Genomic DNA, 57,671 nt, shown 5'->3' on the forward strand with positions numbered 1-57,671 from the left:
ACGATGCCCTCCTGGCTCGATTCGAAGACCTGCGCGGTCAGCTGCAACTGTTCCTGGGCGAGCTTGCGATCCGTCACGTCCAGCCAGGTGCCGACGGCGATGGCGCCGCCCCCGGACAGATTGTGGGTGAGCACCAACTGGTCGTAGATCCAGCGACATGAGCCATCGGCGTGCAATAGGCGGTACTCATACTGAAGCACACCCGTTTCACGCAATTGCCGGTGAGCCTGGACGGCCCGCAAGCGATCATCTGGATGGACCCGCTCCAGCCACAAGCCCGGCGTTGCCAGCCACTGCGCGGGCGAGTAACCGGTGAACAGGGCCACCTTGGGACTGACAAAGTTCACGACGAAACGTTCCTTGGCCCGCGGGTCTATCGTCAGTGAATAGATCACGGCCGGATTGACGGCCATGATGTGCGTCAGTCGCTCCGCCTCAAGTTTGATTTTGCTGGCCAGAGCCCCGCGCACGCTCGCATCGCGTCTGATCAAGTGGTACAGCAACACGGACGTGAGGAGGACAAAGGCGCTGCCCTTGACGGACTGGAGCCAGGTCAGGCTCGCAGGATCCGGAAACAACCATTGCAGCGCCCTGTCGGACAGCCAAATCCAGATGCCCGCAAAAATGGCGTACAGCAGGCTGATGCGTCGCGCGGCGTTCGCGACGACGTGTCGAGACAGTCCCGTAAAAGTCATATTCAAACAAACGTGCCCAAAATAAAAGCCTATGTCCGTACTGGCCGTCAGGGGCGGGACAAAGGTCACCGCGTATCATAAAGGCCCTCTGCTTGATCAACACAAGCCACCCTGACATGATCCGCCTGACTGAACTCAAACTACCGCTGGAACACGCGGACAACGCACTCTCTGCCCTGATCGCCAAGACGCTGGGCATCACCCCCGACGACCTGCAAGGATTCACCGTTTTCAAACGCAGCTTTGACGCCCGCAAGGCGGAGCTGGTGCAGGTCCACATCGTTGATCTGGAACTGGCGCCTGCGCTGGAAGCGGCGTTGCTGGCCAAATTCGCGGGCAACCCGCACATCTTTGCCACGCCCGACATGCGCTACCAGCCGGTCGGCCAGGCCCCGGCCGATCTGCCCTTGCGCCCGGTGGTCGTGGGCTTTGGCCCCTGCGGCATTTTTGCCGCGCTGGTGCTGGCGCAAATGGGTTTCAAACCAATCGTGCTGGAGCGCGGCAAGAAGGTGCGCGAACGCACCCTGGACACCTGGGGTCTGTGGCGCAAGCATGTGCTCAACCCCGAGTCCAATGTGCAATTCGGCGAAGGCGGCGCCGGCACGTTCTCGGACGGCAAGCTTTACAGCCAGATCAAGGACCCGCGCTTTCTGGGCCGCAAGGTCATGGAAGAATTCGTCAAAGCCGGGGCGCCTCCTGAAATTCTGGTGGAAGCGCATCCGCACATCGGCACCTTCAAGCTGGTGAAAGTGGTTGAGAACCTGCGCGAGCAAATCATGGCACTAGGCGGCGAGATACGCTTTCAGCAGCGCGTGACCGACGTGCTGATTGAGGGGGATTCGAATGAGCGGCAGGTGCGCGGCCTCACGGTGTTGGACCAGGCCACCGGCCAATCCTACGAGCTGGCGGCCAACCAGGTCGTCATCGCGCTGGGCCACAGCTCACGCGACACCTGCACCATGCTGTACCAGCGCGGCGTGGCGATGCAAGCCAAACCGTTCTCCATCGGATTTCGCATCGAGCACCCGCAAAGCGTGATTGACCGCGCCCGCTGGGGTCGCCATGCCGGTCACCCGAGCCTGGGCGCGGCCGACTACAAGCTGGTGCACCATGCCAACAATGGCCGCTCGGTCTACAGTTTCTGCATGTGCCCCGGCGGTACGGTGGTGGCGGCCACGTCAGAGCCGGGCCGTGTGGTCACCAACGGCATGAGCCAGTACTCGCGCAACGAGCGCAACGCCAACGCCGGCATCGTCGTGGGCATTGACCCGAGCGACTACCCCACAGACACCGAATCATTCCATGCCACCTTGGGCGAGCATGTGCAGGCGCAGACTGCACCCGGCACGGTACACCATCCACTGGCAGGCATCGTGCTGCAACGCCAGCTGGAATCGAATGCGTATGTCTTGGGCGGCGCCGACTACAACGCACCGGGACAACTGGTGGGCGACTTCCTGGCGGGCACGGCTTCGACACAATTGGGCGGGGTGGAGCCGTCCTACAAACCCGGCGTCACGCTGAGCGACTTGCATGCGGCCCTCCCAACCTATGCCATTGAAGCCATTCGTGAGGCCCTGCCCGCCTTTGGCCGCAAGATCAAGGGGTTTGACATGCCGGATGCGGTGTTGACCGGGGTCGAGACGCGCACCTCGTCGCCTTTGAAAATTCCGCGGGGTGACGATTTTCAGAGCACCAACACGCGTGGCCTGTACCCCGCCGGCGAAGGCGCCAGCTATGCCGGTGGCATCTTGTCGGCCGGTGTGGATGGCATCAAGGTCGCGGAAGCGGTGGCGCGGAGTTTGCTGGCCTGAACGCCAGCACGCCGGATCAGCTCCGGCATGACAAGGCCGGGTTTACTCGGCGCGCTTGAACATGGCCAGCAAGGAACCGGCCGCCACAAAAAGTCCGCCAAACGTGCGGTTCATGGCGCGGACATGCGCGGGCGACTTCAGGGCGCCCAGCACCCTGGAGGCGAGCGCCGTGTAGCCGGCCATGACCACCAAATCGGTGAATGCCAAGGTGGCGGCAATGATCAGGTACTGGGGCACCAGAGGCTGCGACAGATTCATGAACTGCGGCACCACCGCCAGCAAAAATATGGTGCCCTTGGGATTCACCGCATTGATCATCCAGGCCCGCAGAATCATGGAACGGCGGGTGACAACGACGGCGCCCTCCTCGGTCTTGGCGGCCAGCGGTGTAGCTGGCGCGCGCCATTGCTGAATGCCCAGCCAGACCAGATAGGCCACGCCCAGCCACTTGACCACGAGAAAAGCCATGCTGGAGGCGGCGACCAGCGCACCCAAGCCCAAGCCGACCACAATCACCTGCGTCCAGATACCCAGAATCAGGCCAAAAGAGGTGACGTAACCCCGGCGAAAACCATGGTTCAGGCCAGCGCTCATGGCCGCAATCGCACCGGCCCCCGGTGAAATGCTGATGGCCCATGAGGCGGCAAAAAAGGCGAGCCAGGTCGAGAGTTCCATGGTGAATCCAGTTTGTAAAAGATCGACTGTAAGGGGCTCAGACCTGCGCGTTTTGCAACGCAGCAATACGTTCTTCGATTGGTGGATGGGTGGAAAACAGTTTGCCAATGCCGCCGGCAATGCCAAACGCCGCCACACTCTTGGGCAACTCACCGGGATGCATGCCGCCCAGGCGCGCCAGGGCGTTGATCATGGGCTGCTTGCGACCGAGCAACTGGGCTGAGCCCGCATCGGCCCGAAACTCACGGTGACGCGAGAACCAGGCCACGACGATGGCGGCGGCAAAGCCCAGCACGATGTCCAACACGATGGTGGTGACCATGTAGCCGATACCGGGGCCGCTTGAGCGCTCGTCGCCTTTGCGCAAAAAGCCGTCGATCGCATACGCGATGACACGGCTCAGAAACACCACAAAGGTGTTCATCACGCCCTGAATCAGGGTCATGGTGACCATGTCGCCGTTGGCGACGTGGGCGATTTCGTGGCCGATGACGGCCTCGATCTCGTCATGCGTCATGCCCTGCAGCAAACCGGTGGAAACAGCCACCAGCGCCGAGTTTTTGAAGGCGCCGGTGGCAAAGGCATTGGGGTCGCCCTCAAAAATACCGACCTCGGGCATGCCGATGCCGGCCTTTTCAGACAGCTTGCGCACGGTTTCCACAATCCAGGCTTCATCGGCGTTTTGTGGCTGGTTGATGATGCGCACGCCCGACGTCCACTTGGCCATGGGTTTGCTGATCAAAAGCGAGATGATGGCGCCGCCAAAACCGATGACTAGGGCAAAACCGAGCAACGAGCCCAGATCAAGACCGTTCGGCGTCAGGTAACGGTTGACCCCCAGCAGACTGGCCACGATGCCAAGCACCGCCACCACCGCCACATTGGTCAGCACAAACAAAATAATACGTTTCATAAAATCCTTCTTTTCTTGGATGGCTCAGATCAACGAGCGTTTGACAGAGATGTTAGGGGCACACATGTCGATTTCAAGGATTAACACCCTTATTTCCCATGAAGTTTACGGGCATTCGCACAGCCTCAACCTGGCGCGGCGGTGGCTTTTGTGGGTCGTCGAAACACGCTGGCGTCTTCATAAAACGAGGTATCTTCATTCGCGGCCCACCAGCCAGGCACACCCAGTACCGGCAAATGCGCAAACGGTTTGGTCGCCAGTTTTTCAGCACTCACGTCACCGGCCACCCAGGCATCCAAATCCGCTATTGAATTGCTAGCTTCTTGCGCACGGTAGACGTGGGCTGTGATCGGTTTTCGTGCATAAACCAGCTTCTCCAGCAAGGCGTGTCCAAACAACACCAGTTGCGCCTGGCACCACAGCGGACGCAGCTCGACAAACAGCGTGTGCCAGTCTTTGGCCACCAGGGCGTCCCACAAAACATCGGGGGCTTGCAAGAAGGCGGCATTTTCGTCAAACACCGTCAAGGCGTCGCGTGCCGGACCACGAACGGGCTGGATGCCGGTCTGCGCAATCTGTGCCACATGCAGTTGATTGAGGCGGCGCTTGGTCAATGGAAAGCGCAGCCAGGCCAGGCCATTGAAGAAATCGTGCAAGCCCTCGCGGGTGGGGCAGCAGTTGCTGGCAAAAATATGGCTTTCATAGGCCACGCCTGGTGGCAAATCGCTTTGCGGCACAAAACGCACCGGCGTGGCATCGGCGCCCCAAGCGGCATTCAAGGCCGCAGCGCCCGAAGTGCCCGCCGCGACCGCTGCGGCGACGCGCTCCCCGATCGGCGCATGGGGTGCCAGCCAGGGCGCGGCCCAGTCAATCGCAGCCAGATCACCGGCCACAGGAAGACTCAAGAGGCTTCCTCTGACGGTCTGTACTGCACCGTGTTGGGTTTTTCAATCGGCAACAGTTCGAAATGCTGGGGGAACTTCTTGAGCAACTTGGTTGAGGTCATATTTTTCCCCCGCAGCTTGGCGTCAAGCAGCGCTTTGGCGACCGCGCCCAGGGACTGCGGCTGCCCCGTCTGCAGTGCGGGCATCGCCTGCAAAATGGCCGCCACGTCGACGTTGTGGCCCTTGGCTGCTGCACTTTCCACCACCACCGGCGCCCGCTCTCTGGCCGCCGTTTTACGCGCGGGCGTTTTTTTGGCGGCAGTCGATTTAGTCGCTGTTTTTTTGACCGCCACCTTCTTGGCCGGCACTTTTGTTGCGGGGACTTTTTTCGCCGTTGTTTTCCGGGCCGCCGCAAGCACCGCGGGCGCATCCAGCGTTTGTGCCTGCGCAGCGGTCATGGATGCCTCGTGCAGCGCCTGCTCTTGACCGACCAGAATCACGCGGTCATAGGCGGAAACGGCTTCGCGCCCCATCTTCCCCCGCTCCGACACGCAGACCATGCGGATGCCGCGCTCACGCAGCCGCACCACCAGCGGCACGAAGTCGGCATCACCCGAGCCGATGACCAGCATCCTGGGCGCGGGCGTCTGGCAGGCAAACTCCATCGCATCGACCGCCAAGGCAATGTCGGTGGTGTTTTTTGTCAGCGAGAGATTGACGAAGGGACGTACAGCCCAAACCCGCAGCACATCGGCCAGTCCCTTGAGGTTTTCGGCACTGCCGTAGGCACGCCGAACCGGCAGGGCGCCTTCTGATTCTTCCAGCACGCGAAACGCTTCGTCCACCCAGGCAGCTGCGCTCAAGTTGTCGGCATCAATCAGAAAGACGTTCATTTTCAGCTCCTCAGTTGCTTGCCGGGCGTCATGCCACCAGACGGTTTGCTTTCAGCGCATCAACTTCCACGGCAGGGCTTCGCCCGACCGCAGCGGCTTGAGTTGCGCCTCGCCAAAGGCAAAACTCTCGGGGGGCGTCCATGCCTCGCGCTTCAGCGTTATGGTGCCGATGTTGCGCGGCAGGCCATAAAAATCGGCGCCATGGAAGCTGGCAAAAGCCTCCAGCTTGTCCAGTGCGCCTGCCGCGTCAAAGGCTTCGGCGTACATCTCCATGGCGGCGTGCGCGGTGTAGCAGCCGGCGCAACCGGTCGCGTGCTCCTTCAGGTGGGCCGGGTGCGGCGCGCTGTCGGTGCCCAGGAAAAATTTGGGGCTGTCGCTGGTGGCCGCCTGCACCAGGGCCAGCCGATGCGTCTCGCGTTTCAGCACCGGCAGGCAGTAAAAATGCGGACGGATGCCGCCGGTGAAGATGGCGTTGCGGTTGTAGAGCAGATGGTGGGCCGTGACCGTGGCGGCGGTGAAGCGGTCGGCATCGGCCACGTATTGCGCGGCCTCCTGGGTTGTGATGTGCTCGAACACAATTTTGAGCTCGGGAAAATCACGGCGCAAGGGAATCAGCTGCGTGTCGATGAACACGGCCTCACGGTCAAACAGGTCAATCTCGGGCGAGGTCACTTCGCCATGCACCAGCAACAGCATGCCTTCGCGCTGCATGGCTTCCAGTGTCTTGTAGGTTTTGCGCAGGTCGGTCACGCCGGCATCGCTGTTCGTGGTGGCGCCTGCGGGGTAGAGCTTGGCGGCGACCACGCCGGCGTCGCGGGCGCGCTTGATTTCATCGGCGGGCAGCCTGTCGGTCAGGTAGAGCGTCATCAACGGCTCAAAACTCACGCCGGGCGGCACGGCCGCCTGAATGCGCGCCTTGTAGGCCAGCGCGGCCTCGGTCGTGGTGACCGGTGGCCTCAGATTGGGCATGATGATGGCGCGGCCAAACTGGGCCGCCGTGTGCGGCACCACCGTGTTGAGCGCATCGCCGTCACGCACATGCAAATGCCAGTCGTCGGGTCGGGTCAGTTGGATAGTTTGTGTCATGGCCTGCATTGTCCCAAATGCCTAGCTGGCCGCCGCCTGCGTCACCAAATAATCCCATAGCGCCTGCGCATTGCGTTTCGGCCCCAGGCCGTTGCCGCGGTTTGTGTGTACGCCCGATTTGCCCAACTCCTTGACCGAGGGGCGCTCGCGGTAGGCGCGTACGTCCATGGTGATCTGAAGACCTTTCAGGTCCGCCGGCGCGGCGCTCACCAGTTTTTTGGTGCGCAAATCCTTCTTCACGGCACTCAAGGGCAAAAAGGCAATGCCATGTCCTTCCAGCGCCATCGCCTTCAGGCCTTCGGCCATGTCGGTTTCATACACACGGTCAAAGTGGATGGCCGTGCCCGTCTGCTTGAGGATCAGCTCCACCATCTGCCCCAGATAAGCACCCGGTGCGTAACCCAGGTAAGGCAAGGGCTGGCCGGCCCGCCCCGGCAACAGGAACATGGGCGCACCGTCTGCGTCTGGTTTGACATAGGGCGCCACCACCTCTTCCCCCAGGCTCACCATCTCGTAACGATCGGCATCGAGCTGGTAGGGCTGCGAAGGATGGTGGTAGGCAATCAAGAGGTCACAACTGCCCTCTACCAGACGCATGACGGCATCGTGCACATTGAGCGCAATCAGACGGCTTTTCATAGGGCCGAACTTTTCGCGCAAGGCCGACACCCAGGCCGGAAAAAACGTAAACGCCAGGGTGTGCGGCACCGCAAATTCGATCACATCCTGGCCGGCCGCCGTGTGCCCGCGCAGCATGGCGCGCGTGCTTTGCAGCGCCTGCAACACCTCCAGCGACTGGGAATACAGCGTTTCACCCGCAGGCGTGAGCCGTGTCGGGTAGCTGCTGCGGTCCACCAGATCGGTGCCGGCCCACGCCTCCAGCGACTGGATACGCCGCGAGAAGGCGGGCTGGGTGACATGACGCAACTGCGCCGAGCGGCTGAAACTGCGGGTTTCAGCGAGGGATACGAAGTCTTCGAGCCATTTGGTTTCCATGCGCGGGATTATGCGCGGCCACGCGGGCGTTCTCGGCCCTGGCGCCGGGCAACAACGACGCCGCCCGACATGGGCTCGTCCAGCCTCATTGATATTTCGCAAAGAGTTCGTTCGGACATTGGGCATGCTGGCTTCAACAAAAGTTCTACACAAGGCTCGCAAGGGCCAGAAAAAATGCACAGCACCCTGTCTTGGCCCCTGAACAGCGAAACCCAGGGATGAGTTCACCCCAAACCTTCCACCTGACCCGGTATTTTTCGATCCTCTCGTTCTTGCTGATCGTCATCGCAGGTAGCGCTGTCGGCCTGGCGGTGCAGCATCAGACCTCGCGCCAGGTCACCGACATGGCGCATCGCCATAACGAAGCCATGAGCCAGGTGTTCGTCAATGAACTGTGGCCGCACTTCTCGGCGTTTGTCGCGGGGTCCAGCGGACGCTCGGCCACCGAGTTGCGCGCGGCCGCCAAAACGCTGGGCTTGCAGGCCAAGACGTCGGCGCTGATGATGAATTCGGACATCATCAAGGTCAAGGTTTACAACCGTGACGGTCTCACCGTTTTCTCAACCGATGCCAGCCAGATTGGCGAGAACAAGCGGGACAACCCGGGGTTCATCGGAGCCCTGGCCGCCCATGCCACCAGCGCCCTGACCCATCGCAACCAGTTCGACAGTTTTGAGGGCGCCCGCGCGGATGTGGATGTCCTCGCCAGCTACGTTCCCATTCGCGACGGCGGGCAGATTCCTGGTGTCGTCGAGCTCTACCAGGACGTGACCCCTTTTATCCAGAACTTGCATCAGGTGCTGCTCAAAGTCATGCTGGTGGGTGCGGTGGTGATGTTTCTGCTGTATTTGATGCAACTGATGGTGGTCCGCTACGCCCAAAACATCCTGCGCAGGCAGGAAGCGGCACTGCTGGAGTCCAATCGTGAACTCGATGCCCGTGTTGAAGACCGTACTTACGAGTTGGCCGCCATCAACAGCCAGCTGGAGGACGAAGTGCTGGAGCGGCGCGGGGCGGAGGCGCGGCTGGTGCATCTGGCCCACCATGACACGCTGACGGGCCTGCCCAACCGCCTGCAGTTCACCGAACAGCTGCAGCGTAGCGTCAGCAAAGCGGAACGAAACCGGCATCAACTGGCGGTGCTGTTCATCGACCTGGACCGATTCAAGGATATCAACGACACACTGGGGCACGCCGTGGGAGACGAGCTGCTGATTGAAGTGGCGCGCCGCCTGACCGGGCAGCTGCGCAACGGGGACCTGCTGGCGCGCCTGGGTGGCGACGAATTCGTTTGCATCCTGGAGAATATCCAGTCCCCGCAAGATGCCAGCCGGGTGGCGGACAAGTTGACGGCACGCATCGCCGAACCCCTTTCCATTCGCGATCACGACCTGGGTATTTCGGCCAGCATTGGTATCAGCCTGTACCCTGCAGATGGTGTCGATGCCGGCAACCTGGTGCGTGCCGCCGACACGGCCATGTACCAGGCCAAGAAACATGGCCGCAACGCCTACCACTTCTACACGCCCGAAATGACTCAATACGCCCAGGAACGGGCGCAACTGGAGCGGCTGCTGCGCCACGCCATCGAGAACAACGAGCTCGACGTGCACTACCAGATCAAGATGGCGGTGACGGACAGCACCAGCCCCAGCGGCGTCGAGGCGCTGGCGCGCTGGAACAGCCCGGAGCTGGGCTCTGTCTCCCCGGTGCTATTTATTCCCGTCGCGGAGGAAACCGGCTTCATCATCGCGCTGGGCGAGTGGGTGCTGCGCACGGCCTGCCGGCAAATGGCCGCATGGCGTGCCAGCGGCGTCGATGTGCCCTGCATCTCCGTGAACCTGTCCGTGCGGCAGCTGGAGCATGCGGACATTGTGGAAGTCGTTCGGTCGGCGCTGGATGAGTCCGGCTTGCCGCCTGACGCGCTGGAACTGGAGATCACCGAGTCGGTGATCATGAACGTAGGAGACGCCATTGGCGCGCTCAAGCGCCTGCGCGAACTGGGCGTGCGGCTGGCGGTGGATGACTTTGGCACCGGTTACTCGTCGCTGGCCTATCTCACGCTGCTGCCCATCAAGACCCTGAAAATTGACCGGTCCTTTGTCACCGGCATTGGCGACAACCGGGGCGATGAATCCATTATTCAAGCGGTTATCGGCATGGCCCGAAGCCTGGGCCTGAGCACGGTGGCGGAAGGGGTCGAAACAGAACAGCAACTCGCCTTCCTGCGCCACGCGGGTTGCGACGAAATCCAGGGCTATTTTTTTGGCAAGCCGCAACCGCCTGATGAATTTCTGGACAGCTGGTGCGAGGCCGAGTCAGCAGACAAACACCTCAGGCAACTGCGGCAAGGCTCACATCTGCGCCTGGCGCCTGTTCAATAGCGTGCCTGACGCACTCGGCCATTCAGCGGATAGGCCGGGTCGGTGTAGCCGGGCGTGGACGGGTGGCCGGGTTTGACAAAACCATCGACCAGCGCCTCGTCCTCGTCGGTGACCGCATAGTCCAGCGCCGGCAGATAGTCTTGCCACTGCTTGAGCGTGCGCGGCCCGGCAATGACCGAGCTAACCACCGGGTTGGCCAGCACCCAGGCGGTGGCGAACTGCGCCAGGCTGATGCCTTTGGCCGCCGCGTGCACTTTGAGCTGCTGCGCGATCACCAGCGACTCTTCCCGAAACTCGGTCTCAGCCATGCGCTTGTCGGCACGGCCGGCACGGCTTGCGGCGTCCGGCGCCTGCCCTGGCTCATATTTGCCGGTGAGGATGCCGCGCGCCACCGGGCTGTAGGAGGTGACACCAATACCGTAATGCGCACACGCCGGCAACACCTCCACCTCGGGCATGCGGTTGAGCAGGTTGTAATAAGGCTGGCACACGACTGGCCCGGGCATGCCGAGCTGCCTTGCCAGATGCATCAGCTCGGCGATGCGCCAACCCCGGAAGTTGGAGACACCCCAGTGGCGGATCTGGCCCGCGCGCAGCATCGCGTCCAGCGCGCACAAAGGCTCCTCCAGGTTCATGCCGTTGTAGTCGCGGTGCAGGTAGAGGATGTCGACGTAATCCGTTTGCAGGCGCGCCAGCGAAGCCGCCACTTCACGCAGCATCCACGGGCGCGAGTAATGGCCTTCGTTCACCCGGCCTGACATGGGGTTGCCGAGCTTGGTGGCCAGCACCCAGTCATGGCGCTGGCCCTTGAGCAACGCGCCCACCATGGCCTCCGAGCCCCCCTTGCTGTACACATCGGCCGTGTCGATGTAGTTCACGCCCTGGGCGTGCGCATCGGCCACGATGGCCGCGGCCTCGGTTTGATCGGTCTGGTCGCCGAACATCATGGTGCCCAGGCACAGGGCGGAGACTTGCAGATTGCTGTTGCCAACAGAGCGGTATTGCATGGGGGCCTTTCGGGCGGGAGGGGGAATGGATGTCAGTCTAGGTCAAAGGTGACAAATTGCGTGAGACGCACCTGAACAGCCTTGACGCCGCATGTCGAAAAACTTGACAGGTCACGACCAAGCACGCTGCTGGGCTAACCTATGTATTTGATATCAAAAGATAAAAATTCTTTGGCATAAAAAATGCTGCCCCAGGATCATGCGCAACCGGGGTGTTGAGCTGATTTTGATACAGGAACAAAACCATGATCAATAAGCTGGCAACGGGTACTTTGACGGTTCTGATGGCAAACGTGGCATTGGCAGGAGCACCACAGCCCTTGGGGCTTACCTTGGGCGTGAGTTTGGGTGAGGCTTTGGGTGCCGTATTGGGTGTTCCACTGGATTCAGCCCTGTCGATTGCAAACGGCGGACTGCTGACTGTGGCAGCGGTGACTTTGCTGATTGGCATCCGTCTGGTGCGGCGCAAGCAGAATCGCTAGGCTGGCCGTTGGGGTGCGAACCAGATCGCCCAATCCAGAATCCCATGATTCGAGCGCTCGATGTCTGAAGAATTCGACGTCCTTTATCAGCTTGTTTTCTTCCCGACTGTGATTTTGCTTCTGGCACTGGAGCGGGTTCGCGTTTTCCGGCGACAAGCGGTGCAGCTGACCAAACGTTGGACGAGCAATATTGGATTGTTTCTAATCGGCGGCGTGATCACTTCGCTTGTCATGCCGGTCGGAATTTATGCCTTTGCCCAAGCGCAGCCGCCTGGCTTGCTGACACAACTGGGGTTTCCTCTCGCCACACAGATGGTGACGACTTTTCTATTGCTGGACCTTTGGCGCTATTGGGAACATCGTTTTTTCCACTGGGCGCCCCTGCTGTGGCGCATCCACCTGGTTCACCACACCGATACGCAGCTTGACGTCACAACATCGGAACGACACCATCCACTGGAATTTTTGCTGGGTACGGCGGTCACGATGGCGCTGATCGTCGTGCTTGGCTTGCCGGCCCAAGGCATCGGACTGTATCTGTTGACAGCAACCGTGGTGGCCCTGTATTCGCACGCGAATCTGCGCCTGCCTGCACCCCTGGAGCGCCGGCTAAGCTGGCTCATCGTGACGCCGGGCGTTCACGCCGTGCATCACTCTGACCTGCAAGTGCAAACCGACAGCAACTATGGCTCGGTTCTGACCCTTTGGGATCGATTGTTTGGCAGCTATGTTGATCCTGCGTCCGCCAAAAATGAACGTTTTGGTTTGAGCTATTTTCATCAACCCAATGACACCGGCTTGGCCAGGGTGTTGCAGCAACCGTTTTTGTTCCGCAGCGACTTTAGCTATCCCGACCGGGTCAGCAGCGATGGTCGGCACGCCCCGCAGGCGACGACCCCAGCGGAAATGTCCGGCACGGTGGTGTCTCCGGCCTGGCGCGAGGCGCTTCTGAGCGGCATGACGGGCCTCGTATTGGCGTCCCTGGTTTTGTGGCCGACCCTGGTGAACTTGACGACTTCCTGGCGCAATAACGAGGCCTACCAATATGCCTGGCTTGTCATGCCGATGGCGGTGTATCTGTTGGGCTGGCATCATCGACAGCACAGTCTGGCGCTTAGCCCACAACCCGATTTCACGGGCGTTTTTGTGGCGTTGGTTGCGGCCGCATGCTGGTGCGCTGCGGCCTTGATGAATATCGACGTCGGCCAGCAACTCGCCATCATTCTGGCCATGCAGGGCATCGCGATGTCCGCATTGGGCTGGCGCGCTTACTGGAGGCTGTTCCCGACCCTGGGCTTGATGTTTTTGATGATTCCCAGTGGGGACTTGCTTCAGCCTGCACTGCGTGCGCTGACCGTCAAGGCCATTGAGCTGTTTGCCGTGGTCGCCCATCTTCCCCACAGCGTGGAAGGCTTTGTCATCTTTATTGGCGAGCATCGGTACGTTGTGGTCGATGAGTGTTCGGGTCTGGCTTATGTCACCTTGTCAATTTTTCTTGGTTATAGCTTTGGTTTATTGCTGTACCGCTCGGTTTTCAAGATTGCAGCCCTGGCATTGTTTGGCGCCTTTCTCGGCATTTTCACGAACGCGCTGCGCGTGAATGCCATCGTGCTGATGGACTGGGTACACGGTTCTCAAATGGAGCTGACCGCGCACGGCAATATTCAGTGGGCGGCCTTGTTCGTGACCTTGGCCTTGCTGATGCTTGTTTTGAGCCAGCTAAAAGGCGAGGCAACGCCGGTGGCACCCGAGATTGCGCCAACAGAACGATCCGGGCCGGCGCACCGCTTGGCCCCGGTGGTCGCCGGTCTGTCGGTGCTGGCGCTTGTCGGCAGCGCTATCGCGTTGACGGCCCATACGCCGCAAGCACCGTATGAGACGCGGGCGGGATTCATGCCAAAAACCATGTTGGGATGGGAACTCAGTTCCCCTGCAGCCGCCTGGTCTGTCGACCCTCAAAGTCAGACCGAATCCCTGACGCTGACCTACCGGCGTGACGGTCAGGATCTCCACGTTCTGATCGTCGAAACCTTGACGCCCGATGCCAAACTGTCGACCGTAAGACTCGCGCCCAATGACAAAAACATCTGGCGGGAAAGAAGTGTCCAGAGACAGGAAAGTTGTGTTGGCGCCAACCGCTTGACTTTGTTGCACACCACTTGGGAGAGAGGCAAACACAGGGAGCTGCGTCATGCTTTTTACGCCTACAGCATTGGCAGATTGACCACTGATTCCACGTTGGCCTTACGCGCCGCACAGGGCTGGCACAGGCTGACCGGAAGCCCAAGCCATCCGCGATTGATCGGGTTTATTGTCGATGACAACGCACCCGCCTTTGATGACCTTGCCGCTGCATTCCGCATGATTCTGTCGGCACTGGAAACCGGCGATATGCAGTGACAAGAAAGGGGGAATTCAACCGTCGCAGGCCAAGCATCCTGTCGTCGCTTGGTTTCAGCGTGTGGACAAATGCCACCCGTTAGCTATTATTTATATAGCTACATGCGCATATTCTGCGGGGGCTAGAGGCCAAAAACACACCATTGATCAGGCGACTACTGGCTGCAGGGTCCGCAGGACAATTGGGATTCGGCTTGAGCATGCATCGCAAGCGCACTACAATTTTTCAATGAAGACTGCAACACTCCCCTCCATCCGTGTGAAGCCCGAGCTGCGGTCCGAAGTTGAGGCGTTATTGAACGATAACGAATCGCTGTCCGAGTTCGTCGAAACCTCCGTGCGAGAAAGCGTGCGACGCCGGCGCAATCAAGTGGAGTTCATTGCCAGGGGCATTGCTGCTCTTGAGAGTGCCAAGCACGCAGATGACTATGTTGACGCCGATGTGCTGATTGACAACCTGAAGCGCAAGCTTGGCGCCGCCAAGGCCAGTCACACCGCAGGCAAGCGGTGAACTTTCGGGTTCGACTGGCTTCGGAGGCGGCCGAGGATTTGGAGCAATTGTTTGATGTCGTGCTGGAGCCCGAACTCCCGCAAAACGACGGCGACCTTGAACTGGCTGCGAGGGCGCTCCAGGCTATCAAGGACGGCATTGCGACCCTGCGCACCTCCCCTTTCACATGCCGCAAAGCGGGTCAAAGTCCTTTCTTGCGCGAGCTGCTTATTCCATTTGGTCGGTCGGGCTACGTCGCATTGTTCGAGATTGTTGACGCTGAGAACGTCGTGGTCGCGGCGGTCCGACACCAGCGGGAAGATGACTGCCACTGAGATCAGTAAGCCCGTCAACCCATAAATATGTTTCAAACCGACGTGATCACACAATGTCCCTGCTAATTATTGATGCGCTGAACATCATCCGGCGTATTCACGAGGCGATTCCCGAGCCAGACAGGGAGGAGAAGGTGGCGGACACCATCAAATCAAGCCTGAGCTCGTTCAAACGCGCACTCAAGACCCACAGGCCGACCCACGCGGTTGCGGTTTTTGACCATGGAGGTCGCACCTGGAAACATGATCTCTATGCGGGCTATCAAGCCCACCGCAAACCCATGCCACAACCCCTGCGAGATGGCTTGCTGACCATCAAGCATGAATTGCATGAAATGGGCTTGCACTGGATTGCTATTCAGGGCATCGAAGCGGACGATGCCATTGCCGCGCTGGTCGATAAATGGTGCAAGGCCAGGTCGGAGCGAGCCATCATTTTGTCGACCGACAAGGACTTTTTGCAGTTGCTGAATGAGCAGGTCTGTATTTACGACCACTTCAAAGACGTTTGGCGTGACGCCGCTTATGTGCAGATGAAATTTGGTGTCACGCCATCGCAAATGGGCGATCTGCTGGCCCTCATGGGTGATGCGGTGGATGGCGTCCCCGGTGTGGACAAGGTAGGCAGCAAAACCGCAGCCACGCTGCTTCGAATCAATGGCAATCTTGAGCGGCTGATCTCAAACGCCGACAAGGTAGCGGGCCAGGTTGGCGTGAATCTGCGCAAGGGCATTGAGATCGCCAGGCTTTCCCGACAACTGGTTTCATTCAAGACCGATGTGCCGCTTGGGCTGACCTGGCGAATGCTGGCGCAGGTTCGGGTACAAACACGCCCTTCTCACACCATGACCGATAGTTCGCCATGAGCACACTGCAAGCGGAGTTGGACCGCCTCTATCTCGCGCGCGGGCGAAACATCCAAAGCCCTCACGGTGCAAAGCCAGGCCTCACTGCGCCCGATGGGACAGTACGCGCCATGGTTCTTGAACTGGCCAGACCCGCCGACTGGACCCTGCTGTCGGCCCTTTGGCGCGGGGTGCAGACGGATCTCGAATTGCCCGCGCCTGCGATCGCAGTCTCCGGCATTGATGCTTACCAACTGTGGTTTTCACTCGCAGAGCCCGCATCCGTCGCGCAAGCAAGGGCGTTTCTTGAATCGTTACGTTTGCGCTATTTGAGCTTGGTGGCACCCGGACGCCTTTCGATGATGCCTTCTGTTGACGCGGCCAGCCCCGGCAAAATCCATCACGCCCTGTTGGTGCCCACGCTGCAGCCAGCCACGGGCCGATGGTCCGCGTTCGTTGCGCCGGACCTGGCCGCCATCTTCTCGGAAGAACCCTGGCTCGACCTGCCCCCAAACCCCGATGCTCAGGCCAACGTCCTATCGCGCCTTGAATGCATCAAGCCCGCTGTTTTTCATGCCCTCCTGGAACGGCTGAGTCCCGTTGTCAGGACGGAGACCTCGCCAACGACATCTGCGGCTGACGAGACGGATAGCAGCCAAGCCAAGCAGGAAGTCAAAGCATCAGCATCTCATGGGAACAGTCTCGATCCCAAGGGTTTTTTGCTCGGCGTTATGAACGACAAGACGGTTGAACTTCATCTGCGGATCGAGGCGGCGAAAGCACTCTTGCCCTATTTCGAGGGTCGGTTCGGCAGTTAAGCTGGCTGGAGATCGGTAGATTCAGTCTATGGCTGTCTGTCGCGGTTGATCAACATAGTTTTCCACGTGAATACCGGCTTCAGACTGGCAAGCGACATTCAACTTTTCGCGGCCACCGGAGGGACCCAACCCATATCGGCCATATGGCGGCTGAGATTCCTCGCCAGTCAGCAGCCATTCGCTCTGAATCCATGCGCTGAACGCGCCTGAGCCGCCTTACGCAGGCGGGAATGTCCGGCAAAGTAGTTGGCAGCATGATGGAGAAGACCGCATGACGACGTTGACGAAGCTGGATTGCGCGGCCAAAATATCGCATCGTCGCCAATGCCCAACCAGGCGGCGGACTCGTTGGAGAGGCTTGGCCCGCTCTGGAATGGGTGGTCAAGGGCGCCGTTCAAAGATTTTAAGGGGGTCTCATGGCTGAGAGCGACAAGGTGTTCGCGGGCTCGATCCCGAAGTTCTACGACACGCTGATGGTCCCCCTGATCTTCGAGGTCTATGCCGCCGACATGGCGGAGCTTGTCGCTGCCTCCTCGCCCGGCTCGGTGCTTGAAACGGCGGCCGGCAGCGGCGTGGTCACGCGTTTGCTTGCGCCAAAACTTAAGCCCGACGCGTGCTACGTGGTGACCGACCTCAACCAGCCCATGCTCGACTATGCCGCCAACCGGCAGGGGTCCGATAGTCGCATCAAATGGCGGCAGGCGGACGCGCTAGCCCTGCCGTTCGAAGATGCCTCGTTCGACGTCGTGTGCTGCCAGTTCGGCACGATGTTCTTTCCCAACCGGGTCGCCGGCTACGCCGAGGCGCGTCGCGTATTGAGGCCAGACGGGCGCTTTGTCTTCAGTGTCTGGGACCGCATTGAAGAGAACGCCTTTGCCGACGACGTCACCAACGCCGTTGCCGCGGTGTTTCCGCACGACCCGCCGCGATTCCTCGCCCGCACGCCGCACGGCTATCACGATATCGCACTGATCCGCGAGGAATTGAGCCGCGCAGGGTTCGCCGACATCGAGATCGAGACGCGCGAGAAGGTGAGTCGCGCGCCCTCGGCACGCGACGCCGCCACCGCCTATTGCCAGGGAACGCCGCTGCGCAACGAAATCGAGGCGCGCGACGCCAGCTTGCTTCAGCTTGCTACGGACCGCGCGACGGAGGCGATCGCCAGCCGCCATGGCGAAGGCCCGGTGGCCGGCAAAATTCAGGCGCATGTGATCGTGGCGGCGGGATAGCGAAGTTCCGGTGCATGGCTGTTGCAAAACCGACCGGCATTGGCGATAAGCGCGGACTTCTGAGGCGCGGTGCGCCTCTACCCGTGCGCACCCGAATGCAGCCCACCAAGAGGAAATTCTCCGAGCTCGTGTTCTCGGGCATGCAGCCAACGCACGCGCTTCATCGCGATAACGATGGCCCAGTGAGATGCCAGGAATCCGCCTGTGGCCACCGGCAGGCGATGGCCGAGACTTAACCGCCACCTGAGCTCAACGAGCACCCGCTTACGCTGCCAACCCGACCATCAAGGTGATGGGAATTCACACACCCAACACACTATTATTTAAATAGCTACTTACGCAGATCCGACAAGGGCTAGCACCCTAAAACACCCACAAGCCTACTCCGCCGTCGACTGCTGCAACGCCCACATCGACGCATAGCGTCCACTCAAAGCCAGCAACTCCGCATGCGTTCCCCGCTCCAGAATGCGCCCCGCCTCCATCACCAGAATCTCATGCGCATCGACCACGGTAGACAAGCGGTGCGCAATCACCAGCGTGGTCTTGTTTTGCGCCACGCTTTGCAACTCGGCCTGAATCGCGCGTTCGTTGGCCGAATCCAGCGCCGAGGTGGCTTCGTCGAAGATCAGGATCGGCGGGTTCTTCAGCAAGGTGCGGGCAATCGCCACGCGCTGTTTTTCGCCGCCGGACAGTTTGAGGCCACGCTCGCCCACCATGGTGTCGTAGCCCTTGGGCGTGGCGCTGATGAAGTTGTGAATGTGCGCGCTGCGTGCCGCCTCCTCCACCTGCTCGCGCGTGGCGCCGGGTTTGCCGTAGGCGATGTTGTATTCCACCGTGTCGTTGAACAGCACGGTGTCTTGCGGCACGATGCCAATCGCTTGCCGCACGGACGCTTGCGTCACCTGCTTGATGTCCTGCCCGGCGATCAGAATCTGGCCTTGCTGCACATCGTAGAAGCGGAACAGGAGCCGCGCCAGGGTGGACTTGCCCGAGCCCGAGGGGCCGACCACAGCCACGGTCTTGCCGGACGGTATCTCGAAGCTGATGTCGTGCAGAATCGGCCGCGCCGCCTCATACGCAAAGTAAACGTGGCTGAAGGTGACGTTGGCGCCATTCACCTGGAGCGGCTGCGCGCCTGGCACGTCGGCAATTTCGCGCTCGCGCTCCATCAGCGTGAACATCTTGTCCAGGTCGGTCAGGCTCTGCTTGATCTCGCGATACAGAACGCCCAGAAAGCCCAGCGGAATATAGAGCTGGATCATGAAGGCGTTGACCATCACCAGGTCGCCCAGGGTCATGCGGCCGTCCGCCACGCCTTGCGTCGCGCGCCACAGCATGGCGACCAGGCCGGTGGCGATGATCAGTTGCTGACCGGTGTTCAGCAGACTGAGCGTGCGCTGGCTCTTGAGGGCGGCCAGGCGGTAATGCTCCAGGTTTTCGTCGTAACGCTTGGCTTCGAACTCTTCATTGTTGAAGTACTTGACGGTCTCGAAGTTCAGCAGCGAGTCGATGGCCCGACTATGGGCTTTGGAGTCCATCTCGTTCATCTGCCTACGGAACTTGGTGCGCCACTCGGTCACGCTGACCGTGAAGCCGATGTAGAACACCAGGGCAATGATGGTGATCAAGGCAAACCAGATGTCAAACTTGATGGCCAGGTAGGACAGCACCATAGTTACTTCGATCAGCGTCGGGATGATGCTGTAAAGCGAATAGGAGATGAGCGAGTTGACCGCCCGCGTGCCGCGCTCGATGTCGCGCGTCAGGCCGCCGGTCTGGCGCTCCAGGTGAAAGCGCAGGCTCAAGGCATGCAGATGGCGAAACACCTGCAACGAAATCGTGCGCGACGCGCCTTCGGTGGCCTTGGCAAAAATGAGCTCGCGCAACTCGGCAAACAAGGTGGTGGACAGGCGCAGCAGCCCGTAGGCCAACAACAAGGCCACCGGCACCACCACCAAAGCCGTGGCGTTGATGCCGCCCTTGGGATTCATGGTGTCCACCAACTGCTTGAGCAACAAGGGCACGCCGACGTTGGCCGTTTTGGCGCCCACCATGAAGGCCAGTGCCGCCATCACACGCCATTTGTACTGCCACAAATACGGAAACAGGCGTTTGAGCGTGGCCCAGTCAGAGCGGGTATCGGCGGAGGTGGGCGCGGAGGCGGCGCCGTGATGGGAGTGGGCAAGTTCGCCAGAGCGGCGCATGGGTGACAATCTCGAAGCTTAAACAACCTAGATTGTGCCCATGTCCGCAAACCCAAGCCCCAACCCCGCCACCAACCGTGGCGCCAATGTCCAGTTGCCCACCGACCAGGAGCTGGTGCTCAAGGTCATTCCCATGCCGGGCGACTGCAATGCCAATGGCGATATTTTTGGCGGCTGGGTGATGGCGCAAGTCGATCTGGCCGGTGCCGTGGTGCCAGCCCGTTATGTCAAGGGCCGCATGGTGACGGTGGCGGTGAACGAGTTTGTCTTCAAGCAGCCGGTGCGCGTGGGCGATATTTTGTCGTTTTTCGCCAAGCTGACGCGTATTGGCCGCACCTCGATCACGGTCAAGATCGAGGTCTTTGCCGAGCGTTTCGGGTCAACCAACGAGTACGCCAAAGTGACGGAAGCCTCGCTCACCTACGTGGCGATTGACGAGCATGGCCTGCCGCGGGAAGTGCCGCAAAAACTGATTTAACCCCGTCGTGGAAGCCGGTTCAAGCCGGCACCGTCATAGCCTGCAGGGCGCGCCGGGTGACATCGTCGGCCGGGAAAAACGTCTCCATCGCCAGCTCCTGCAGCGTGACATCGACCGCTGAGCCAAAGATGGTGGTGGTGCTGATGAAGCTCAGCACGCCGCCCGGCGTTTTGAACTTGAAGGGCATGACGACACCCGCGTGTTCACCATCCAGAATCAGGCGACTGGCCTCCTCGGGCACCGGGTAGGCCTTGAGTTCTTCCAGCAAAGCCACCAGCACCGGGTCCGCCGTTGCCGTGATTTGCTGACGCAGGCGCTCGAACAGATGGCTGCGCCATTGCGGCAGATTGACGATGTTCTTGGCGATGCCAAGCGGGTGCAGGCTCAGGCGCAACACGTTCACCGGCGCCTGCAGCAGCGCGGCGTCAGCCCCGGCCATCAGCTGCGGCACCATGCGGTTGGCGGCAATCAGGTTCCAGTGGCGGTCAATCGCCAGCGCGGGGTAAGGCTCGTGGCTTTTGAGCAAGAGCTCCACCGCCTGACGGGCCGCGTCCAGCGCCGGGTGGCCCAGCGGCCGCTCGCGGTACATCGGCGCGTAGCCGGCCGCCACCAGCAAGGCATTGCGTTCGCGCAGCGGAATGTCCAGCCGCGCCGACAGGCGCAAGACCATTTCGCGGCTGGGCGTCGAGCGGCCGGTTTCCACAAAACTAAGGTGCCGGGTGGAGATGTCCGCCTCATGCGCCAGTTCCAGCTGGCTCAGGCGCCGGTGCTGGCGCCAGTGGCGCAGGTGGTAACCAAAGGGTTGGGGGCTTGCGTTCATGGCCTCATCCTAAAGCCAGAACGGCCAATATTCCATTACCTCCCAGGTCATCGACTTGCGGCTGCGACGCGGGAATGATTCAGCCAGGCCGCACCGATTGGATAGCCCGGTGCGCTGACTCCCCCTGATACCGGCTATCGCAACCCAAGGAGTTTGCTATGTCTACCTCGTTCATGTCGTCCCCTAACTTCCTGCGCCACGTGCTGCGCGCCGATGCGCTGTCGTGCCTGGCCTGCGGCCTGCTGCAGCTCATTTTCCCCGGCCAGATGGCGCGCTTGCTCGGCCTGCCGGAAGCCCTGCTGGCCTATACCGGTGAGTTTTTGCTGGTTTATGCGGCGGTGGTGGGGTTTATTTCCACGCGGGTGCCGGTGCCACGGCCACTGCTCTGGCTGCTGGTGGCCGGCAATCTGGGCTGGGCCCTCGGCTGTGTGCTGCTGCTGGTCAGCGGCAGCGTGGCACCATCCACGCTCGGCACGACCTATGTGCTGCTTCAGGCGCTGACGGTCGGCGTGCTGGCGGAGTTGCAGTTTTTCGGTCTGCGGCGTTCAGCGGCGCAAGCGGCCTGGTGAAGAGGCCGGCCACCCTTTCGCGGACGCCAAGCAGCGGAACGAAGTTCGCTACTGTCTTGATAGCTGCTTGCGCATATTCTGCGAGGGCTAGCGGCTGATTTTTTATAAATTTATCAGCCACTGCCTAGGACACGATATAAGCAGCCGATCCGGTCGACAGCAGCTTGCCGTCGGCCCCCAGAAACTCCATGCGGGTGGAGGCCACGCGCGAGCCCAGGCGCATGACTTCGGCGCGTAACTCAAAATGATCCCCAATGCCGGGGCGCAGGTAATCGACACGCAAATCAATGGTGCCGAGCTTGCCGAAGCGCAGCAGGCGCTGCATCGGCGCTTCATCCATGTGGCGTGCGCCAATGGCGGCCATCACGGCCAGGCCGCCCATGGCGTCCAGCCCGGCGCTGATGACGCCACCGTGAATCCGGTTGAAACTGAAGTGGCCGATCAATTCACGTTTCATGTCGATGCGCGCGCGCACCTGGGTCGGCTTGAGCGAGGTGATCTTCAGGCCCAAGACCTGGTTGAAAACAATCAGCTCTTCAAAGACTTTGGTCAATCCGGAGACGAATTCATCTTCAAACTCGATCTCGTCGGGGGCTATCAGGGAGTGGGGCATCAGGATTCCTTCAAAAACAAAGCCAGGGCCGCATCGGTCAGCTCATCGAGCGAGGCGCCTTTGGCGGGGTCAAACCACTGGACCGACCAGTTCAGTGCGCCCAGTATCAAGAGCCGGGACAGTTTCACCGGCGCACGCAAATGGCCGCTCGCATGCAAGGCCTCCAGCACCGGCGTCCAAGCCGATTCGTAGTCCGCTTGCAGCCGGGCCAGCGAGGCGCGTTGATCGGGACTCAGGGAACGGTATTCGTAAAGCATCACCGGCACAAAGTCATTGCCCGGCCCCAGCAGCGTGTCAAAGTGGGCGCGAATCAGGCGCCGGATTTGCATCAAGGGTGCGTGGGCCAGCGGGTCATTCATGGCGGTCGATGCCCCCCGCAGGACGCTGGCTTGCCGCGCCAGGGCTGCGTGCATGCCCTCCTCCATCACCGAAAAAAGCAGCGCGTCCTTGCTTTTAAAGTGATAAAAAGGCGAGCCGCTGTGCATGCCCACGGCGGCCGCGATGTCGCGCGTGCTGGTGGCGTCAAAGCCCTGATCGCGAAACAGGCGGGCGGCGGCGGTGAGCAAGGCTTGGCGGCGATTGCCGTCGTCGCGCTCTTCCTCCGTCTTGCGTGGCCGGCCGCGCGGGCGCTTGGCCACGGAGTCTTCCGACGGTCCGGTGGTGGAATGGGAGTACAAGGCGGATGCAGTCATGACGCCAGAGCATACCGAAAATATCTATTTATAGCAATCAAACGCTTTGTATAAATGTGGTGCTGAACCGGATGAGTTGCCGTTTCGTCTAGCAGCTTGCTCAAACAAGCCTTTGACAACTGTCAATTGATGCGAGCGCCAGCGCCGTCAAATAGGGTTTGGGCCTGAATTATTGGGTTTCCATTCAACAGGAGAGTTGCCATGACTGATCGAAAAATCATTGCTGTGGTCGGCGCCACCGGGGCGCAGGGTGGCGGTTTGGTGCGTGCCATTCTGAACGATCCCGGTGGGGGCTTCAGCGTGCGCGCCATCACCCGCAATGCCAGTTCCGAGCAGGCCAAAGCGCTGGCCAAGCTGGGCGCGGAGGTGGTGTCCGCCGATATTGACGATGAAGCAGGCCTGACGGCGGCGCTCAAGGGCACGCATGGCGCGTACTTCGTCACCTTTTTCTGGGCGCATATGTCGCCAGCGAAGGAGAAGGCTGAAGTCCGCAGTATGGCGTCCGCCGCGAAGGCCGCCGGCATCCAGCACGTGATCTGGTCCACGCTGGAGGACACCCGTCAATGGGTACCGCTGTCGGACAACCGCATGCCGACCTTGATGGGGGAATACAAGGTGCCGCACTTCGATGCGAAAGGTGAATCCAACAAGTTCTTCACCGAAATGGGCGTGCCCACCACATTCATGTACGCGTCCTTCTACTGGGACAACCTGATCCATTTCGGCATGGGCCCCAAGAAGGGGCCGGACGGCAAGCTGGCTTTTACCCTGCCGATGGGCGACAAGAAGTTGGCCGGCATCGCGGCCGAGGACATCGGCAAATGCGCCTATGGCATTTTCAAGAAAGGCGCCGAGTACATTGGTAAAAGCGTCGGGATTGCCGGCGAGCATTTGACCGGCACGCAGATGGCGGCCTCGCTCTCCGCTGCTCTGGGGCAGGCGGTGCAGTACAACGCGGTGACGCCCGAGATGTACCGCAGCTTCGGGTTTCCGGGCGCCGATGACCTGGGCAATATGTTCCAGTTCTACCAGGACTTTGAGGCCGACTTTTGCGGCCGGCGCAGTATCGAAGAATCACGCGCCCTGAACCCCGCACTGCAGACCTTCGACACCTGGCTGGCCGAGAACAAGACCCGCATCCCGCTGGCGTAGCGGGCCGCAAACCAGTGAAATCCATTCCCATCCAACCAGCGGCTGAAACCCAGGTCTTGCGTGACGGGAGGGGCAACACGGCGGGCGCGCCCTGGCGGCCGCGCTGGCTGCTGGTCGCTCCCCACCGCCTGGCCTTTTTCATGGCGGCGCTGATGCTGGCGCTGAGTTCGATCTGGTGGGCGGTCGTCTTGCTGACGCGGGCTGTCAAGATCACCCAGTTTTGGGCCGTGCCGCCGGCCGCCGCGCACGCGCTCTTGATGAGCATGGGCTTCATGCCGCTCTTCTTCGCCGGTTTTCTCTTCACGGCCGGACCCAAGTGGTTGGGCCTGCGCGAGGTGGCAGCCCGCAGTTTGTTGCCGGCCTTGAGCCTGATGCTGGCGGGCTGGGTCGCGGTGCTGATCGGCTTTCATACCCACGCCCAGCTGGCCAGCGCCGGCTTGGCGCTGGTGGCGGCCGGCTGGACGGTGCTGAGCCTGAAGTTCTTCAATCTGCTGCGACAAAGCCATGTGCCGGATCGTGTTCACGCCAGTCTGGTGGCCGTCGCTTGTAGCGTGGGTGTCATCACCTTATGGACGGCCGTGCTGTCGCTGGCCCTTGGTTCAACGCTGATGCTGCGAGTCGCCACCCAGGTCGGTCTTTGGGGATTTGTGGCAACGGTATTTGCCGTGGTGTCGCACCGCATGATTCCCTTCCTGGGCGGCAGCGCGGTGGCGTTTCTCGATGCCTGGCGGCCACTGTGGCTGCTGTGGGTGATGGTGGCCATGCTGTGGCTGGAGGCGGGCTTCAGTGCTGTTGACCTGGCGTGGTGGCCGGGGTCCGCGGCGATGCGATGGGGCCAAGTAGCGGTGGAGCTGCCCTTCGCTGTGCTGATGCTCTGGCTGGCGCTGCGCTGGGGACGGATGCAGAACCTGAAAATCCGGCTGCTCGCCATGCTGCACGGTGGCTTCACCTGGCTGGGCATTTCCTTCGCGCTGAATGCGCTGTCCCACGCGCTGATGGCGCTGACGCATGGTGAGCTGTCATTGGGGCTGGCGCCGCTGCATGCCATGACCATGGGCTATCTGGGTGCCACCATGCTCGCGACCACGACGCGCGTGAGCAGCGGCCACGGTGGCCGGCCCGTGGCCGCCGACAACATCGCCTGGAGCTTGTACTGGATTCTGCAAAGCGCCGTGCTGCTGCGTGTCATCGCGGCCATCTGGCCCGCCGCCAGCACCCCGTTCACGCTGCTGGCGGTGGCGGCGTGGAGCCTGGCCACGGTCGGCTGGGCGGTGCGTTATGGCCGCTGGTTCGGTCGGCCCCGACTGGATGGCCGTCCCGGCTAAGCGCGGAATCAGGATCAGCCGGGCGCCGGCGCGTGCGCGTGGCGGCGTTCACCACCGAGGTCTTGCAGCAATTGCGGGCTGATCTGCCAGGCCTCCAGCCGCACCCCGCCGCGCGTGCCGGCAAAACGCTGTGCCGCGGTCGCGCTGGCAAACGCGGGCAAATTGCCTGCGCGCATAGGCCCCAGGGCGTTCGAGCCGCTGACATAAAAGGCCTCGTGCGCACTGATCCAGACACCACTGCTGACATCTTTCACATAACTGGCCGCGATTTCGCTGGCCTGGCGGCCGCGGGTGTAGCGCCCCACGTCCTGCAGGTAGAGGAAAAGGGTGAGTGGCGAGTCAAAGAACTGCGCGTCGCCGTTATGAAAAATGATCTGCGCAGCCCAGTCCGGTGAACGCGCCGGGAACATGCCACATACCGGGCAGCGCGCATCCGCGGGCACCGGACGGGCTTGATGCAGGCCCAGGCCTGACTTCGGGTCATAGGGCGTGGGCGGCGCCACCACGCAGAATTCGCCAGCCGCCGCCAGCAGGGCTGCCTCCGCGGACATGGTGCGCCACGGATTGGGCAGCAGATAAGCGGCGCCGGCCAACCCGACGAGCGAGGCCCCCAACAGTCGCTTGAGTGCAGGCCGACGCAACATCACTACATCTTGCCGTCATGCAGCGCGCCGCCGCTCAGATCCACCATCTCGGGCTTGACCTCGGCATAGCGCAGCAACTTGCCACCCCATTGCGCGGCGAACTTCTGGGCGTCCGACTCCTGCGCGAAGCTGGCAACCGTCGGCCCCATCGAGCCGTGGCGTTTGCTGCCCAGCACATAGAAACCGCTTTTGGCGTCCATCCAGTGGCCGCGCGGCTGGTCCCAGTCGGCCTTGCCCATGTCTTGCACGTACACCGCCACCACCTTGCGCACCTGCTCGGGCCGCAGCATGGTGTTGAACAGCTCCACCGTGTCGCAGAAGAACACCGGCGCGGCCGCACCGGCATAGTGAATTTGCCCCTTGGGGCCGGGGTAGTCGACCAACAACATGCCATCCAGCTCGCAGGTAGTGGACGCGCCGATTTCCACCGGCGCCACGGTTTTCGCATCGCCGGCTCGGTCGCCGCAAGCGCTCAGTCCGCTCAGCGCGCCCAGTGAAGCCCATAAGGCCAGACCGAGCAGTTGGCGGCGCTCGCCGCAGGGCTCATTGACGGTGTTGTGGCGACGGCAGGAACAGGTAGGTTTCATGATTTAAATCTCCAGCGTGCCAGCGCAAGCGGCACAACAATCCAGGCCAACATGACCGAGCCCATCAGCCAGGGCTTGGCCAGGGCGGGCGGCACGATGCTGGCCAAGCCATACAGGGTGCGAACATCTTCCAGGGAAAACACATTGAGGATGCGAAACACATCCGCCGGGTTCAGCAACAACATGTACGCAAACGCCTCACCGCCGTAGCTGCCGCCCGTGGCCACCAGGCCGCCCAGCAGCAGCAGGTCAAACACCAGCACAAAGAAGAACCACAGCGCGATGGCAAGGCCCGAGGCGCGCGTGCGTTCGCGCGCGATCACCGACATCAGCACCGCCAGACTCAGAAAGGCCAGGCCCAGCAACACCGAGCTGAGCATGAAGCCCCCGTAGTGGTACAGCCCCGCCCAGCTGAACTGCTTGAACAGCAGCAAGGCCACCAGACCAAAGCCGGCGAGCGTGGAGAGCGTGAGCGCCGCCGCCAGACCCAGGTACTTGCCGAGCAGCAGTTCGAGGCGCGTGATGGGCAGGGACAGCAGCAGGTCGAGCGAGCCGCGCTCGCGTTCGCCCACCACGGCGTCAAAGCCCAGCAGCAAGGCGATGAGCGGGATCAAGTAGATCACCAGACTCACCAGGCTGGTGATGGTGAACTCGATGGAGCGCAGGCCCAGTTGACCCTGGCTGGCGCCGCCAAAATAGGTGATCACCAACGAGAACACCGTGAACACCAGGGCCACGGCCAGCACCCAGCGGTTGCGCACGCGGTCGCGAAACTCTTTCGCGGCCAGGGTCAGGATTTGGGTTATTTCCATTGTTTCACCTCAATCCGTCAAACCAAAAAAAACGTCTTCCAAAGAGGGCTCATGGATGTTCAAGTCCAGCAAGCCGGCGCCCAGAGCGGTGAGCGCACCCAGCACCACCATCTTGCTTGCGCGCGGGCAGCTCACCCGCAGGCCGTGATCGGTGACGACGCAACGCACTTCTGTCAGATGGCTTAACGCCTGCTGCGCCAGCGCGGCGTCGGCGGGCGCCAGTCGCAGGGCCAGGCTTAGCGGCAGCTGCATCTGGTCGCGCAGGGCCTGCACGCTGCCCAGCGCCTGGATCTTGCCGGCCGCCATGATGGCGAGGCGATCCACCCGCTCCTGCAGCTCGGCCAGGATGTGCGAGGTGATGAGGATGGTCACGCCTTCGTCGCGCAATCCGCGCAGCGTAGCGTAGAAATCGCGGATCGCCTGCGGGTCCAGGCCGTTGGAGGGTTCGTCCAGGAACAGCACCCGCGGTGCGCCCAGCAGCGCTTGCGCGAAGCCCAGGCGCTGGCGCATGCCTTTGGAATACTCCCGCAGTGGCCGCGTCGCCGCATCCGCCAGGCCGACGCGCGCCAGCGTGGGCGCGCATTGCGAACTGGGGGCGCCCTTGAGCCGGGCGAAAAAACGCAGGGTCTCCAGACCCGTCAGGTTGTCGTACAGCACCACGTTCTCGGGCAGGTAGCCGATGTGGCGGCGCGCGGCGCGAAAGTCGCGCCCCCCCACCTTCGCGCCATCCACCATGATCTCGCCGGCGTTGGGCGCGATCAGGCCCAGCATCATCTTGAAAAGCGTGCTCTTGCCCGCGCCGTTGTGGCCGATCAGGCCGAAGATCTCGCCGCGCTGCACGGTGAGGTCGATGCCGTCCACGGCATGCAGGGCGCCGTAATGCTTGGCGACACCGCGCGCCTGAATCGCCGGGCCGGCATGGCCCTGGGGGTTACTGACCGGGATAGTGCTTGTCACGCCACTCACTCCATTGTTTGTTGTTGGGTTGCATGCGTGGCTTCGGGTCCACCACACTGGGCACGCGCAGCACCGGGAATTGTTGGGCCACCAGGCGCAGTGCCTGCACCGCCGGGCTGGCCAGCAGCAGCTTGATGCTGGGATAGCGCCAGGTGAGGCGGTCCACCATGTCGTTGGCCTCGTAGCGCACATCGCCGCTGCCGTTCCCGTCGCGGTCCCAGCCCAGGTAGTTGCTCCAGTGGTTGCCGCTTTGGGCGCCCCAGACCTCGTCGCGCGCGCCGACGTAGCGCACCTGTTCGCGGTTGGCGATGAAGTCATTGCCCTCCACCACGTTGCGCGTGGAACCGGCCGACAGATGCACGCCCACCTGGTTGTCCACCACCAGATTGTTCCTCAGCGTGGCGTACTCGACGTCGTAAATGAAGAAGCCCCGTGCGTTACCGGCCACCACATTGTTCTCGATCACCGAGTCCTGAATCGTGCGCAGCATGATGCCGTGGTCGGAGTTGCCCCAAGCGCGGTTGTTGCGCACCACCTGGTTGCGCACTTCCATCAAGGCCAGGCCGCCACGGTTGTAGTAGCTCTCGTTGTCCTCCCACAGGTTGTAGTAGGAGTTCATGTAGTGGGTACCGTAGCGGCTGTGGTGCAGTTTGTTGCCCTTGAAAATGGCGTGGTGCGACACATCGACGTAGAGCGCGTCGCGCACGAAACCGATGTTGTTGCCGGTGATACGCGCGCCGGTGGTGTTGTAGAGCTGCACGCCGTTGCCGCGTTGCGAGGAGTTGTACTCGCGCTTACCGGTGATCAGGTTGGCCTCGATCAGCACATCGTTGGCCTTCTCGATCCACAGCCCGAACAGGTTATAAGTGAGGTCGCAATGCCGCACCACGGCGCGGTGAGCGCCGGGATAGATATAGATGCCGGCGTTCTGGTCCTTCAGGCTGTCGCCCGAGTCGCGCACGATCAAGCCCTCCAGCACCACGTCGGTCGCGGTCACGCGCACGGTGTCGCCTTGCTGCGCGCCGCTCAACGTGGGGCGCCCGATGCCGCGCAGGGTGAGCGGCTTGTTGACGAGGAAGTTGCCGGTGTAGAGGCCACGCTCGATTTCCAGCACATCGCCGGCTTTGGCCAGCACGATCGCCTGCTGCAACGACTCGCCCGGTTTGATGCGCAAGGTGGCCGCTTGCGCGCTGGCCAGCAAGACCGCCAGCAGAAGGAACAGGGCTTTGCGCATGGGAATGTCAGATGACCAGCAAGCCCAGCGTCTTGAGGGCCAGGAACAGCGCCGCGCCGATGAGCAGGTTCTTGAAGCCCACGTAGCTCATCATGTCCATCACGCCGGCCACGCGGTAGTGGTCGCGCCACCACGGACCATCCTTCACATAGCGCCGGCCCGACAGGCGGATCAGCACCTCGTACACGCTCCAGCCAAACCACCAGCCAATGATGGCGCTCGAAGACAGGTCGCCCATCGCCGTCATCACCCAGGCCACGCTGGCCGCCACGGCCAGCGAGAAGCCCGCCACCTGCAGCGCACGCTGTGAAGCCCAGCCCTCGCTACTCCATGGCCACAGGTGATCGCGAAATTCCAGCCACAACCACTGCAGGCCGCGCACGCCGACCTTGTGCGGCGGCAAGGTGAGGTCGGTGGGCATGCGCGGGTCCGGCCCCTTGGCGGCGGTGGCGCTGATCTGCGAGCTCACACCGTCGCTGACGGGGTGGATCGGAATGAAGTAACCGTCGCGGCCGATCGGCGTGATCTCCAGCCCGTCGCGCTCGCGCCGCTTGCGCTCCTTGGCCAGCGGCGGGCAACCCTTGGTGTCGGTGTAGAGAATCATGCAGTCGAGGCAATGCAGGCATTCACGGTGATCAATGCGACCCGCCGCATCAATCGCCTGGGCGCCGCAACCCACGGCACAGGCCTTGCAGCTGTTGCAGTCCTGCTTGCGCTTGAGGCCGAACCAGCGGAAGGTACTGGGCATGGCCAGCGAGGCGCCCAGCGGGCAGATGTACTTGCAATACGGCCGCTCGATGAAGATCGATAGGCCCAGCAGCACGGCCACAAACAGGCCATAAGGCCAGCTGCGGTTGCTGATGCCCACCAGGAAGGTGGTCTTGAAGGGCTCGACCTCGGACAGTTTCTCGGCCAGCCCCATCGAGAACATCGATATCGTCAGCAGGCCGAAGAAGACCGCGTACTTGAGCCATTTCAGCCGGTCGTGCCACACCTGCGGCACCTGGGTCTGAAAGCGCTTGAAGCCGATGATGCGCGCCACCTTGTAGATCGCCTCGGAGAGCGAGCCAAACGGGCACATCCAGCCGCAAAACAGCCCGCGCCCGAACAGGAACACGGTGACGATGATGAAGATCCAGAACAGGAAGATGAACGGGTCCGTCAGGAACAGCGACCAGGTCCAATGGAACAGGAGCGCGTGGAACCAGGTCAGCACCTGGGTGATGGAGGGCTGAGCCATGGCGCCAAAGCCGACGAAGCCAATGCTCAGGGCCCAGGCGCTGTACTTGAAGACATTCACCGGCCACTTGTTCTTGTGCGTTGACAGGCGCGTGAGCTTTTCGCGAAACGCATAGACCACGCTCACGATGACCAGCAGCACGGCAAACAGCGCGATCTCCAGCGCGCGCGATTTCCACACCTGAACCCACGGGGCGGCGGCTTCCTTGATCACCGGTCGCCCGCCTTCGAGCAATTCGGAGGCCAGCCAGTATTTGGTACTGAAGTTGGAGAAGCTGCGCGCGCCGGTGGCGGGGTCGACCCGATTGCCCAGGAATGACAGGCTCCAGGGATAGGCCGCGGAGAAGGCTTTGGAACGAATCACGAAAATGGCCGACTCGTTGAAGCTCGGAGCCCCGGCCGCCTCCAGGCCGTAGAGGTTCAAATAGTCCAGGTCACGGAAGGTGAAGGCGTCCGCGCCCTGCCTGACTTGCACGCGGTCATAAATACCGCCGCGCACAAAGCCCGAACCCTTGAAGGATTCGATGCCGGCCGTGCGGACGATGAAAAAGGCGTGCTCGCCCTCTTTGAGCTGCATGCGCAGATTGTTCCAGCTGTTTTGGCCCAGCAGGCTGATGCCGATGTCGGGGTGATTCAAATCACCAAACCACAATTCGATGAAGGGCTCGGTGCCGCGCGCCAGACCCACTTGTTCGGGCTTGACGAGCAGGCGCTGCACACTGCCCTGTTCGACCAATTGCGCCCAGTTCAGGCGCTGGCCGCTCTTCACATAGCGTGCGGGCAGGCGCACCGTCGGCGCCAGGATGCCGACCTGGCGCGCCACGGCGGTGCCCGAGGCCATCATGACCTGGTTTTGTGCGATCACGGTCACGGTGGCGCCCGAGATGGCGTCCACGCCCAGCACATTCTCGTCGGGACGCGACTGGCCGACCTCGATCTTGTCGGCCACCGACTTGCCGATGTACTGCTTGTTGAAGTTCAACAACGCGGATTCGGGAATACCCAACAACAGAATGGGCTCGGAATGCTTGAGCACCTTGATGCCCACGAAGCGGCCCTTGAGGTCCATACCCATCAAAGTGACCACTGGCTTGCCCGAGTAGGCGGGCGTGTCGGTGATGTCGGTGGACAGCATCACGTAGCCCAATAGCTTCTTCTTGCCGGCCTCGGGCGCGCCGTAGGCCTCCACATAGGGTGGCTGGCCCAGGCGCTCGGAGAAGCTCAAGGCGCCGGGAAACACCTCGGTGCAAGGCACCAGGGCGCACATGTCCTTGGCGGTATTCAGGTCGGGCGGCAATGCCGCTTCATAGGAGCCTGTGGCCGCGCGTGCGCCGCTTGCACACAAGGCAAGCAGAAGAAAAAAGACAGTCAGGTAAGAATTCACCTTGACTGTCAACTGTCGGCATCGCGAATACATATCTCGTTCCTGCTGGGCAAGCGCCGCCCGATGGCGGCGCTTGCGTGGAGGCGGCGGGGCTCGAGCCCGCACGCCTCCGGGGCTTCAATTTCCGGAATCAGGCTTCAACAATCATGCGCGTGCGCATTTCAAGGTGAAGCGCATGGCAGAAGTGGGTGCAGTAGCACCAGTACACGCCCGGCTTGTCGGCGATAAAGGTCACCGAGGCCGTTTCTTGCGGGTTGACGATGAAGTTGACGTTGTACTTCGGAATCGCAAAGCCATGCGTCAAATCCTCCACCTTGTCCAGATTGGTCAGGATCAAGGTGACTTCGTCACCCTTCTTGAGCTTGAACTCGCGCAGGCTGAAAGCCGGGGCCTGCGACGTCATTCTGACGGTCACCTTCTTGCCGCTGCGGACCACGCCGGAATCCTTCGGGTCTTTGGTGGCCAGCGGGAACTCGTCCAGCGTGTAGACCTGTTTCGGACGCACCAGGTCGCGCTTGAAGATGATGAAGTCATGCGGCTCGCCGCGCACCGGGTGATCGGCCAGCAAGACCATCTTGTCGCCGGAGATGTCGACGAGCTGCTCGTTTTCCGGATGCAGCGGGCCGACCGGCAGGAAACGATCCTTGGAGAATTTGCAACCCACCGCCATGTACTTACCATCGGCAGCCCGAGTCTCGGATTGCGAAGCGTTCACGTGGCCGGGCTGGTATTGCACATCCAGGCGATCGACGACATATTTGGCGGTCTTGTCACCGGCGTGGAATTTGATGGCGGCGTCCACATTCCACTTCACCATCTGGCTATCCAGGAACAGGGTGGTGTAGGCGTTGCCGCGACCGTCAAAGGCGGTGTGCAGGGGACCCAGTCCAACTTCGACTTCAGCCACAACGGCGGCGTCGAGTTTTTCCAGCTTGCCGTCGAACCAGTCCAGCACCTTGGCCAGTTCGATCACCGTGACAGTCGGTGACAACTTGCCGGCGCAGATGAAATATTTGGCGTCGGGGCTGGCATTGACGCCGTGCGGATTCTTCGGCACCGACACATAGGCGGTGAGCGCCGTCTTGGCGTCTTTATTGGCCTCGCGGGTACCGTCGACGACGGGCACTTTGGAGTCGCCATAGGTCTTGAACTTGCCGGCTTTCACCGCCGCCTCAACGCGGGCCACGTTGAAGAACAGGCAGGCGTCACGCTCGGCGGACATCATGTCCTCGTACTTGACACCCATCTCGGTGTTGTACTGGTTGGTCGCGGCCAGCTTGCCGTCATACGACGTGGCGGTCAGGTCGCAATTGCCGTCGATCAGGACCTGATAGCGCACTTCCATGCTCTCGGCATCCACGCAAGTGAACAGCGAGTGGTATTTCTCGGGTTTGTCTGCATCGGCACCGGTGTTGGGCAAGGGAATGGCGAACTCGGCGCCGCAGAACACGCGCGTGGTGTAGTTGATCGCTGGATCGACCGGGTCGGCCTTGTCCGGGAAGATGCCGTGGAAGCCCTGAATGTTGGGGATCTCGGTGATCTTGTCGCAGGTGAAATAGTCGAGCCGGATGCGCGCGATGCGGCCGTTGATCTTGTCGTTGATCCAGGCGTAACGGCCGTCGTAATTGCCATCCTTGTAGGAGGCATGGGTGTGGTGGCTGTCAGCCACCGTGTACTTCAGGCTGCCATCGGCCTTGGTGCCCATGATCTTCTTCGATTCATTGGTGATGCCCCAGCCCACCAGCGCATCCGGCACAAAGCAGGGAATGCGATGGAGTTCACGCCCGGACGGCAGACCCAGCACCCGCATATCGCCGGTGTGACCACCGCTCCACAAACCGTAGTAGGTGTCCAGCTCACCCGGCTTCAGGTGGGTGGCATTGGCGCTGGCGTGCCCCGCAATGGCAGGCGTCGAGGCGGCAGGTGTGGCTGCACTGGTCGGCTTGTCGGTGCACGCCACCACGCCTCCCAAGCCGGCCAGGGCGGCGGTGTTGATGAACGTGCGGCGACCCATCGCCGAAGCGGCTTTGGGTTTCAGTTGCTGGTCTTGACTCATGATGAGGTCCTAGTTAGTCAAATGTTTGTTTTTGTTACAAAACAGGCGGGGCTTGACGATGTTTTCCCACGGACCAATGGTCATCGAAAGGTGATCCAAATCGTTTGACTTGGATCAAAAGGGCCTCATATAAGATGCAAAATTAATACATCTTATATGAGAGAATTCTTTCGTCGAATGTCGTCACCGACATTTATGTCTATTCAACTTCCATGAAAGATGCCATGAACAAATCCACACTGCTGTTGGCCACATTGAGCCTGGCCCTGTTGAGCGCCTGCGGGCAAAAAGACGCTACCGCGCCTGCTACCGCTGCGGCCCCCGCACCGGTGGTCGCTGCGGCTCCTGCACCCGCCCCTGTCGCCGAAAACACCGCCGGCAAGTCGACGTTTGGCAAGGTCTGCGCCATGTGCCACGCGATTGGTGCGGCCGGTGCGCCCAAGCCGGGCGACAAGGCCGACTGGGGCCCACGCATCGCCCAAGGGATGCCATTGATGGAAAAACACGCGATCGAAGGCTTCACCGGCGCCAAGGGCGTGATGCCGCCACGCGGCGCCTCGACCACACTGACCGACGACGAGGTCAAGGCCGCCGTGGCCTACATGGTGGATCAGTCCCGCTAAGCTGACTTGGCCGACGGATCATGCGTTCGCATAACTTCGATTCCATTCAGCACGGTCGACGTCGCCTGGTCATGGCCTTGCCGCTGATGGCGTGTGGCCTGGTCGTGGCGCCGGTGCAGGCCAAAGCCGGCGTTCATCAGGTCTCGCAGGTGTTGATGGGCACGCGCGTGGACCTGACACTGCAGGACGATGATGCATCGGTCCTGCCCGCCGCCGCCCATGCGGCGTTCGCGGAAATGACGCGGCTGGCGGACATGATGAGCCGCTACCGCAGCACCAGCGTGCTCAACGCCATCAATTTGATGGCGGGGCTGCGACCCGTGCCGGTGCCTGCGGAACTGATGCAGGTACTGCAGATGGCGCGTCAGGCGGCGCAGGCCAGTGGCGGTCAATTCGACACCACGGTCGGATCGCTGCGGGACTGGAACTTCGACCCCGAGCATCCGGTCATTCCCTCGGCGCAGCAGATCGCAGCGCAATTGAGTCTGGTCGATCAGGAACACGGGCTGGTGATCGATGAAGGTGCTGGCACCGCGTACCTCACAAAAAGAGGCATGCGCCTGGACTTGGGCGGCATTGCCAAACTCCCGATTCTCCAGGCCGGCCTGCGGCAATTGCAGCGCCATGGCTTGGCCAACGCGATGATCAACGGCGGTGGCGACGTATTGGTGATGGGGCGTTTGAACGGTCGCCCCTGGCGCGTGGGTCTGCGCGATCCGCGCCATCCCGAAAAGGTGCTGGGCATGGTGTCCTTGACGCAGGGATTTATAGCGGCCTCGGGCGATTACGAGCGCTTCGTGATGCAACAGGGCAAGCGCTTGCATCACATTCTGGACCCCAGGACCGGCTACCCGACCCAGGGGCCGCATGGGGTGACGCTGATCAGCGAGCAACTGGAGGCGATCAATGGGCTGGGCACCGCCCTCATGGTGGCAGGCGCTGACGCCGGACGGGCTCGGATCGCACGCACCCCCGGGGTGGATGCGTTGATCGTCGATGCCGACAACAGCCTCTGGCTCTCGCCTGGCATGGCATCGCGTTTGGGTCGCGCCTGAATTAGCGGCCTCTCAAGCGGCCCGCCTCAGCGAACTTGTGCAGTCCCGGCACAATATCGACTCCACCATCCCAAACCCTTGAACTGGAGACGCCATGAGAACCGAAGACTTGATACTTGCGGCCCAGGTGCGCGAACTGGCGGCAGAGCTCCGCCACCAACATGCTTACCGTACCAAGAAGGACATGGAAGCGAGACTGCCACCCGAACAACACGAGTCGCTGGAGGACTTCATGGAGAAATACCGGACAGCTCATCCCGTGACGAAGTTCATACCCGAAGCCATGCAAAAGCTGGAGAAGGTGTCGGAGGTCATTCAGACCTATATGCGGACACATCCACAGAGCTGATCTTTGTCTATGAACGAAGCTGTTGTGTGGCTGGACGACGGCAGCCCGCACAGCCCCCGCTTCAATGACCGCTACCGTTCACGCACAGGGGGTTTGGCACAGGCGGCCTCCGTGTTCCTCGCCGGTTGCGGCCTGCCCCAGCGCTGGCGTGACAGAACCCAATTCACGGTACTCGAAACAGGCTTCGGCCTGGGCCTGAACTTTCTGACCACGTGGGCGGCGTGGGAGGGCGACGCCCAGCGTTGCGAGCATCTGCATTTTGTTTCGGTCGAAGCCTATCCCGTGGCAGCGACGGACATCGTGCGCAACGCGCAGGCGCCAACGCCGGCGAGTGAGGCAGACGCCCAGCTGTCTGCGCGCGTGCAGGTCTTGGCGCAGGAACTCGCCCGGGCCTGGCAGGACCTGACACCCGGCATTCACACCTTGCGCTTTGCCCAGGGGCAAGTGCAGTTGACGCTGGCCGTGGGCGACGTACAAGCCACGCTGAAAAGCCTGGCGTGCGTTGCCGATGCGGTTTACCTGGATGGATTCAGCCCCGTGCTGAATCCGGAAATGTGGTCATCGACCACGCTGCAGGATGTGGCGCGCCTTTGCCGCCCAGGCACAACATTGGCCAGCTATTCCGTCGCGTTAAGTGTGCGCGATGACTTGAAACAGTTTGGTTTTTCGGTGAAAAAGTGCCCAGGTCTGCCGCCCAAACGCCACCGCCTCCAGGCTGTTTATTCGCCCCCCTGAGTCTGTATCGAAACCGCGCTCGCGCGCAAGGCGAGCAGCTGCGATGCGAGGGCAAAGCGTATCAGTCCGGCTGCATAGGATGGGTCGCAATGAAAACGGGTTGGGTCAATCCACCAGCCCTGCCCAGCCATCAGCCATTTGAAATCCACTTCCGCCAGCAGAGAAACGCGCGAATCGGAGCGGCTCGCGACGTCAGCGACCGCTGGACATGGCTCTGCCTGACTTGGCAGCGTGATCCCGTCGCTGGCGACGGCGGTCGGGAAGATGCGGGCCAGGGTGTTCTTGATATCCATAAGTGCCTTTCAGTGCAGACGATCTCACTGTGGCGCCCAAGTGCTTGTCCGTCTGTGGGGGACCGCACATTGCGCCGGTGCAGAGGCGAAAAAAAGCTTGCTCCCCGGATAGCCATCAGCCGCCAAGGAAATCGGCTGCCGTAGCTTCTGCGAACGTTTTTGATATTTCGCAAGCGTTCCTCCTCGAATACGTGCAAGGTCTGTGTTCCGCATCCCAAGTCGCCATGTCCTGATTCTTACCGGGTCTGGCTTTCCAACCGTACGGAGGGAACGATGGACAACACGGTCATGGAAGAACGCTCAGCACCGCTAACGCACAGACTCCGCCAATTCATAGAGCTGCCCGGTCCGCGGAGCGTGCCTGTGTTCGGCAACGCCTTGCAGATCAACACCTCGCGCATGCATCTGCAGCTTGAGGAATGGTGCCGCGAATTCGGTCCGTTCTACAAACTGCGGCTCGGCAAACGCAAGATCGTCGTCGTGGGCGACCACGAGGCAGTCGCGGCCATCCTGCGCAACCGACCGGACGGCTTTCGCCGCACGACGCGTCTGGATGAAATCTGGACCGAGATGGGTCTGATGCCCGGCCTTTTCGGGGCCAACGGCGACGCCTGGCGCCGCCAGCGGCGCATGGTGATGGCGGGATTCGATCCGGCCCATGTCAAGCGCTACTTCCCGTCCCTGCAGCAGGTGGCGCAACGCCTGCATGGGCGCTGGCACAGCGCTGCCAGCCAGGGGAAAGCCATCGACCTGCAGGCCGACCTGATGCGCTTCACGGTCGACACCATCGCCGGACTGGCCTTTGGCGCGGAGGTCAACACACTGGAGTCCGACCAGGATGTTATCCAGCAACACCTGAACAAAATCTTTCCGGCGGTGTTCAAACGCCTCTTTGCAACGGTGCCGATCTGGCGCTATGTGCACTCGACAGCGGACCGTCAACTAGCGCGGAGCATCGCCGAGATCAAGGTGGCGGTGACAGGCTTCATCGCGCAGGCCCGCGCGCGCCTGCAGAGCAACCCGACCCTGCGCGAACAGCCCGGCAATCTGCTCGAAGCGATGATTGTTGCCGCCGATCAAGCGGACAGCGGCATGGATGACGCGCAGGTGGCGGGCAATGTGCTCACCCTGCTGCTGGCCGGCGAAGACACCACGGCCAACACCCTCGCCTGGATGATCCACCTGCTGTGGCGCAATCCAGCATCACTGGCCCTCGCTACCGAAGAGGTGCGGCGGGTTTGCGGGGACACGGTGGCGCCGACGCTGGCGCAGATCGACCAACTGCTCTACATAGAGGCCTGCGCCCACGAGACCATGCGGCTCAAGCCGGTGGCGCCACTGCTGCCGCTGCAGGCGCTAAGCGACACGGTGATCGGTGATGTGCAGGTACCCGCTGGCATGGTGGTTATCAGCCTGATGCGCCGTGACGCCGTCAGCGAGACCCACGTGCCACGCGCCGCCGCGTTCGAGCCCGAGCGCTGGCTGCCCGACGAATCCCCCGATCAGGCGGCCCACGCCGCCAAGCGCATCTCCATGCCCTTCGGCGCGGGCCCGCGCATCTGCCCAGGGCGCTATCTGGCGCTACTGGAGATGAAGATGGTGATGGCCACCTTGCTCGGCCACTTCGATATTGAAGGCGTCGACACACCCGATGGCGGGCAAGCGCGCGAGCATCTGTCGTTCACGATGGCGCCGGTGGGTCTGCGCATGCGCCTGCGCAACCGAGTGCTGCAACCGGTCGATGCCTGAGTTGCCCCATTGTTCGCGGTACCTGCCGTGCTGGCTGCAGCACATATGGTTGCTGATGCTGATTTGAACAAACACGGCGATGCTCAATACTTGAGCTGAAGCCTGTCGAGTTGCTCTTTGGTAACCGCGGGCACATCGCCCCGCTTTTCCCAGCGATTCAGGTTCCAGGCCCCTTCACCCACCCAAGCCTTGATGAGCTTGAGATTGGTGGCGCGTTCTTCTTCTGTCTCGCCCAGGTTTTTGTACATGTTGCCAGGCTTCTTGTCGCCACTGTTGGCGCCGTCATCCAGACGACGCATCAAGGCGCCGGCATCAGGCCAACCCACCAGTTGAAGCAAGGTTTCGTAAGTGCTGGTACGCGGGCCCAGCTTTTCTTTTTTGTATTTTTCCGGGTCCAGGTCGAACTCGTGCAGCGTCGGCGCATCATCGCCATGGCATTCGCCACACTGGGCCTTGATCAATGGTTTGATGTCCTTCAGATAGGTCACGTCGGCGGCCCATGCAGGCAACGCCACGGCAACGCAAACCAAGGAAGCAAGAAGTTTGGATTTCATGGCGTAGGTCCTTTCAAGGTGAGGGCTGGGTTGACAGGGGTTTTCTTGGCGCCAGCGATCAACATTTCGCGCGGGCCCGGCCCTTCGGGCTCCTTGTGTGCGATCCCGAAGTGGCAGTCGATGCAGGTCAAACTATCAGCCGCAGCCTTGGCATGTCGAGTCTGCGCTTTGGCCGATTGCAGAGCGGCGCTCATCTTCGCCGGATTGTGGCAATTGCGGCATTCAAGCGAGTCAGTGTCCTTCATGCGCCTCCACACCTGCGTGGCCAACTCATGGCGTCTGGCTTGAAACTTCTCCGGTGTGCTGATCGATTGAGAGATGAAATGGCTATACACATCCTTACTCGCCTGAAGCTTGCGCAAGATCGACGGGCCCATCTCGCGCGGCTGGTGGCAGTCAACGCAAACAGCACGCACCCCGGTACGGTTTTGGTCGTGGATCGTCCCCTTGAACTCGGCGTAGACATTGTTTTTCATTTCGTGGCAACCAATGCAGAACTCTTCGGTATTGGTCCAGGCCAACGCAGCGGCACCACCGGTCATCAGCAGTACCGCTGCGACAAACCCTGCGGCCAACAGACTGAGCACCAGCCTCCAGTGTGCGAGCATTTTTTGAAATAGAACGTTCATGGTGATCGCTCAGGTTTAAGTTGACGTCTGCTCAGCGGGACAGGATATAGCGCACCAGGTTTCTGATTTCAGATTCATCTTTTGATTTGACGATTTGATGTTCTTCTTCAACATCGTCAATCTTGATCTTGGGGCCGGTGGTAATGTGCTTGATCAGTTTGGCCTCCGCGTCTGCATCGCCCCTGTACTTGGCAGAAGTCACGCTGAACGAGGGGCCGTCTTTTTTCTTGTCAACTGAATGGCATTTGGTGCAATTGCTCTTCCTGGCCAGGGCCTCGGCGGCGGTAAGGTCAACCGCTTGAGCGTGCGCCAGTAGCGCGCCGCACGACAGGCAAACGGTCCACATGACTAACAGGAAACTCGATATATTGCCGGTATGCATGAATAAACTCCCCCGCGACAACAGAATTGATGATCCGATGGCCCCCTGCTACTTATATCAAGGACTCGTGCATCTTTCATGTTTCAAATCCAAGGAGCGGCTCATGATCAGCGATCACAAGCTACTCAATTTTCCCTGCCCCAATATCGCTTTTCATAGGTACCCATGCTAGTGCTTACGCGGACCTACCGACATGGGCAACTACCCTACTTTCTGATGTAGGAACTCTCCAGCGTTACGATTGTTTCCGCGCAGATGGAAAGCCATTTTTCCCGCAGAATTTTCCCCAAAAATATGAACATCGCTATTGCTGAATGCAGCTCCCATCAGGGAACCATCCAATCGCTGACGGGCAAGGGCTGGCTTTCTGTTCCCGGAGGGAACCTGACGACATAACCCCCCTTTGACGCAAAGCGCTGGCCCGGGCCAAGACTCAGGTGTGGGTAGATTGAGGGTGACAGTTGAGTTTGCGCCATTTGCTCGATGCGCTCGATGAAATAGTCGCGCGAAAAGTTTTCGCCCAGATGCGCTACCGCGTCGCCTGCGATGGTCACGGCGAAAAATGCATTGGCCTGGGCACGCTCATCCACCAGCGGTATTTTTCTGGCACGAAGCCACACTTTCATGCGTTCCAAGCGCCATGCACGGGTGTTCGGCAAATCAAACGGATACACCATGTGCACTATTCCCAACCAGCTATCGGCCAAGTCTGGGCGGCGCATGCCTGACAGGCTGGCCGATAAATAGACTTCTTGAAGTCCTGGTGGAGGTGTGCCGGCGAACCCGAGGCCTTGGACATCGGCGAAGTCGAGCCACATCACCAGCACGCCAGGGCTTTGACTGCCCAACAGCTTTGACAGGCATTCCCCCGGCATGCGGCCTGTCTCCGTCAATGGGCAATCGACAACAACTTGCTTCCCCCTATCTTGCAGTGCTTTGCGCAACACACTCGCAGGCAAATGGCCCAGTGACGTGTCACGGTGTACTTGCACAATCGTTCCGGTCTTGCCATGCGCTCCGGTTTCGAGTAAATGCTTAGCCAGCACCTCCGCTTCTAGCGTCACGCCACGCGAGAAATATAGTGTGTAATAACCCGCCGCTGTGATGACCGGATAGTCGACGTCGGGAAACACGCATGGGACTCCAAATGACTCGCAGAAGGTGTGCACCGGCTCCCAACTGCCGTTGCCAATACCTCCGATCACGGCAAACACCGCCTGCTGTCGGTAATAGGCCGCCAGTTGATCGCGCCAGGTTTCCGGCGGGCCGCTCAGTTCCCACGAGTGAAACACCCAGGTCCGATAAGCACGCGCCATTTGCCCGCGCCCTACATTCCGGCGATGCACCTCCTGGCGTGTCCCGGCATTCTTGTCGCTGACAAAAGCCTGCAACACGTCCAACATCGCCTGGGTTCTTTCCGGGCTGACGCCAGGAGCGACGATGGTTGCAAAGTGAATCTCGGTATCGCTCACCCCCGGCGCGCGTTCGGACGACAAGACTGCAAGATAAGCATGTAGTTGACCGGCCTCGGCATCACTCAGGATATAGCGAGGCATCAGCGGATCGAGCCTGTGACCGGCCGGATCGATGCCTTCGCGCAGCGTCTTCGCTAACGATGCCTCGGTGTACACGGGCCGTTCTGGCACATCTGCTACGGCCCGCAAATTGCGGCCCTTTGCGAATGACGAGGTCAGTTGATCGGACTTGGCCTCAGGAAAAAGGAGCCGCCCGGCAATCGGGCGAATGCTGTTGCGCCCTTCGCTGCCGCCGAGGCCGCTACGTCGGTGGCATCTGGCGCAGGCCGCATCAGCGCCGCTCAGTTGTACACCTTGCTGCACGGTTGCGCGCAAGGGCTGACCCGAGGGGAGCAATCCTTCACGATAGATGCGCTGACCCGGCAGGCTCTCGGTTTCGGCGGGACTCGACGCCACTCCATACCCGCACACGGCGAGCAATGCCGCCAGAATCCCCACCTTGTAACGCATCAAGCAGCACACAGCGCGCACACTCCAACGCAGGTTTATCGAGCCGCGAACTGGCGGTACTCACGCAAGATGTCGTCCGCGCCGGCGAAGCCGTCCAACCGCACCCAGTGCTGCCCAGCCCTCGCCCGCAGGAGCGTGACGGGGGTGTGCCCCATCTTGTCGCCGCGATAAACATTGAAGGCGCGCTGCACCGCGATACTGTCACCCAAGCTACCGGTCAGCATATGCCAATTCGGTCCCGCGCCGAACTTGCCGGCATAGGCTTTGAGGACGGCTGGCGTGTCCTGCTCGGGGTCGATGGAAATGGACACCATGCGTACCGCGTTCTGCTCCAGACCCAGAGCGGCCTGTACCTGCGAGAAAGTTGCAGACATCACCGGGCAGATCGCGCCGCAGGTGGTGAAAATGAAATTCAGGATCACCGGCTTATCGTCGAGCAGGCTACGCAGCGACACCCTTGCTCCATCGGAGTTCACCAGTCTGACGTCCGGAACCGAGTAGCTTGCCACCGTGCGTCCATAGCCGTCCTGCGCGCGTGGCATGGCGTCGTGTTGGTGATCATGTGCCATCGCTGGGGGAAATGGCACCAGGCACAGTGTCAGTGCGAGCACTGCAATACGGCCAAGGTCTGACCTGGCCTGCGCGGGGCGGGGCGCCCTCCTTTGGACTCGGGCTTGGCTATTGAAACCTGTGTGCAAAGAATCATGCATGCTCATTTTTTCCCCCTTTTAATTTGCACATTTCATTTCACCGTGACACTGACGTCAGTCGCATTCGAATTGGCCGGTGTGCCGTAGGTATCCCTCACCCGGTAACGGAATGACTCTTTTCCCGTGAAATTGAGCTTTGGCGAGTAGGCGATGGTTCCGTTGGCATTGACGACCACCTTCCCGCCTTTGTTGGGTGCATTTGAAATCGTCACGCTGGCCGGGTTGATGACGTTGGCTGGATCAATTGCCGTATCTGGATCACTGTCGTTGGCCAGCACGTTAATGATGACCGGCACGTACGATGGCGAGTGTCGGCGCACCGGTGCCGTGGCCGTATCGTTCACGGCCAGCGGTGGCCGATTGGCGCTAACTGTGATGGATACCGTGGCGACATTGCTTAGGGCACCATGATTGTCCTGTGCCTGATAGGTAAAACGCTTGGTTCCGGTGTAGCTCTGTGGTGGCGTCATGCTGAAGCTGCCATTGCTATTGCGTACCAGGGTGCCGCCAGCAGGCGCCAGCGCACCAAAATTCACAGCGGACAGGGTGTCACCAGCGTTGGTGTCGCGGTCATTGGCGAGCATGCCGGGCGCTGGAATATTGAGTGTGCCGCGCTGGATCATGCGGTACAGCTCGTCCTGCGCAACCGGCGAAACATTCAAGCCTGTCACTGTGATCATGAACGACTGCGTGGCGAACAGCCCCGCCGGATCCGTGGCCCGCGCCGTCACGGTCTGGGATCCCAATTGCACATGACTTGGCGTCCAGGCGATCAAGCCACTGGACGCATGGATACGCATGTCTGCCGGTGCCACGTCGAGCGAATACGTGAGGGTGTCACCGTCGGTGTCGCTGGCGGTGACAGCGTAGCTGTAGGGACTGCCCTCGGTAGCGGTTACTGGCGGGGTCGAAGTGATGCTGGGCGCGTTACCTGTGCCGCTACCGGCCAGCAGCACCTGATAGGCAGCCGGCATATCGACCAGACCGTAGCCGTAGCTATTGTCCTCACCCGCCACGCCCAAATCGCGCGCGCTCTGGATCAGCGCCATTTCGAGCTGAGCGACGTTGGCACTGGGAAAAGCCCCTGCCAGCAGCGCCATTGCGCCCGCCGCGTGCGGGGCGGCGTAGGACGTGCCGGAGACCACCCTATACAGCGGAAATCCGCCGAACGACAAGTCTGAAGTCTTGACGTTGACACCGGGCGCCGCCACTCTGGGGTAAATGCTACCGTCGCAGGCAGACTGTCCACGGCTGCTGAAATTGGCAATAACCAGCGCCGGATCGACCGCCCCGATGGAAAACCCGGCAGGATTGTTCGCCGGGCTCAGACTCGTCAGCGGCGCGGGCCCGTCATTGCCAGCCGCGAATGCAATGGCAGTCCCAGCCGCCTTGAGCACATCAATATCCTGGTTGAATTCGGTTATGCACCGCCCTTCCGTGCCCACCAACCCCCATGATGCATTGACCACGTCCGGTGCATCCACCGTATTTGGGTCGCCGTCGGGGTCGAGCAGCCATTGGAAAGCGAGATGGATATCGCTATAAGTGGCCTGGCCGGCATCGTTGTATAGCTTGACCGCAATCCAGCTGGCGTCCGGCGCAACGCCTATGGCTGTCCCACCGATAGCCCCACCGACGATGATTCCCATGGTCTGCGTGCCATGGCCGACCGGGTCGTAGGGGCTGGCATGCTCGCCGTGCGGGTCATACCAGCTGTTGCTGCCGCCGCGCCACTTCCCGGCCAGATCCGGATGGGTCGGGTCGACCCCGGTGTCCATGTTGGCAACGACAACGCCGGCACCGGAATAGCCCAGGGACCATAGGTCCGGCGCACCCACTGCGCTCAGGTTCCACTCCGGTGGCGCCGGGTTGCCTGCAGCCGTCTCCGGTGCCTGCAAGATCGAATCTGGCCTGACGCTCTCGACCCCGGGTAGCCGCGCCAAAGTCCTGACCAACGAAGCCGGCACGGTAAAGGCCATGCCGTTGATCACCCACAGTTCGCGGACACGCCGTGCCCGGTTATTTTGCAGCAAGGTCCGTAGCGTCCCCTGTGTGGCCACGGCCTTCTCCTTGAGCGCATTGAACAGCCGGGAGTTGCGTTGGAGCCTGTCTTTCATTTCGAATTGGCGGCGATTCACCCTGTCAGAAAAGGAAAGAATCACCGAAACATCCTCATCGGGCGCCCGCACCGCCAGTTCGGCTTCCAGTTCGGGCGTGATGACTGCGCCCTGCGCGCCACTGCCGGACAGGATCGCCAGTGCCGCAGCCAAGGCGGCACGGTGGCAGATATTCTTGTTGTTGGGCGCCATGGTTTACCTCGCGCATTATTCGATGATGAGGTTTTCGACTTTTTGTTTGCCGATCACCAGTGTGATCTGGCTCCCCCGCTGCAGGTAATGGCCCGGGTTGCCAAACACCATGGCGTAATCCCGGTCAAGATGAATCGCGCCGCGCTTGCTTGATCGCAATGGGCCGATCTTGGGCGAGGATGCGACACCGAGCCGGGCGCCGGCGCTGTCCAGCAGGTAGGCTACAACTCTGCGGTCAAGGATAAGAGCCGCCTTTTCAGGGTCGAGGATGCGGTAGCGCAAGTCCAGCATGAAGCCACCGGCACTCAAGCGTAAAGCCGTCACTTGGATGCCGAGCTTGTCCTCGGCGCTCGCCGCGCCAGGCACCGCCAACACAACGACCGGGGACTGCGGCCTCGCCACCTCCTCAACGCCCGGCGTGGCGCAGGCGGCCACGCCTGTGGCCACGAGCAACAAGAAAGACCGCCCGATGGATCTCAAAAAGTTATCGTGAAACGCCTGGCCTCTGCTCATTTCGGTACTCCCTCTCGTAGCGCCCGACAGGTCGTCCCGGGCGCGATTCACACGGGTCACTGTCAGTTGCCGCTGAAGTTGTCGATCCGTGTATTGGCTGTCTGGAACTTCATGCCGATCCACCCGCCACCGCTCGTCCATGGCGCCGTGCTGGGGAGCGTCACGCTCCCGACGAAGACCGCGTTGGCGCCCGCCGTCTTCCATACCTGCACGACCCCGGTATCAAGGACCCGCGCCGTCAATGTGTTGGCGTTGGCGAAGCCCGAGTTCGCGTTGTCAAGAGTGCCACGGGTCGTGAACGTTGTGCCGCCGTTGGCTGTGGTCTGGACAACAACCTGTCCACCATTGGCGGTCTGGTACAGCACCCGGACAAAGCTCTGTGGAGACGTCGTCGTTCCGCCGGTCGCTTTAAGAATCAACGCCGAATTGTTGATCGTCCCGTTCGCGAACGTGAACGCCGCCATCTGCGTTGCGCCGAAGCTCGTTGCATTCCAGATCGCCTGACCGCCATCGTTCGTGGCGTTGACCAAGACCTGGTTGTTATTGACCCGCAAGTCAACCGCGCCGCCCGTGCCTGCCTGACTCCAGCCCGCTCCGAGGTTGTTGGCATTGGTGCGATTGAAGTTGTCGCGCAGTGTGAGCACGGGCAACGCAGGGATGATCGTGTCGGTGTCGGTCGCGCTGTTGTTACCCGATGCCGGATCGATTGCGCCCGCCGGAACCGCCACCGTGGCGGTATTCACGAGATTGCCGGTCGCAGCCGCAGCGACAGTGCCACTCACCGCAAAGGTCGCGGAACCACCAGGAGCCAGGGTCACCGGGGTGGCTGCCATGCTGCCGCTGCCATTGGCTGGGCAAGTCGATCCTGGCGTCGCAACGCAGGTCCACGAAGCGCCCGTGAACGCGGCTGGGAACGTGTCAGTCACGGTCGCGTTGGTTGCCGCGCTGGGCCCCGCGTTGCTGACCACGATGGTGTAGACCAATGGCAGGCCCGAGACGACCTGCGTCTGGCCATCGGTCTTCGTGATCGCCAGATTCGCCTGCGACGTGACGGCGTCTGTGTCGATCGCAATATTGTTCGTGGTGTTCGGATCGGTCACGAGCGCGGGCGCCGTCACCGTGGCGGTGTTCACCAGCGTGCCGATCACGAACGGGCTGACCGTTCCATTGACAACGAAAGTCGCCGATCCGCCCACGGCCAGGTTGACCGCGGTGTTGATGCTGTTCGTGCCAATCGGCAGCGTGCAGGCCGAGCCAGCCGTGGCCACGCAATTCCAGGTGACGTTGGTCAATCCCGAATTGGCGTCGCTCACTGTCGCACCCGTTGCCACGCTCGGCCCGGCGTTGTGCACCACGATCGTGTAGCGCACCGTCGACGCGCCGGCAATGCCCGCGTTGGTCACGCCGTCGCTGTTGGTGATAGAGAGATCCGCCGACGCAGCCTGGAGTGTGGTGGTGTCGGTCGCGCTATTGTTGGCGGGAACCAGGTCGGTCACGCCAGCCGGCGCCGTCACCGTGGCCGTGTTCGACAGCGTGCCCGTCGCCGCTGGACTGACCGTGGCGCGAACGAGGAAGGTCACCGAGCCGCCGTTCGGGAGCGTTATCGGTGCATTGGCGATGGTGCCGCTGCCAGTAGGCGCCGGGCACAGCGAGCCCGGCGCCGCGCTGCAGGTCCAGGTGACTCCGGTGAGCGCCACGGGCATGGTATCGCTCACCAAGGCGCCGGTCACCGAGCTCGGCCCTGCATTGCTCACCACGATCGTGTAGGTGAGCAATCCCCCCGCATTGACGCTGGTCAGGCCATCGGTCTTTGTGATGCCGAGGTTTGCCTGTGGCGTACCGATCGCATCGGTGTCGGTCGCGCTGTTGTTGCCTGAAGCCAGGTCGGTCACGCCAGCCGGCGCCGTCACTGTGGCCGTGTTCACCAGGTTGCCAGTCGCACTCGCGCTGACCGTGGCGTTCACAGCGAACGTTGCGGAACCGCCCGCCTGCAGATTCACGGGCACATTGATGCTGCCGTTGCCGCCGCTCACAGGGCAACTTGAGCCAGGTGTGGCCGCGCATGCCCAGCTATAGGCCGTAACCTGCGTCGGCATCGTGTTGCTCACCGTCGCTCCGGTCGCGGCAGCCGGGCCCGCATTGCTCACCACGAGCGTGTACTGCACGGGGCTGCCGGCGACGACAGGGCTTGCCCCGTTGTTGATGGTAATGCCGAGGTCCGCGTTTGCGGGCGCCTGGATGGTGTCGGAGTCGGTGGCGCTGTTGTTGGCGAGATTCGTATCGGTCGCAGCCGCTACCGTGGCCGTATTGACCACATGGCCGGTCGCCCCGGCACTGACGGTCGCGGTCACCACATAAGTCACGTTTGCGCCTGCACCCAGGTTACCCAGCGTCTGGTTGATGCTTCCACTGCCGCTCGGGCCGCCGCAAGCCGCACCGGTGCAGGTCCACGTCATCGCGGACAAGGCCGCCGGCATGGTGTCGGTGACCGTCGCCCCCGTCACCGCATCCGGCCCTGCATTGCTCACGACGATGGTGTAAGTCATGGTTGCGCTCTGGGCGACGCTGTTCACGCCGTCGGTCTTGGTGATGGCAAGGTCAGACCCCGTGCCGGAGGCGACTTGCAGGATGCCAAACAGCCCGCCGTCCTGGGAATTGGCCGTCACGGTGTTGAGTCGGCGGTCGTAGATCGGGTACTTGCCCGGCGTCGTGGGCGCAATAATCGCGTCGGTGGTCTTCAACGCCGCGAGCCAGGTCGAATACTGGAACTGGTCGCGCGGGCTGCTGGTGGCTCCGACCCGATACTGATATCGATTGCCGTCCTCGGCAATCATCTTCATGTGCGTGCCTTGGATCAGCGGCGCATAGGCGCGGTAGCCCGCGTTGAGTAAACGCAGCAGCGTGTTCTGTCCTGGTGCCAACGTTGCAAGCACGGAATCGCCCGGTTGAAACGGCTTGCCGTTGAGCAGAAAATACTTGGGCCGGTAGCAAAGCGTGCTGGTCAGTGGCATTGCCGTGCCATCGGAGTCCAGACACGGCGTGCCTGGAGCGCTCGCTGTCCCGAAGGTGCCGGCGGCGATCGCGCTGTGCTGCGCCGGGTCGATTTCGCTGAACAGCAATGTCACCGCTGTGTCATACGGCACGCCGCTGTAGGCCTCGGCGGGATTCACGTCGACCACGGCATCGAGTGAGTTTTTCGTCAGTGCGCCGTACAGCCCCATCTGCACCTGAACCTGCGGGTGTGTGCCACTGTGATACAGATAGGTGCCGGGCTTGACGCTGCTCCAGACATAGTTGCCAGTGCCGCCGCCAGTCGCAGCCTCGTGGGTGAACGATCGCACGCGCTGAGTCACGGACGTGCGCGGGCCGGAGGTGCCGTCGGTCCAGACCGGGCTCATCGCAGTGACCTGGCCAGGAATGACGATTGATGTCGGTTCCGGCAACTCGTTTCGCAGATGAACCGTCAGCCCGGTATCGACAGATCCCACCGTCAGCGCCGGGCCGGGCAGTGTCGGCGTGCCGACGCAACCGTTTGCCAGATTGGCGTCGTTGTCCTGCACGTAGCCCCAGATGGGCACACTCTGGCCGTTGATGGTGACGCTTCCGGCCTTGGCGCACAGCCAATATTCGGCGGCGGAAGCCTGGCCAACGGCCAGCACGAGACCCATCCCCAACAACAGTTTCGCGAGGGGCGCAGCGAGATTCGACTTGATGTCCATGGCACCCTCTTTATTCAGTTGGTAGCGAATAGTTGGGCGGTACGACAACGAACATGGTCAACATGCCGCCCGGGAAGATATCGTTGTTGGTGAGCTCCTTCTCGCTGTGCGAGTGCCACATGAAGAAGTAACCCGCATACGGATTCCATTCGCCCGAACCGGGAGGCAGCGTGCCGGTCGAGCCCAGGTAGGGGCTGCCGCTATAGTGCATGCCGTAGGTCAGGTCCAGCTGGTTGGGCAAGGTCACCGGGATCGGCTTGCACCGGTCGGAGTCGTCCTGCGTGGTCGCTGGATAACTCACCGTGGGAAGATGGGTCAACTGATTGCAGTAGGTCGCGTTGCTGGCGTAGCCATACATATCCCAACCCAGGTACCGGCCGGTCCAGGTGAAGACCCCGTCGTAGGTGGCTCCGGGGATGGCCTTGATAGTGAAGTCGGACCAAGCGAGGTCGGGGCCCATGCCCGGTGCGCTTTCGAGCAAGCGAGCGTCGCGCGCGATCACGGTGATGTTGTTGCCGTGGACGTGGAACGGGTGCGCATCGCGACCGGCGTTTACCAGCCTGAGCAACAACTTCTCGCCCGGCTTGCCCAACACCATGGACCCATAGGGCTGGGTCTGCATCCACGGGATGCCGTTGTCGTACAGCGTGTCCATCCCGTTGCGACCGTTGATATACCACTGCACTGCAAAGAAATCCGAGGTATCGGGACTCAGGTTACCTTGCGCTACCTGCAAGTGGATGGTGGGGTCCATCTCGGTGAGCAAGAGCAGGTACTCGCGGTCGTAGGCGCTGCCTGCGTGAGCATAGGCCTGCTTGGTGACACCGGCGGGTCGCACCACGAGCGCCCCCACCAGGCCCATTTCAATCTGCAACGCAGGCTTGGTGCCGCTCTGGTAGAGGTAGGTGCCCGGCTGCGAGGCGGTGAAGGTGTAGCTCACCGTGCCTCCGTTGGCGGCGGCTTCGGCCGTCTGCAGGCCCGCGCTGCCCCCGATTGCCGTCACGTCCGACTGGCCGGGGAACACGATCGACGTGGCCACCGGCAAGCTGTTGGTGAGGTTGACGGTGACGACCTCGCCCTGGTTCACGATCAGTGTCGGCCCGGGGTACTGCAGGGTGCCGAGACCGTTGGCGTAACTCCAGACCAGCACGCTGTTGGCATCGCCCGTGGTGATCTGGTCCGCTTTCGCGGTCAGGTTGAAGGTCGGACCACTGATGCCCGCGACGGCGGCGTGCGTCTGTGGCGCGCAGGTCAGTGCCAGCACGAGGCCCAGCAAAGCGGCCAGTCGGTTCAGTAGTTGGGTCACAGCATTTCTCCTTAATTGATGACGATCTCGGTCATCATTCCGCCGAAGTCTTCTGCCCCGTTACTCAGGTAATTGAGGTTGGTGGTGTACAGGAAGTACGTGCCGGCGGGAACGCCAGTGGTGTCAATCAGCACGTCGTTGGTCTCGCCACCGCCCAGCGTGACTGAGCTGGTGTCGTAAGAAAGGTCCTTGCCGGTCGCTTCGCCGGCGGTTCGCAGGATACGGGCGCCCTGCCCGACCACGCGCATCGGCAGGCCCAGCGCCGTCACTGAGAACAGGTTGTCGACGCTGAGGTTGGACAGTCGCAGCAGCAGGGTCGTGCCTTCGGTGGTGCGGTTCAAGGTCACCAGCGAAGTCACGGGTTGATTCGTCTCGACGCTGCCTCCGTTGACTGCCGCGCGAGGGTTCTCCGATCCCGCGGGGATGCTTCCTGGGTTGACGGTGTCGGGATAACCCCGCCCGTTAAACAGCGAGTAGGTAGTGCTGATCTTGGCGAACGGTAGCGGCTGAACGCCTAAGTGCAATTCGTGGAACACATGATCGAAACTGCCGAGTTGCAGTGCCACGCCCTTGTGGTAGCCGGTGCCCCCATCAACGTCGTTGTAGACGAATTGGGTATAGGTTCTTCCGTTGAAGGTCTTGCTCTGTCCATCCTGTGCCGGTCTGACGAAGAGCTGGCCCAGCATGCCCATTTCCATATGCTCGGTCGCCTCGACGTGGCAGTGGTAGATGTAGGTGCCCGGTTCCTGGATGTTGTAGAAATAGGTCAGGCTCGCACCCATGTTGACCGTGATGCTCGCCTCCGGCAGCCCGTCGAAAATGGCAGCGGCGTTGGGAAAGCCGTGGAAGTGCACCGAATGCGGGTCGAACAGGTCCGGCCTCATCACCATGCCCACGTTGGTGAGCGTGAGGTAGACCTTCTGGCCCTGCTTTAGATCGATGGTCGGTGCCGGCTGCTGCGCCGCCAGAACGCCCTTGTCGAGGCGGGCATCGACGGTGTCTGTGCCACGCGGCGTCCCGGTCAGGTTACTGAAGCCAAAGGTATAAAGCTGCTTTCCGTCGGCCATCACGGTGAAACCGTCGCCTCCGGAAAGGTGCATGCACTTCACGTTAGGGTCGGTCGTTCCGTCAGGTATGGCGTCGCCGTTGGTGTCGCCCGGACATTGCACATACACCGCTGCCGAGGCCTCATGGGACGAGGTGAACGCGCCAGCCACCATCAGCGGAAGCAGCAAGCTGTGTAGTCGTGTCGATTTCATCGTATTGCTCCTTATGGTTCCCGGCTAGGGCGCGACGTCACCGCCGCTGAAGTTGTTGACTCGCGCTCCGGGGGGCAGGAACATGCCGATCCGCCCGCCGCCCGTGGTGAAGGCGTTCGCACCGGCGGTCGGCAAGGCAACCTGCCCCAGCAAGGTAGTGGTAGCCCCGCTCGTCCGCCACACGTAGACCGTGCCGGCCGCATTGGTCAAGGCCGACAACGTGTTGCCATTGGCGAATGCCCCGGCCAGCGGCGTTCCCTGTGGCGTGAAGGTGAGGCCGTTGGTGCTCGTTTCGACAATGACCTGCCCTCCGGCAGCCGTCGAGTAGCGCACGCGGATGGCGGTTGGGTAGTAGCCCAGCGCGTTGTAGTTGCTACTGGCCTTGAGGACCAGACTGACATTGTTCAGCGTCGTGTTCGCGAACGTGAATGCCGCTGCCTGCGTCGTGCCGAACACGCCTGATTGATTCCAGTAGGCGTTGGCTCCGCCCGAGCAAAGCGCCGCCGCGAGCCCGCTATTGACGCAGAACGCCTCGTTACCATTCACCCGGATGCCGCTGTTCCCAAGCACAACAAGCTGCTGCCAGTTCGCACCGAGCGTGCTGGCGTTGCCGCGGTTGAAGGTGTCGAGCACGCTGAGCGTCGGGAAGGTCGGACCGGTGCTGGTCAAGAACCACTCATCGGCGCCGATGTCGGCCGGATTGGCCACGGTCAAGGGGCGAGTGCTGCCGTCGAAGTCAATCGTCGGCACCACACCGGACGGCGTATTGCTGCCCTGGTTCACCGCCGGCGAGGTGGCAGCAGCCAGGTGGTAGTTGCCGGCGGTCGGGTCCAACGGCGTCAGCCGCACGTTGATATTGTTACCGCCTTCGTCGATGACGGTCGACGTTGCCAGGGTATTGACGTAGCCAAGGACGAATCCTGGGTCGGCAACGAAGTTGCTGCCATTGAGACTGTAGTTTTCACCGTAGGGCCCCGACAGTGACGACAGGATCGTGTCCACCGGATTGAGCGCCGGCGGCGTGCCAACGGCATTGATCACGCCCAGATCCCAGTACCCCTCAATGGCCGACGGATTGGGCGCAATGCCGCCTGCACCACTGTTCATGCCAGCGTCATTGAAGAACGAACGGTTGTGCCAAACGACGTTGTTCAACAGCACCGGGTTGGAGTAATTCGGCTCGCCCGCCCGCGTGATCAGGGCCTGCAAGACCGTGCTATTAGCCGCCGATGCAATACCGGCCGGCTGCGGGGTCGAGTCGCTGGAACCTGCGGCGAATGCCAGGATGCCAGTGGCCGTGCTGTCGTTGTTGACGATGGTGTTGTTGACGATGCGCGCGCGCAGCACGTCCTGCAGCGAAATGCCGCCACCGGCAACGCCGGCCACGTTGTTGGCGATGATGTTGTTGACGATGTTGAGCCGGCTCCAGGTCGCGTCGTTGGCGGGCGACAGGCGCACGTCGTCGGCGTTGACCGCAAAGGCCCGAATGCCCGCGCCGGAACCGGCACTGGTCAGGTTGCCCTGGATGAGGTTGCGTTCGATCGAGACGTTGCCGGTGCCGTCGACGCCGGCCACCGTGTCACCAACATAGATGCCGCCACCGTCGCCGGCCTGGTTCAGCAGGGCGCCGAAGAACACTTCGTTGAACAGAATCTTGTTGTTGCGAATGACGTTGTTGCCCAGGCTGAACCCGTTGTGCGCGATGCCACCGCCATTGAAGCGGCTCATGTTGCCGGTGACGAGATTGCCTTCGACCAGATAACTCTGAGACCCCTCGTTCATCGCGATGCCGCCGCTGCCATCCACACCGCCGTTGGCATGCACCTTGTTGTTGCGTAGCACCACGTTGTCGTTTTGCGAGTCGAACCCAACATCCGGCGTGCCGATGCCGATGCCACCCGCGAGGTTGCCTTGGTTGCTGGTGATGTTGTTGTTGCTGATGACCAGATTGCTCGCGCCGGCGACCACAAAGATTCCGCCGCCGGCCTTGCTGCCGGAAATGGTGAACCCGTCTATGGAAGCCTCGCCGGCACTGGAGAACGAAGTGCTCGCGTTATTGCCGTTCCCCGTACCCGGGTTCAGGGTCTTGGTCCCCGGCAGCTCCGCCTGGGCCGTGCCATTCGGGTAGGTCAACCGGCCAATGACAAAGATGCCGGGTGCCTCAGCCGCGGTGAACGGATCCTTCAGCAGGTAGGCAGCGAAGTCCCTGGCGCCCAGGGCGTCGACCTTGGCGTGGAAGGCCTGCAGCCGGTCAAGCGGGTTAGGGTTGGCGTTGATGAAAGTTGAGCCCGCGCCGGCCCCCTGCAGGTGCACCGGCTTCCACATGACGACGTTCTCGTTGTAGGTGCCGGGAGCAACCATAATCACATTGCCCCGTGCCGCCGCGTCGATGGCCGACTGGATCGTCGGATAGGCCGTGCTCGGAACGCGGCGCACCGAGTTCGAGTTGTTGGAACAATTCGAAATGATCAGTTGAACGCCGATCTCGGAGGTCGCTCCGCCGGCGCCGCTTCGCGTCACCACGAGCGCTCCCGTCGTCGCACCGGACGGCACAATGGCGGTGATGCTAAGGTTGGTCCAACTCGGCGTCGCGAGCACCAGGGGTGCCTGACCCGGACGATTCAGCGTTACGGTTCCCGGGGCAGTACCAAAACCATAGTCACGCGTGACCGTGGTGCCGGTGACCGGATCGATCACCGGAGTCGGCCCGAGCGCGGTCAATATGATGTTTTCTGGCAGCGCGTTGCCGCCGCCCGTGCAGATCAGTGCCCCAGTTCCGGTGGTCCCCGCATGGTCGACCGATTTGATCATCGGCGTGCCCGTTACGGCCGCCGTGGAGAACGCTGTACCGGCCGCGGCAAAGGCGCGAATCGGCACGATCGGCGTGTCTGCGTAGGTGGTCTTTCCTGGGTGGTAGTTCAGGGTCCACGGGCTCGTTGCATAGGTGGGGTCGTAGTACGGATCGGGTGAGCCGTCGGCCCGGATCGGATCATTGAGCACCAGCGTGATCATGCTGGGACCGACGCCCGAGGGCGACGGTACGTTGATCGAGAATGTCGATGGCAGCAACGCGTTGTACGTGCCCCACTCGTCGGCGTAGACGCGGGTTAATTCGCGGCCGGTCCAGTCCTTGAATGACACCGGAATCCACTTGGCCGCGAGCTTCTCGCCGTACACCGGGCTACCGGCGTTGAATTCGGCGGTCAGGTCGTTCAGCACGAAGCCGACCACACGAGCAGCCTTGGGCACCTCAGTCAACAGGTGAAAGTCCGCAGCCGTATTTTGCCCCGCATTGACCGTGACTTGCTTCATATTGCACAGCGGTGTCGTTGAGCCTGCGAGCGGCGCCGGGATGGCTTCGCCCGGGAACAGCGCGTACTCGGGGGGCACAACGTGCGGCGGTTGACCGTTGGCAACCGTGCCCACACATACCGGCGGCAGCAGCAACGGGCTCGGCGTGAAGGCCTCGCCGAACATCACGTTCTTGTCTTCTTCCTTGACGATCGAGTAGTTCGGCGGTGGCGCCGATTCGACGATGTACGTCCCTGCAGGCACGTACTCGGGGCTGCCTGGAAGGGCTCCGGCGGCGGTGCCGAACCCATAGCCGCCGTCGAAAACCCCCGGGCGGACCTGATTCCAGGTGCCGAAGCCGTCGGCGCAGGTCGGCGCCTCGACGCCGTGAAGCGTCAGCGGCGTTTGGATGCAGCCGGTTGGTACGTTGTCGTCCCAGCTATCGGTGGCTGCGACCTGAATGGCGTCGCCCGGACTGAAGGTGATCCCGTCGCCACTGCGGGCAACGTCCTCCGGGCCTTTCTGCGCCGAGCCGTCGGACCAGCCGAACGGGGAGTTGTCGATGTCGCAAAGCTGGATACCCGGCACGCCATTTGTGTCGTCGATCACGCCATCGTTGTTGGCGTCGCGGTACAGGCACACCTGCACCCGGGGAATGCCCGGCTCCCAGGTTTCGGGCGCACCGTAGCGAGGATTGTCCTCGGCGCGGGTCACCGAGTAGTAAACGACACCGGTGACGCCGCCGTTCTCCCCGGCCCCGTAGTTCGCCTTGCCCCAATCGATCAGATTGGTTTGGCCGAGGAAGAGCTGCATCGCCTGCAGCAGGACGGGACCGGTTTCGGTGCGGTAGAGGATGCTTTGATTGGCATTGGCCGGATCAGCCGGGTCCTGCGGCTGCAGCGTCTTGTTGCCGTTGGACGGCCATACCGGGGCAAAGAGATCGGTGATCTGGCCGCCGAAGTCAATGGCGGTGGTCATGCCAGTGGCTTTGAATCGCGCAAAGTCGACCTCGGTGATCAGCCAGTTAAAGAACGGAAAGACTTCCGCGAACTTGTAGTTTCCCAGGCTGTCGGTGGCAGTTGCCTGGTAGATGCTGCCGTCGCGAAAGCGCAGGTTCACCGCTTGACTCGGAAGTCCTGCCTCTGCTGCGTCGCGTATGCCGTCTTGCACCGTGTCGAAGAACACCTTGCCTTCGAGAGTGCCGAACCAGCGAAACGCAAGCACATCGCCCAGACTCACAGCGGCGCCCAACCCGCTGCCGACCGGTACCGTGACGGTGCTTGTGCCAAAGAGGAACTGCAGCGGTTCGTCCCAGTACACCAGCTGGTATGTTCCCGGCGGCACATTGTTGATCACAAAATGACCATTGCCATCGCAGGGCGCGACATACAAACCAGTGGGCTGTAGCCCCGGGGTTGCCAATGGATTATTGAGACCGACCCAGCATGTCGTGACCGCCGGACCGGGATAGTTGCCTTGAAGGTTTGGCGGACGG

At 61.7% G+C, this 57,671-nt stretch carries 49 protein-coding genes (2 of these 49 cut by a window edge); 18 read left to right on the top strand and 31 right to left on the bottom strand.

Going from position 1 to position 57,671, the window contains the following annotated elements:
* Window positions 1-695: the 5' end (the start) of an EAL domain-containing protein gene (locus C5P05_RS12345; RefSeq protein WP_114970128.1), read on the bottom strand. The gene continues 1,645 nt to the left of window position 1, outside the view; 695 of the gene's 2,340 nt are visible here — the first part of the coding sequence; its start codon is at window positions 693-695; its stop codon lies off the left edge, out of view.
* A 116-nt stretch (window positions 696-811) separates the two neighbouring features.
* Between C5P05_RS12345 and C5P05_RS12350 the strand changes: the two genes are divergently transcribed.
* A complete protein-coding gene (locus tag C5P05_RS12350; protein ID WP_114970129.1) occupies window positions 812-2,509 on the top strand; it encodes an NAD(P)/FAD-dependent oxidoreductase in 1,698 nt (565 codons plus the stop codon).
* 42 nt (window positions 2,510-2,551) lie between these two features.
* Here C5P05_RS12350 and C5P05_RS12355 read toward each other — a convergent pair whose 3' ends face one another.
* From C5P05_RS12355 to C5P05_RS12380, 6 genes are all read right to left on the bottom strand, one after another.
* Window positions 2,552-3,184 (bottom strand): LysE family transporter, encoded by a 633-nt coding sequence (locus tag C5P05_RS12355; RefSeq protein ID WP_114970130.1) that lies wholly within the window; start codon window positions 3,182-3,184, stop codon window positions 2,552-2,554.
* A 37-nt stretch (window positions 3,185-3,221) separates the two neighbouring features.
* Complete coding sequence (gene htpX, locus C5P05_RS12360) at window positions 3,222-4,097, bottom strand: protease HtpX (protein WP_114970131.1); 876 nt, start codon at window positions 4,095-4,097, stop codon at window positions 3,222-3,224.
* A 125-nt stretch (window positions 4,098-4,222) separates the two neighbouring features.
* Window positions 4,223-5,002 (bottom strand): DUF3025 domain-containing protein, encoded by a 780-nt coding sequence (locus C5P05_RS12365; protein WP_114970132.1) that lies wholly within the window; start codon window positions 5,000-5,002, stop codon window positions 4,223-4,225.
* On the bottom strand, window positions 4,999-5,874 hold the full coding sequence (locus C5P05_RS34965) for an NYN domain-containing protein (RefSeq protein WP_114970133.1): 876 nt from the start codon (window positions 5,872-5,874) through the stop codon (window positions 4,999-5,001). Before C5P05_RS34965 ends, C5P05_RS12365 begins: the two co-directional genes overlap by 4 nt.
* 51 nt (window positions 5,875-5,925) lie before the next feature.
* Window positions 5,926-6,960: a dihydroorotase gene (gene pyrC / locus C5P05_RS12375; protein WP_420130745.1), complete on the bottom strand. Its 1,035-nt coding sequence runs from the start codon at window positions 6,958-6,960 to the stop codon at window positions 5,926-5,928.
* Window positions 6,961-6,981: 21 nt separating this feature from the next.
* Window positions 6,982-7,956 (bottom strand): LysR substrate-binding domain-containing protein, encoded by a 975-nt coding sequence (locus C5P05_RS12380; RefSeq protein WP_114970135.1) that lies wholly within the window; start codon window positions 7,954-7,956, stop codon window positions 6,982-6,984.
* Between the two features lie 218 nt (window positions 7,957-8,174).
* On the opposite strand from C5P05_RS12380, the gene C5P05_RS12385 reads away from it, so the two are divergent.
* The gene (locus C5P05_RS12385) at window positions 8,175-10,340 is read left to right on the top strand and encodes a putative bifunctional diguanylate cyclase/phosphodiesterase (RefSeq protein ID WP_114970136.1); all 2,166 of its coding nucleotides are present in this window, start codon (window positions 8,175-8,177) and stop codon (window positions 10,338-10,340) included.
* Here C5P05_RS12385 and C5P05_RS12390 read toward each other — a convergent pair.
* The gene (locus tag C5P05_RS12390; protein WP_114970137.1) at window positions 10,334-11,347 is read right to left on the bottom strand and encodes an aldo/keto reductase; all 1,014 of its coding nucleotides are present in this window, start codon (window positions 11,345-11,347) and stop codon (window positions 10,334-10,336) included. The two genes, C5P05_RS12385 and C5P05_RS12390, sit on opposite strands and share 7 nt — an antisense overlap.
* 245 nt (window positions 11,348-11,592) lie before the next feature.
* Between C5P05_RS12390 and C5P05_RS12395 the strand changes: the two genes are divergently transcribed.
* The 7 genes from C5P05_RS12395 (at window position 11,593) to C5P05_RS12425 (ending at window position 17,946) form a co-directional block, all read left to right on the top strand.
* Window positions 11,593-11,829: a hypothetical protein gene (locus C5P05_RS12395; protein ID WP_114970138.1), complete on the top strand. Its 237-nt coding sequence runs from the start codon at window positions 11,593-11,595 to the stop codon at window positions 11,827-11,829.
* A 60-nt stretch (window positions 11,830-11,889) separates the two neighbouring features.
* A complete protein-coding gene (locus C5P05_RS12400; protein WP_114970139.1) occupies window positions 11,890-14,229 on the top strand; it encodes an archaeosortase/exosortase family protein in 2,340 nt (779 codons plus the stop codon).
* A gap of 229 nt (window positions 14,230-14,458) precedes the next feature.
* On the top strand, window positions 14,459-14,740 hold the full coding sequence (locus C5P05_RS12405) for a YlcI/YnfO family protein (protein ID WP_114970140.1): 282 nt from the start codon (window positions 14,459-14,461) through the stop codon (window positions 14,738-14,740).
* The gene (locus C5P05_RS12410; RefSeq protein WP_114970141.1) at window positions 14,737-15,054 is read left to right on the top strand and encodes a type II toxin-antitoxin system RelE/ParE family toxin; all 318 of its coding nucleotides are present in this window, start codon (window positions 14,737-14,739) and stop codon (window positions 15,052-15,054) included. Before C5P05_RS12405 ends, C5P05_RS12410 begins: the two co-directional genes overlap by 4 nt.
* 53 nt (window positions 15,055-15,107) lie before the next feature.
* Entirely contained in the window at window positions 15,108-15,920 is an 813-nt protein-coding gene (locus C5P05_RS12415; RefSeq protein ID WP_114970142.1) for a 5'-3' exonuclease H3TH domain-containing protein, read from the top strand.
* Entirely contained in the window at window positions 15,917-16,717 is an 801-nt protein-coding gene (locus C5P05_RS12420; RefSeq protein ID WP_114970143.1) for a hypothetical protein, read from the top strand. The genes C5P05_RS12415 and C5P05_RS12420 overlap by 4 nt, the downstream gene beginning before the upstream one ends.
* Window positions 16,718-17,133: 416 nt before the next feature.
* Entirely contained in the window at window positions 17,134-17,946 is an 813-nt protein-coding gene (locus tag C5P05_RS12425) for a class I SAM-dependent methyltransferase (RefSeq protein ID WP_114970144.1), read from the top strand.
* Between the two features lie 380 nt (window positions 17,947-18,326).
* Here C5P05_RS12425 and C5P05_RS12430 read toward each other — a convergent pair whose 3' ends face one another.
* Window positions 18,327-20,153, bottom strand: a complete 1,827-nt coding sequence (locus tag C5P05_RS12430) for an ABCB family ABC transporter ATP-binding protein/permease (protein ID WP_114970145.1) — start codon at window positions 20,151-20,153, stop codon at window positions 18,327-18,329.
* A gap of 40 nt (window positions 20,154-20,193) precedes the next feature.
* Between C5P05_RS12430 and C5P05_RS12435 the strand changes: the two genes are divergently transcribed.
* Window positions 20,194-20,631 carry an acyl-CoA thioesterase gene (locus C5P05_RS12435; protein WP_114970146.1) on the top strand — a complete coding sequence of 146 codons (438 nt, stop codon included), beginning with the start codon at window positions 20,194-20,196 and terminating at the stop codon, window positions 20,629-20,631.
* A gap of 19 nt (window positions 20,632-20,650) precedes the next feature.
* Here C5P05_RS12435 and C5P05_RS12440 read toward each other — a convergent pair whose 3' ends face one another.
* The gene (locus tag C5P05_RS12440) at window positions 20,651-21,451 is read right to left on the bottom strand and encodes a helix-turn-helix domain-containing protein (protein WP_114970147.1); all 801 of its coding nucleotides are present in this window, start codon (window positions 21,449-21,451) and stop codon (window positions 20,651-20,653) included.
* A 158-nt stretch (window positions 21,452-21,609) separates the two neighbouring features.
* On the opposite strand from C5P05_RS12440, the gene C5P05_RS12445 reads away from it, so the two are divergent.
* Window positions 21,610-22,020: a hypothetical protein gene (locus tag C5P05_RS12445; protein WP_114970148.1), complete on the top strand. Its 411-nt coding sequence runs from the start codon at window positions 21,610-21,612 to the stop codon at window positions 22,018-22,020.
* A 124-nt stretch (window positions 22,021-22,144) separates the two neighbouring features.
* Here the strand turns inward: C5P05_RS12445 and C5P05_RS12450 are convergent, their stop codons facing one another.
* Both C5P05_RS12450 and C5P05_RS12455 read right to left on the bottom strand, forming a co-directional pair.
* Window positions 22,145-22,633 (bottom strand): thioesterase family protein, encoded by a 489-nt coding sequence (locus C5P05_RS12450; RefSeq protein ID WP_114970149.1) that lies wholly within the window; start codon window positions 22,631-22,633, stop codon window positions 22,145-22,147.
* The gene (locus C5P05_RS12455; protein ID WP_114970150.1) at window positions 22,633-23,325 is read right to left on the bottom strand and encodes a TetR/AcrR family transcriptional regulator; all 693 of its coding nucleotides are present in this window, start codon (window positions 23,323-23,325) and stop codon (window positions 22,633-22,635) included. Before C5P05_RS12455 ends, C5P05_RS12450 begins: the two co-directional genes overlap by 1 nt.
* Window positions 23,326-23,526: 201 nt before the next feature.
* On the opposite strand from C5P05_RS12455, the gene C5P05_RS12460 reads away from it, so the two are divergent.
* Together C5P05_RS12460 and C5P05_RS12465 are read left to right on the top strand one after the other, a co-directional pair.
* Window positions 23,527-24,477, top strand: a complete 951-nt coding sequence (locus C5P05_RS12460; protein WP_114970151.1) for an NmrA/HSCARG family protein — start codon at window positions 23,527-23,529, stop codon at window positions 24,475-24,477.
* Window positions 24,478-24,491: 14 nt separating this feature from the next.
* A complete protein-coding gene (locus tag C5P05_RS12465; protein ID WP_114970152.1) occupies window positions 24,492-25,802 on the top strand; it encodes an NnrS family protein in 1,311 nt (436 codons plus the stop codon).
* 14 nt (window positions 25,803-25,816) lie between these two features.
* On the opposite strand, the gene C5P05_RS12470 is transcribed toward C5P05_RS12465, so the two are convergent.
* From C5P05_RS12470 to nosZ, 7 genes are all read right to left on the bottom strand, one after another.
* Window positions 25,817-26,446 (bottom strand): nitrous oxide reductase accessory protein NosL, encoded by a 630-nt coding sequence (locus C5P05_RS12470; protein WP_420130746.1) that lies wholly within the window; start codon window positions 26,444-26,446, stop codon window positions 25,817-25,819.
* 2 nt (window positions 26,447-26,448) lie between these two features.
* Entirely contained in the window at window positions 26,449-27,033 is a 585-nt protein-coding gene (locus C5P05_RS12475; protein ID WP_114970153.1) for a nitrous oxide reductase accessory protein NosL, read from the bottom strand.
* Complete coding sequence (locus C5P05_RS12480) at window positions 27,030-27,845, bottom strand: ABC transporter permease (RefSeq protein ID WP_114970154.1); 816 nt, start codon at window positions 27,843-27,845, stop codon at window positions 27,030-27,032. Before C5P05_RS12480 ends, C5P05_RS12475 begins: the two co-directional genes overlap by 4 nt.
* Before the next feature lie 9 nt (window positions 27,846-27,854).
* Window positions 27,855-28,802: an ABC transporter ATP-binding protein gene (locus tag C5P05_RS12485; RefSeq protein ID WP_232834458.1), complete on the bottom strand. Its 948-nt coding sequence runs from the start codon at window positions 28,800-28,802 to the stop codon at window positions 27,855-27,857.
* Window positions 28,777-30,036, bottom strand: coding sequence for a nitrous oxide reductase family maturation protein NosD (locus C5P05_RS12490; protein ID WP_114970155.1), 1,260 nt, complete (start codon window positions 30,034-30,036; stop codon window positions 28,777-28,779). Before C5P05_RS12490 ends, C5P05_RS12485 begins: the two co-directional genes overlap by 26 nt.
* 7 nt (window positions 30,037-30,043) lie before the next feature.
* Window positions 30,044-32,692: a 4Fe-4S binding protein gene (locus tag C5P05_RS12495; protein ID WP_114970156.1), complete on the bottom strand. Its 2,649-nt coding sequence runs from the start codon at window positions 32,690-32,692 to the stop codon at window positions 30,044-30,046.
* Between the two features lie 97 nt (window positions 32,693-32,789).
* Complete coding sequence (nosZ, locus tag C5P05_RS12500; protein WP_114970157.1) at window positions 32,790-34,715, bottom strand: TAT-dependent nitrous-oxide reductase; 1,926 nt, start codon at window positions 34,713-34,715, stop codon at window positions 32,790-32,792.
* 224 nt (window positions 34,716-34,939) lie between these two features.
* Between nosZ and C5P05_RS12505 the strand changes: the two genes are divergently transcribed.
* From C5P05_RS12505 to mnmD, 4 genes are all read left to right on the top strand, one after another.
* The gene (locus C5P05_RS12505) at window positions 34,940-35,338 is read left to right on the top strand and encodes a c-type cytochrome (protein ID WP_114970158.1); all 399 of its coding nucleotides are present in this window, start codon (window positions 34,940-34,942) and stop codon (window positions 35,336-35,338) included.
* Between the two features lie 20 nt (window positions 35,339-35,358).
* The gene (locus C5P05_RS12510; protein ID WP_114970159.1) at window positions 35,359-36,393 is read left to right on the top strand and encodes an FAD:protein FMN transferase; all 1,035 of its coding nucleotides are present in this window, start codon (window positions 35,359-35,361) and stop codon (window positions 36,391-36,393) included.
* Between the two features lie 94 nt (window positions 36,394-36,487).
* On the top strand, window positions 36,488-36,742 hold the full coding sequence (locus tag C5P05_RS12515) for a hypothetical protein (RefSeq protein WP_114970160.1): 255 nt from the start codon (window positions 36,488-36,490) through the stop codon (window positions 36,740-36,742).
* Between the two features lie 9 nt (window positions 36,743-36,751).
* A complete protein-coding gene (gene mnmD / locus C5P05_RS12520) occupies window positions 36,752-37,477 on the top strand; it encodes a tRNA (5-methylaminomethyl-2-thiouridine)(34)-methyltransferase MnmD (RefSeq protein WP_114970161.1) in 726 nt (241 codons plus the stop codon).
* On the opposite strand, the gene C5P05_RS12525 is transcribed toward mnmD, so the two are convergent.
* Window positions 37,462-37,770: a hypothetical protein gene (locus C5P05_RS12525; protein ID WP_114970162.1), complete on the bottom strand. Its 309-nt coding sequence runs from the start codon at window positions 37,768-37,770 to the stop codon at window positions 37,462-37,464. The genes mnmD and C5P05_RS12525 overlap by 16 nt on opposite strands.
* Window positions 37,771-38,043: 273 nt before the next feature.
* Between C5P05_RS12525 and C5P05_RS12530 the strand changes: the two genes are divergently transcribed.
* A complete protein-coding gene (locus C5P05_RS12530; protein WP_114970163.1) occupies window positions 38,044-39,519 on the top strand; it encodes a cytochrome P450 in 1,476 nt (491 codons plus the stop codon).
* An 83-nt stretch (window positions 39,520-39,602) separates the two neighbouring features.
* Here the strand turns inward: C5P05_RS12530 and C5P05_RS12535 are convergent, their stop codons facing one another.
* The 11 genes from C5P05_RS12535 to C5P05_RS12585 form a co-directional block, all read right to left on the bottom strand.
* Window positions 39,603-40,073: a cytochrome C gene (locus C5P05_RS12535; protein WP_114970164.1), complete on the bottom strand. Its 471-nt coding sequence runs from the start codon at window positions 40,071-40,073 to the stop codon at window positions 39,603-39,605.
* A complete protein-coding gene (locus C5P05_RS12540; RefSeq protein WP_114970165.1) occupies window positions 40,070-40,702 on the bottom strand; it encodes a NapC/NirT family cytochrome c in 633 nt (210 codons plus the stop codon). Before C5P05_RS12540 ends, C5P05_RS12535 begins: the two co-directional genes overlap by 4 nt.
* Window positions 40,703-40,733: 31 nt before the next feature.
* Window positions 40,734-41,084, bottom strand: coding sequence for a c-type cytochrome (locus tag C5P05_RS12545; RefSeq protein ID WP_232834459.1), 351 nt, complete (start codon window positions 41,082-41,084; stop codon window positions 40,734-40,736).
* Window positions 41,085-41,410: 326 nt separating this feature from the next.
* The gene (locus C5P05_RS12550) at window positions 41,411-43,072 is read right to left on the bottom strand and encodes a cytochrome C (protein ID WP_157979311.1); all 1,662 of its coding nucleotides are present in this window, start codon (window positions 43,070-43,072) and stop codon (window positions 41,411-41,413) included.
* A gap of 32 nt (window positions 43,073-43,104) precedes the next feature.
* Entirely contained in the window at window positions 43,105-43,611 is a 507-nt protein-coding gene (locus C5P05_RS12555) for an SCO family protein (RefSeq protein ID WP_232834460.1), read from the bottom strand.
* Window positions 43,612-43,811: 200 nt separating this feature from the next.
* Window positions 43,812-46,088 (bottom strand): S8 family serine peptidase, encoded by a 2,277-nt coding sequence (locus C5P05_RS12560; protein WP_114970168.1) that lies wholly within the window; start codon window positions 46,086-46,088, stop codon window positions 43,812-43,814.
* 15 nt (window positions 46,089-46,103) lie between these two features.
* Window positions 46,104-46,601: a hypothetical protein gene (locus C5P05_RS12565; protein WP_157979312.1), complete on the bottom strand. Its 498-nt coding sequence runs from the start codon at window positions 46,599-46,601 to the stop codon at window positions 46,104-46,106.
* Between the two features lie 62 nt (window positions 46,602-46,663).
* On the bottom strand, window positions 46,664-50,320 hold the full coding sequence (locus C5P05_RS12570) for a multicopper oxidase domain-containing protein (protein ID WP_114970170.1): 3,657 nt from the start codon (window positions 50,318-50,320) through the stop codon (window positions 46,664-46,666).
* A 10-nt stretch (window positions 50,321-50,330) separates the two neighbouring features.
* Window positions 50,331-51,626, bottom strand: coding sequence for a multicopper oxidase domain-containing protein (locus tag C5P05_RS12575; RefSeq protein WP_114970171.1), 1,296 nt, complete (start codon window positions 51,624-51,626; stop codon window positions 50,331-50,333).
* Between the two features lie 11 nt (window positions 51,627-51,637).
* Window positions 51,638-52,885 (bottom strand): multicopper oxidase domain-containing protein, encoded by a 1,248-nt coding sequence (locus tag C5P05_RS12580; RefSeq protein WP_114970172.1) that lies wholly within the window; start codon window positions 52,883-52,885, stop codon window positions 51,638-51,640.
* Window positions 52,886-52,909: 24 nt separating this feature from the next.
* A protein-coding gene (locus tag C5P05_RS12585) for a choice-of-anchor Q domain-containing protein (RefSeq protein ID WP_157979313.1) crosses the window boundary here: on the bottom strand, window positions 52,910-57,671 show its 3' portion. The gene runs 1,277 nt beyond the window's last position; 4,762 of the gene's 6,039 nt are visible here — the last part of the coding sequence; its start codon lies off the right edge, out of view; the stop codon is at window positions 52,910-52,912.

Source organism: Rhodoferax ferrireducens (assembly GCF_003347515.1).
GTDB lineage: Bacteria > Pseudomonadota > Gammaproteobacteria > Burkholderiales > Burkholderiaceae_C > Rhodoferax.

Excerpts from the sequence above, each read along its gene's own strand:
- C5P05_RS12470 (WP_420130746.1), bottom strand. The coding sequence starts at position 26,446 with ATGTTGCGTCGGCCTGCACTCAAGCGACTGTTGGGGGCCTCGCTCGTC.
- C5P05_RS12475 (WP_114970153.1), bottom strand. The coding sequence starts at position 27,033 with ATGAAACCTACCTGTTCCTGCCGTCGCCACAACACCGTCAATGAGCCC.
- C5P05_RS12385 (WP_114970136.1), top strand. The coding sequence starts at position 8,175 with ATGAGTTCACCCCAAACCTTCCACCTGACCCGGTATTTTTCGATCCTC.
- C5P05_RS12435 (WP_114970146.1), top strand. The coding sequence starts at position 20,194 with ATGTCCGCAAACCCAAGCCCCAACCCCGCCACCAACCGTGGCGCCAAT.
- C5P05_RS12395 (WP_114970138.1), top strand. The coding sequence starts at position 11,593 with ATGATCAATAAGCTGGCAACGGGTACTTTGACGGTTCTGATGGCAAAC.
- nosZ (WP_114970157.1), bottom strand. The coding sequence starts at position 34,715 with ATGAGTCAAGACCAGCAACTGAAACCCAAAGCCGCTTCGGCGATGGGT.
- C5P05_RS12405 (WP_114970140.1), top strand. The coding sequence starts at position 14,459 with ATGAAGACTGCAACACTCCCCTCCATCCGTGTGAAGCCCGAGCTGCGG.
- C5P05_RS12460 (WP_114970151.1), top strand. The coding sequence starts at position 23,527 with ATGACTGATCGAAAAATCATTGCTGTGGTCGGCGCCACCGGGGCGCAG.
- C5P05_RS12450 (WP_114970149.1), bottom strand. The coding sequence starts at position 22,633 with ATGCCCCACTCCCTGATAGCCCCCGACGAGATCGAGTTTGAAGATGAA.
- C5P05_RS12540 (WP_114970165.1), bottom strand. The coding sequence starts at position 40,702 with ATGAACGTTCTATTTCAAAAAATGCTCGCACACTGGAGGCTGGTGCTC.
- C5P05_RS12535 (WP_114970164.1), bottom strand. The coding sequence starts at position 40,073 with ATGAAATCCAAACTTCTTGCTTCCTTGGTTTGCGTTGCCGTGGCGTTG.
- C5P05_RS12495 (WP_114970156.1), bottom strand. The coding sequence starts at position 32,692 with ATGTATTCGCGATGCCGACAGTTGACAGTCAAGGTGAATTCTTACCTG.
- pyrC (WP_420130745.1), bottom strand. The coding sequence starts at position 6,960 with ATGACACAAACTATCCAACTGACCCGACCCGACGACTGGCATTTGCAT.
- C5P05_RS12425 (WP_114970144.1), top strand. The coding sequence starts at position 17,134 with ATGGCTGAGAGCGACAAGGTGTTCGCGGGCTCGATCCCGAAGTTCTAC.
- C5P05_RS12505 (WP_114970158.1), top strand. The coding sequence starts at position 34,940 with ATGAACAAATCCACACTGCTGTTGGCCACATTGAGCCTGGCCCTGTTG.
- C5P05_RS12510 (WP_114970159.1), top strand. The coding sequence starts at position 35,359 with ATGCGTTCGCATAACTTCGATTCCATTCAGCACGGTCGACGTCGCCTG.
- C5P05_RS34965 (WP_114970133.1), bottom strand. The coding sequence starts at position 5,874 with ATGAACGTCTTTCTGATTGATGCCGACAACTTGAGCGCAGCTGCCTGG.
- C5P05_RS12400 (WP_114970139.1), top strand. The coding sequence starts at position 11,890 with ATGTCTGAAGAATTCGACGTCCTTTATCAGCTTGTTTTCTTCCCGACT.
- C5P05_RS12560 (WP_114970168.1), bottom strand. The coding sequence starts at position 46,088 with ATGGCGCCCAACAACAAGAATATCTGCCACCGTGCCGCCTTGGCTGCG.
- C5P05_RS12390 (WP_114970137.1), bottom strand. The coding sequence starts at position 11,347 with ATGCAATACCGCTCTGTTGGCAACAGCAATCTGCAAGTCTCCGCCCTG.
- C5P05_RS12350 (WP_114970129.1), top strand. The coding sequence starts at position 812 with ATGATCCGCCTGACTGAACTCAAACTACCGCTGGAACACGCGGACAAC.
- C5P05_RS12430 (WP_114970145.1), bottom strand. The coding sequence starts at position 20,153 with ATGCGCCGCTCTGGCGAACTTGCCCACTCCCATCACGGCGCCGCCTCC.
- mnmD (WP_114970161.1), top strand. The coding sequence starts at position 36,752 with ATGAACGAAGCTGTTGTGTGGCTGGACGACGGCAGCCCGCACAGCCCC.
- C5P05_RS12490 (WP_114970155.1), bottom strand. The coding sequence starts at position 30,036 with ATGCGCAAAGCCCTGTTCCTTCTGCTGGCGGTCTTGCTGGCCAGCGCG.
- htpX (WP_114970131.1), bottom strand. The coding sequence starts at position 4,097 with ATGAAACGTATTATTTTGTTTGTGCTGACCAATGTGGCGGTGGTGGCG.
- C5P05_RS12530 (WP_114970163.1), top strand. The coding sequence starts at position 38,044 with ATGGACAACACGGTCATGGAAGAACGCTCAGCACCGCTAACGCACAGA.
- C5P05_RS12445 (WP_114970148.1), top strand. The coding sequence starts at position 21,610 with ATGTCTACCTCGTTCATGTCGTCCCCTAACTTCCTGCGCCACGTGCTG.
- C5P05_RS12525 (WP_114970162.1), bottom strand. The coding sequence starts at position 37,770 with ATGGATATCAAGAACACCCTGGCCCGCATCTTCCCGACCGCCGTCGCC.
- C5P05_RS12420 (WP_114970143.1), top strand. The coding sequence starts at position 15,917 with ATGAGCACACTGCAAGCGGAGTTGGACCGCCTCTATCTCGCGCGCGGG.
- C5P05_RS12415 (WP_114970142.1), top strand. The coding sequence starts at position 15,108 with ATGTCCCTGCTAATTATTGATGCGCTGAACATCATCCGGCGTATTCAC.
- C5P05_RS12380 (WP_114970135.1), bottom strand. The coding sequence starts at position 7,956 with ATGGAAACCAAATGGCTCGAAGACTTCGTATCCCTCGCTGAAACCCGC.
- C5P05_RS12565 (WP_157979312.1), bottom strand. The coding sequence starts at position 46,601 with ATGAGCAGAGGCCAGGCGTTTCACGATAACTTTTTGAGATCCATCGGG.
- C5P05_RS12580 (WP_114970172.1), bottom strand. The coding sequence starts at position 52,885 with ATGAAATCGACACGACTACACAGCTTGCTGCTTCCGCTGATGGTGGCT.
- C5P05_RS12455 (WP_114970150.1), bottom strand. The coding sequence starts at position 23,325 with ATGACTGCATCCGCCTTGTACTCCCATTCCACCACCGGACCGTCGGAA.
- C5P05_RS12515 (WP_114970160.1), top strand. The coding sequence starts at position 36,488 with ATGAGAACCGAAGACTTGATACTTGCGGCCCAGGTGCGCGAACTGGCG.
- C5P05_RS12545 (WP_232834459.1), bottom strand. The coding sequence starts at position 41,084 with ATGCATACCGGCAATATATCGAGTTTCCTGTTAGTCATGTGGACCGTT.
- C5P05_RS12440 (WP_114970147.1), bottom strand. The coding sequence starts at position 21,451 with ATGAACGCAAGCCCCCAACCCTTTGGTTACCACCTGCGCCACTGGCGC.
- C5P05_RS12480 (WP_114970154.1), bottom strand. The coding sequence starts at position 27,845 with ATGGAAATAACCCAAATCCTGACCCTGGCCGCGAAAGAGTTTCGCGAC.
- C5P05_RS12355 (WP_114970130.1), bottom strand. The coding sequence starts at position 3,184 with ATGGAACTCTCGACCTGGCTCGCCTTTTTTGCCGCCTCATGGGCCATC.
- C5P05_RS12570 (WP_114970170.1), bottom strand. The coding sequence starts at position 50,320 with ATGGACATCAAGTCGAATCTCGCTGCGCCCCTCGCGAAACTGTTGTTG.
- C5P05_RS12555 (WP_232834460.1), bottom strand. The coding sequence starts at position 43,611 with ATGCCACGCGCGCAGGACGGCTATGGACGCACGGTGGCAAGCTACTCG.